Annotated in this window: 39 protein-coding genes; 21 read left to right on the forward strand and 18 right to left on the reverse strand. The window is 61.4% G+C overall.

Annotated features, from left to right (window positions below):
* Positions 1–611: 611 nt before the first annotated feature.
* Genes efeU through efeO (AC07T0_RS09505) form a run of 4 tightly spaced genes read left to right on the forward strand, consistent with a single transcriptional unit; the run spans position 612 to position 4842 of the window.
* Positions 612–1454, forward strand: a complete 843-nt coding sequence (gene efeU, locus AC07T0_RS09490; protein WP_495000917.1) for an iron uptake transporter permease EfeU — start codon at positions 612–614, stop codon at positions 1452–1454.
* An 8-nt stretch (positions 1455–1462) separates the two neighbouring features.
* A complete protein-coding gene (gene efeO / locus AC07T0_RS09495; protein ID WP_495000918.1) occupies positions 1463–2656 on the forward strand; it encodes an iron uptake system protein EfeO in 1194 nt (397 codons plus the stop codon).
* Positions 2657–2675: 19 nt separating this feature from the next.
* The gene (gene efeB / locus AC07T0_RS09500; RefSeq protein ID WP_495000919.1) at positions 2676–3992 is read left to right on the forward strand and encodes an iron uptake transporter deferrochelatase/peroxidase subunit; all 1317 of its coding nucleotides are present in this window, start codon (positions 2676–2678) and stop codon (positions 3990–3992) included.
* A gap of 25 nt (positions 3993–4017) precedes the next feature.
* A complete protein-coding gene (gene efeO, locus AC07T0_RS09505; RefSeq protein WP_495000920.1) occupies positions 4018–4842 on the forward strand; it encodes an iron uptake system protein EfeO in 825 nt (274 codons plus the stop codon).
* Positions 4843–5009: 167 nt separating this feature from the next.
* Here the strand turns inward: efeO (AC07T0_RS09505) and pssA are convergent, their stop codons facing one another.
* Positions 5010–6353, reverse strand: a complete 1344-nt coding sequence (gene pssA, locus AC07T0_RS09510) for a CDP-diacylglycerol--serine O-phosphatidyltransferase (protein ID WP_495000921.1) — start codon at positions 6351–6353, stop codon at positions 5010–5012.
* Positions 6354–6563: 210 nt separating this feature from the next.
* Here pssA and AC07T0_RS09515 point away from each other — a divergent pair, with 210 nt between their 5' ends.
* The 6 genes from AC07T0_RS09515 (at position 6564) to pncA (ending at position 10644) form a co-directional block, all read left to right on the forward strand.
* Entirely contained in the window at positions 6564–7127 is a 564-nt protein-coding gene (locus tag AC07T0_RS09515; protein WP_495001026.1) for a TetR/AcrR family transcriptional regulator, read from the forward strand.
* Positions 7128–7240: 113 nt separating this feature from the next.
* Positions 7241–7720 (forward strand): nuclear transport factor 2 family protein, encoded by a 480-nt coding sequence (locus AC07T0_RS09520; RefSeq protein ID WP_495000922.1) that lies wholly within the window; start codon positions 7241–7243, stop codon positions 7718–7720.
* 228 nt (positions 7721–7948) lie between these two features.
* Positions 7949–8488 (forward strand): tetratricopeptide repeat protein, encoded by a 540-nt coding sequence (locus AC07T0_RS09525; RefSeq protein ID WP_495000923.1) that lies wholly within the window; start codon positions 7949–7951, stop codon positions 8486–8488.
* 54 nt (positions 8489–8542) lie between these two features.
* Positions 8543–9040: an RNA polymerase sigma factor gene (locus tag AC07T0_RS09530; RefSeq protein WP_495000924.1), complete on the forward strand. Its 498-nt coding sequence runs from the start codon at positions 8543–8545 to the stop codon at positions 9038–9040.
* A complete protein-coding gene (locus tag AC07T0_RS09535; protein WP_495000925.1) occupies positions 9037–9825 on the forward strand; it encodes an anti-sigma factor family protein in 789 nt (262 codons plus the stop codon). The genes AC07T0_RS09530 and AC07T0_RS09535 overlap by 4 nt, the downstream gene beginning before the upstream one ends.
* A 165-nt stretch (positions 9826–9990) precedes the next feature.
* Positions 9991–10644: a bifunctional nicotinamidase/pyrazinamidase gene (gene pncA / locus AC07T0_RS09540; RefSeq protein WP_495000926.1), complete on the forward strand. Its 654-nt coding sequence runs from the start codon at positions 9991–9993 to the stop codon at positions 10642–10644.
* Between the two features lie 55 nt (positions 10645–10699).
* Here pncA and AC07T0_RS09545 read toward each other — a convergent pair whose 3' ends face one another.
* The 4 genes from AC07T0_RS09545 to lepB all read right to left on the reverse strand — a co-directional run bounded on the left by AC07T0_RS09545 (position 10700) and on the right by lepB (position 15243).
* Positions 10700–12379, reverse strand: coding sequence for a SulP family inorganic anion transporter (locus tag AC07T0_RS09545; RefSeq protein ID WP_495000927.1), 1680 nt, complete (start codon positions 12377–12379; stop codon positions 10700–10702).
* The gene (locus AC07T0_RS09550) at positions 12372–12989 is read right to left on the reverse strand and encodes a ParB-like protein (protein WP_495000928.1); all 618 of its coding nucleotides are present in this window, start codon (positions 12987–12989) and stop codon (positions 12372–12374) included. Before AC07T0_RS09550 ends, AC07T0_RS09545 begins: the two co-directional genes overlap by 8 nt.
* 84 nt (positions 12990–13073) lie before the next feature.
* On the reverse strand, positions 13074–14231 hold the full coding sequence (locus AC07T0_RS09555) for a glycerate kinase (protein WP_495000929.1): 1158 nt from the start codon (positions 14229–14231) through the stop codon (positions 13074–13076).
* A 343-nt stretch (positions 14232–14574) separates the two neighbouring features.
* Entirely contained in the window at positions 14575–15243 is a 669-nt protein-coding gene (lepB, locus tag AC07T0_RS09560) for a signal peptidase I (protein ID WP_495000930.1), read from the reverse strand.
* Positions 15244–15598: 355 nt separating this feature from the next.
* On the opposite strand from lepB, the gene AC07T0_RS09565 reads away from it, so the two are divergent.
* Positions 15599–16039 (forward strand): hypothetical protein, encoded by a 441-nt coding sequence (locus tag AC07T0_RS09565; RefSeq protein ID WP_495000931.1) that lies wholly within the window; start codon positions 15599–15601, stop codon positions 16037–16039.
* 404 nt (positions 16040–16443) lie between these two features.
* Positions 16444–17265, forward strand: a complete 822-nt coding sequence (locus AC07T0_RS09570; RefSeq protein ID WP_495000932.1) for an SDR family oxidoreductase — start codon at positions 16444–16446, stop codon at positions 17263–17265.
* A gap of 24 nt (positions 17266–17289) precedes the next feature.
* On the opposite strand, the gene AC07T0_RS09575 is transcribed toward AC07T0_RS09570, so the two are convergent.
* From AC07T0_RS09575 to AC07T0_RS09590, 4 genes are all read right to left on the reverse strand, one after another.
* The gene (locus AC07T0_RS09575) at positions 17290–18192 is read right to left on the reverse strand and encodes a LysR family transcriptional regulator (RefSeq protein ID WP_495000933.1); all 903 of its coding nucleotides are present in this window, start codon (positions 18190–18192) and stop codon (positions 17290–17292) included.
* Between the two features lie 396 nt (positions 18193–18588).
* A complete protein-coding gene (locus AC07T0_RS09580) occupies positions 18589–18900 on the reverse strand; it encodes an antibiotic biosynthesis monooxygenase (RefSeq protein ID WP_495000934.1) in 312 nt (103 codons plus the stop codon).
* Positions 18830–20260, reverse strand: a complete 1431-nt coding sequence (locus AC07T0_RS09585) for a GGDEF domain-containing protein (RefSeq protein WP_495000935.1) — start codon at positions 20258–20260, stop codon at positions 18830–18832. The genes AC07T0_RS09580 and AC07T0_RS09585 overlap by 71 nt, the downstream gene beginning before the upstream one ends.
* A gap of 311 nt (positions 20261–20571) precedes the next feature.
* A complete protein-coding gene (locus AC07T0_RS09590) occupies positions 20572–21681 on the reverse strand; it encodes a sugar diacid recognition domain-containing protein (protein WP_495000936.1) in 1110 nt (369 codons plus the stop codon).
* A 168-nt stretch (positions 21682–21849) separates the two neighbouring features.
* Between AC07T0_RS09590 and AC07T0_RS09595 the strand changes: the two genes are divergently transcribed.
* The gene (locus tag AC07T0_RS09595; RefSeq protein ID WP_495000937.1) at positions 21850–23163 is read left to right on the forward strand and encodes an MFS transporter; all 1314 of its coding nucleotides are present in this window, start codon (positions 21850–21852) and stop codon (positions 23161–23163) included.
* A gap of 67 nt (positions 23164–23230) precedes the next feature.
* Here the strand turns inward: AC07T0_RS09595 and AC07T0_RS09600 are convergent, their stop codons facing one another.
* A complete protein-coding gene (locus tag AC07T0_RS09600) occupies positions 23231–23467 on the reverse strand; it encodes a hypothetical protein (protein ID WP_495000938.1) in 237 nt (78 codons plus the stop codon).
* A 314-nt stretch (positions 23468–23781) separates the two neighbouring features.
* On the opposite strand from AC07T0_RS09600, the gene AC07T0_RS09605 reads away from it, so the two are divergent.
* Entirely contained in the window at positions 23782–24795 is a 1014-nt protein-coding gene (locus tag AC07T0_RS09605) for an aldo/keto reductase (protein ID WP_495000939.1), read from the forward strand.
* A gap of 146 nt (positions 24796–24941) precedes the next feature.
* Here AC07T0_RS09605 and AC07T0_RS09610 read toward each other — a convergent pair whose 3' ends face one another.
* Positions 24942–26747: an EAL domain-containing protein gene (locus tag AC07T0_RS09610; protein WP_495000940.1), complete on the reverse strand. Its 1806-nt coding sequence runs from the start codon at positions 26745–26747 to the stop codon at positions 24942–24944.
* Between the two features lie 218 nt (positions 26748–26965).
* Positions 26966–27820 carry a pirin family protein gene (locus tag AC07T0_RS09615; RefSeq protein ID WP_495000941.1) on the reverse strand — a complete coding sequence of 285 codons (855 nt, stop codon included), beginning with the start codon at positions 27818–27820 and terminating at the stop codon, positions 26966–26968.
* Positions 27821–28019: 199 nt separating this feature from the next.
* Between AC07T0_RS09615 and AC07T0_RS09620 the strand changes: the two genes are divergently transcribed.
* Entirely contained in the window at positions 28020–28946 is a 927-nt protein-coding gene (locus AC07T0_RS09620; RefSeq protein WP_495000942.1) for a LysR family transcriptional regulator, read from the forward strand.
* A gap of 122 nt (positions 28947–29068) precedes the next feature.
* Here the strand turns inward: AC07T0_RS09620 and mqo are convergent, their stop codons facing one another.
* The gene (gene mqo / locus AC07T0_RS09625) at positions 29069–30715 is read right to left on the reverse strand and encodes a malate dehydrogenase (quinone) (RefSeq protein ID WP_495000943.1); all 1647 of its coding nucleotides are present in this window, start codon (positions 30713–30715) and stop codon (positions 29069–29071) included.
* 408 nt (positions 30716–31123) lie between these two features.
* On the opposite strand from mqo, the gene AC07T0_RS09630 reads away from it, so the two are divergent.
* Entirely contained in the window at positions 31124–31975 is an 852-nt protein-coding gene (locus AC07T0_RS09630) for a CAP domain-containing protein (protein WP_495000944.1), read from the forward strand.
* 132 nt (positions 31976–32107) lie between these two features.
* Here AC07T0_RS09630 and AC07T0_RS09635 read toward each other — a convergent pair whose 3' ends face one another.
* From AC07T0_RS09635 to AC07T0_RS09645, 3 genes are all read right to left on the reverse strand, one after another.
* Positions 32108–32797: a GNAT family N-acetyltransferase gene (locus AC07T0_RS09635; protein ID WP_495000945.1), complete on the reverse strand. Its 690-nt coding sequence runs from the start codon at positions 32795–32797 to the stop codon at positions 32108–32110.
* Between the two features lie 78 nt (positions 32798–32875).
* Positions 32876–33505 carry a LysE family translocator gene (locus AC07T0_RS09640; RefSeq protein WP_495000946.1) on the reverse strand — a complete coding sequence of 210 codons (630 nt, stop codon included), beginning with the start codon at positions 33503–33505 and terminating at the stop codon, positions 32876–32878.
* A gap of 209 nt (positions 33506–33714) precedes the next feature.
* Positions 33715–34089 (reverse strand): tautomerase family protein, encoded by a 375-nt coding sequence (locus AC07T0_RS09645; RefSeq protein ID WP_495000947.1) that lies wholly within the window; start codon positions 34087–34089, stop codon positions 33715–33717.
* A gap of 109 nt (positions 34090–34198) precedes the next feature.
* Here AC07T0_RS09645 and AC07T0_RS09650 point away from each other — a divergent pair, with 109 nt between their 5' ends.
* The 3 genes from AC07T0_RS09650 to rarD all read left to right on the forward strand — a co-directional run bounded on the left by AC07T0_RS09650 (position 34199) and on the right by rarD (position 37156).
* Positions 34199–35065, forward strand: a complete 867-nt coding sequence (locus AC07T0_RS09650) for a LysR substrate-binding domain-containing protein (RefSeq protein WP_495000948.1) — start codon at positions 34199–34201, stop codon at positions 35063–35065.
* A 230-nt stretch (positions 35066–35295) separates the two neighbouring features.
* Positions 35296–36270, forward strand: a complete 975-nt coding sequence (locus AC07T0_RS09655; protein WP_495000949.1) for a class I SAM-dependent methyltransferase — start codon at positions 35296–35298, stop codon at positions 36268–36270.
* Positions 36271–36277: 7 nt separating this feature from the next.
* Positions 36278–37156, forward strand: a complete 879-nt coding sequence (gene rarD, locus AC07T0_RS09660) for an EamA family transporter RarD (protein ID WP_495000950.1) — start codon at positions 36278–36280, stop codon at positions 37154–37156.
* Positions 37157–37186: 30 nt separating this feature from the next.
* Here the strand turns inward: rarD and AC07T0_RS09665 are convergent, their stop codons facing one another.
* Together AC07T0_RS09665 and AC07T0_RS09670 are read right to left on the reverse strand one after the other, a co-directional pair.
* On the reverse strand, positions 37187–38491 hold the full coding sequence (locus AC07T0_RS09665) for an ATP-binding protein (protein ID WP_495000951.1): 1305 nt from the start codon (positions 38489–38491) through the stop codon (positions 37187–37189).
* Between the two features lie 4 nt (positions 38492–38495).
* Positions 38496–39197: a response regulator transcription factor gene (locus AC07T0_RS09670; RefSeq protein ID WP_495000952.1), complete on the reverse strand. Its 702-nt coding sequence runs from the start codon at positions 39195–39197 to the stop codon at positions 38496–38498.
* Between the two features lie 154 nt (positions 39198–39351).
* On the opposite strand from AC07T0_RS09670, the gene AC07T0_RS09675 reads away from it, so the two are divergent.
* Positions 39352–40509: an efflux RND transporter periplasmic adaptor subunit gene (locus tag AC07T0_RS09675; protein WP_495000953.1), complete on the forward strand. Its 1158-nt coding sequence runs from the start codon at positions 39352–39354 to the stop codon at positions 40507–40509.
* Between the two features lie 2 nt (positions 40510–40511).
* Positions 40512–43604, forward strand: coding sequence for a multidrug efflux RND transporter permease subunit (locus tag AC07T0_RS09680; protein ID WP_495000954.1), 3093 nt, complete (start codon positions 40512–40514; stop codon positions 43602–43604).
* The last annotated feature ends 235 nt before the right edge of the window (positions 43605–43839 follow it).

The following is a 43839-nucleotide window of genomic DNA, read 5'->3' on the forward strand; positions in this document are numbered from 1 at the left end:
TACGAAAAAGCCCGCACAGGGCGGGCTTTGAAAACTAAGTAGGTGGCCGGCGCTGGTCTCCGGCTTACAAGGTTTATCAGGACTCTCACAGAACAGTTTTGTGCTCTTCTGCTTCACACGGCATAAGGGCTGGATCTCAGCGCGGAGATCTTTCTAACCGTGTACCCTTCGGAACGCGCCCCACGTTTCCTTGCTATCCTCTTGCGCATCAGTCTGCGTCTTCACCTACAGTTTTAGAATAGCAAAAAGTCCGAAGCGCTGGCCGGGCTTTTTAGAACGATTTTATTCAGGGCAAAGAGCGGCCAGTTATGGCGATGCGCAAAACCTCTGCCGCTCGCGGGCGCCCCCGAACCTGCGCAGCACTCCTGCGAAAACTTCATGAGTCGTGCTTTTGTACTGCCGTGATGGAGCTTGAACCGAACCCGCAGCACCTCGACTCCAGATCAGATAACTCGCAAATGCAGCGCTAGACGCTCGTTTGAGCGCAATCCCCCACTGTCAACTCTCCCACCCATTCAGCCACCGCGGAGCAATTAACAATAAAACCTGTTTAGTAATGAGTATCATTATGTTACAAATTAGCATCCTCTCTAACACGGGTGCATCACCGAATGCTGGTTCCCTTTCTAATCATGCTGCGCGAAGGCATTGAAGCCGCGCTCATCGTTGGCATTATCGCCAGTTACCTCAAGCAGACTGGCCGGGGTCAGTGGATGTCGGCGGTGTGGATCGGCGTGTTTCTCGCCGCCGCCCTCGCCCTGCTGGTCGGCGGCGGCCTGGAACTGATGAGTGCCGAGTTCCCGCAGAAACAGCAGGAACTCTTCGAAGGCGTGGTCGGACTGATCGCCGTTGGCATCCTCAGCTCGATGGTGTTCTGGATGCGCAAGGTCGCCCGGTCCATCAAGCACGCCCTGCATGAGTCCCTCGACCAGGCGCTCGCCGGTTCCAGGCATCAGGTCTGGGCACTGATTGCCATGGTGTTTTTCGCCGTGGCCCGCGAAGGCCTGGAAACCGTGTTCTTCCTGTTGGCGGTGTTCCAGCAGAGCGAAGGTCCGGGCGCGCCGATCGGCGCCCTGCTCGGCCTGATCCTGGCGATTTTCATCGGTTTCGCCATCTACAGCGGCAGCATGCGCCTGAACCTGGGGTTGTTCTTCCGCTGGACCGGCCTGTTTATCCTGGTGGTCGCCGCCGGTATCCTCGCCAACTCGGTCCAGGCCCTGCATGAAGCCGGCCTGTGGAACCACCTGCAAAGCGTGGTCTTCGACATCAGCGCCACGCTACCGATGGACGGTCCGGCGGGCTCGGTCCTGGCCGGCATGTTCGGTTACCAGGAGGCACCAACGGTCAGCGTCCTCGGCGCTTACCTGTTGTACCTGGCGACCACCCTGGTGCTGTTCTTCCTTCCGTCCGCGGCAGCGGCACCCAAGCACACTTCTTCCGTTCCCAACCAGTAAGGTTACCCATGTCCAACCCTGCAACTGGCAAACCGCCCCAGGTCCTGCGCTGGGCGGTAGCCGGCTCGGTGATCGTGATGATCGCGGCCGGTGGACTGTTCTACTACGCCTCGCAATTGGCCGCGAGCAAGCGCCAGGCCCATCACAACGAAATCACCGTGACCATCCAGGCCCACGGCTGCGAGCCGAATGTGCTGAGCGTGCCGGCCGGGCAGAACAGCTTCCGCATCCTCAACAGTTCGCAACGCGTGGTCGAGTGGGAAATCCTCGACGGCGTGCTGGTGCTCGAAGAGCGCGAGAACATCGCCCCGGGCCTGAGCCAGGTGATCAACGCCAAGCTGCAGCCCGGCGACTATGCCATTACCTGCGGGCTGCTGAGCAATCCACGCGCAACCTTGCACGTGACGCCGACGGCCGCTTCCGAGGCCGCGGCCAAGGCGCGCCCGTCTATGACCGCCTTTATCGGGCCGTTGTCGGAGTTCCGCGTCTACCTGAGCAGCCAAAGCATCGCGCTGATCAAGGCCACCGATGCCCTCGAGCAGGCGATTGCCGCCGGCGACCTGACCCAGGCCCAGGCGCTCTATGCCCCGGCCCGGGCCGCCTATCAGCGCCTGGCCCCGGCCGCCCAGCGCTTCGCCGAGCTGGATAATGCGATCAACGCCCGCGCCGACTATTACGAAAAACGCGAACAGGACCCGGGGTTCGGCGGCTTCCACCGCCTCGAATACGGCCTATTCCAGCAACGCAGCGTCGACGCCCTGGTGCCGGTCGCCCAGCGTCTGCAAGCCGATATCGCCAGCCTTAAGCAGCAACTGCTGGCGACATCGCTGCCGCCGGAGCAACTGCTCAGCATCGTCGTCCGCAGCCTGCGCAGCATGGCCGAAACCCGTGCCGGCAGTGGCGAAGAAGAACGCTACAGCCACGTCGACCTGGACGGCTTCGTCGCCAACCTGCAAGCCGCGCAAAAGGTCATCGACCTGATGCGGCCGCTGCTGGTCAAGTCGTCCGGCGACCTGCTGATGAAAATCGACAGCGCCGCGACGGCCCTGGACGCCGAATTCAACGGCCTGCGCAACGCCAGCGGCTATGCCACCTACGACACCGTGAGTGCTACGCAACGCCAACAGATCAGCGACAAGGCCAAGGCCCTGGCCGATGCACTCGATGGAATCGATCCCGCCCTCGGCCTTTCCGGCCTGTAAACAAGCAGACGATACGAACATGAGCGATTCAGAACAGCACAACGCCGAATTTTCCGCCCAGCGCCGCCGTGTCCTGCTGGGCATGGGGGTGGCCGGTGCCGCCCTCGCCGGTAGCGCCCTGAGCTGCCCGGCCATGGCCGCCAGCCAGGCGCAAGCCCAGGTCACCGAAGCGCCGAGCAGCGACAAGACCCAGGACCGCCATGACTTCCATGGCAAATACCAGAGCGGAATCGTCACCCCGCGTCCGGCCGCCGGCATGATCGTCTCCTTCGACGTCCTGGCCAGCGACAGTGAGGAACTCGAACGCCTGTTCCGCACCCTGAACAAGCGCATCGCCTTCCTGATGAGCGGTGGCACGGTGAAACAGGTCGATGAAAAACTACCGCCGCTGGACTCCGGAATTCTTGGCCCGATGGTCACCCCGGACAACCTGACCATCACCGTGGCGGTGGGCGAGTCGCTGTTCGACGAGCGTTACGGCCTGGCCGCCGTCAAACCCAAGCAACTGATCCGCATGGTCGGTTTCCCCAACGACGCGCTACAGCCGGAGCTGTGCCACGGCGACTTGAGTATCCAATTCTGCTCGAACACCCCGGACACCAACATTCACGCCCTGCGCGATATCGTCAAGAACACCCCGGATCTGCTGCTGGTGCGCTGGAAACAGGAAGGCACGGTACCGGCCCAGGCACCGCTCAAGACCGGCGAACCGGCCCAGAGCGCGCGCAACTTCCTCGGTTTCCGCGACGGTTCGGCCAACCCGGACTCCAACGATGGCAGCGCCATGGACCGCATCGTCTGGGTTCAGCCCGGCGCCAATGAACCGGGCTGGGCAGTGGCCGGCAGCTACCAGGCGGTGCGGATCATCCGCAACCTGGTTGAGCGCTGGGACCGCACGCCCCTGCAGGAACAACAAAGCATCATCGGCCGGGTCAAGACCACCGGCGCGCCCATGGGCGGCGAGAAGGAAACCCAGGTTCCCGACTACGCCAAGGACCCGGAAGGCAAGCTGACCAAGCTCGATGCGCATATCCGCCTGGCCAACCCGCGCACCGCCGCCACCCAGCGCAACCTGATTCTGCGTCGACCCTTCAACTACTCCAATGGCGTGAGCAAGAACGGCCAGCTGGAGATGGGCCTGCTGTTCATCTGCTACCAGGCGGATCTGGCGCAAGGCTTTATCGCAGTGCAAACCCGGCTCAACGGCGAACCCCTGGAGGAGTACCTCAAGCCTATTGGCGGCGGCTACTTCTTCACCTTGCCGGGCGTCACCAGCGATCAGGACTTTATCGGTCGCTCACTGCTTTCAGCTGCAAAACAAAAAACCATTGCTTGACCCTTAACTCACCAGGAAACGTCCCATGAAGAAGTCGCCTCTTGCTTTGTTGTTGGCCCTTGGCTTGTTCCACACGCCGCTTTCGGCTTTCGCCGCCACCGCGCCGTTGGATCTGGTGGGGCCGGTGTCCGACTACAAGATCTATGTGACCGCGGAACTCAATGAGCTAGCCAACAAGACCCAGCAGTTCACCGACGCCGTGAAGAAAGGCGACCTGGCCACCGCCAAGAAGCTCTACGCCCCGACTCGCGTGCACTACGAGAAGATCGAGCCGATCGCCGAGCTGTTCAATGACCTGGACGGCGCCATCGACTCCCGCGTCAACGACCATGAAAAAGGCGTGAAGGCTGAAGACTTCACCGGCTTCCACCGCATCGAATACAGCCTGTTCTCGGAAAACACCACCGCCGGCCTGGGTGACCTGGCGGCTGGCCTGAACAAGGACGTCAAGGACCTGCAAGCCCGCGTCGCCGGCCTGACCTTCCCACCCGAGAAAGTCGTAGGCGGTGCCGCCGCGCTGCTGGAGGAAGTGGCCGCGACCAAGATCTCCGGTGAAGAAGACCGGTACAGCCACACCGACCTGTATGACTTCCAGGGCAACATCGACGGCGCGAAGAAAATCGTCGACCTGTTCCGTCCGCAGCTTGAGCAGCAGGACAAGGCTTTCGCGGTCAAAGTGGACAAGAACTTCGCGGCCGTGGACAAGATCCTGGCCAAGTACAAGACCAAGGATGGCGGTTTCGAAACCTATGACAAGGTCAAGGAAGCCGACCGCAAGGCCTTGGTGGGGCCGGTCACTACCCTGGCTGAAGACCTGTCGACCCTGCGTGGCAAGCTGGGCCTGAACTGAGGCCGGTGGTTATCCCGGGGGATTGATATCGCCCGGGATGGCCTCATCGCCAGCAAGCCGGCTCCTACAGTATTGGGTCGTTCGCGATAGCGAATTCAATCGAATCATTGTAGGAGCCAGCTTGCTGGCGATGAACGATAACGCGGTTCCCCTGCCTTCCCCCCGCCTTACAACATCCGATACAACAACCGCTCGATCCGTACCCGACTGACCCGCCGCAGGAATTTGCCCACTGCTTCCGGATAGTCCATCAGGGTCTCCAGGCTCTTGAAGCCGTCGAGGCGCAGGGTGTTTTCCATGATCAGGGCCACCTCCTTCGCCCGCACGTCGAGCAACTCACGACGTGGATCGTCGATCAGCAAGGCATTCTCCAGGTCCAGCCGGAACGCCCGCGGATTGAGATTGTTCCCCGTCAGCAAGGTATAACGCTCGTCGACCCACATCCCCTTGAGGTGATAGGTGTTGTCACCGTCGCGCCACAGGTGCAGGTTCAGTTGCCCACTGTCGATCACCGCCTGGTGACGCTTGGCGAAACGTCGCAGGCTGATCTCGTAGAGATAAGGCAAGGCGGCGATGACCTTGAACGGCTGGCTCGGTGGGATATAGAAGTCGTTGGCGGTCTTGTCGCCCACGATGATGTCGATCTTCACCCCACGCTCCAGGGCCCGGTTGAGTTCCCGGGTCACCGCCAGCGGCATGTTGAAATACGGTGTGCAAATGGTCAGTTGCTGCTGGCTGGAGGCGATCAGTTCGCAGACCAGGCGGTTCAATGGGTTGTTCTTGCCCAAGCCCATGATCGGGCTGACCGACAGGCCAAAGGTCGGCTCACTGCCAGCCGTGGTGTCATAACCGGCCTTCTTCAGGCGGCTGCGCAAATCGCCGATATCGCCGCGCAGGCTACGGGTAGTCGGTAACTCCGGCACATCGAGACGGCGAACCGCCCGGGACGCCAGCAACTCGTTGCGCACCAGCCCCTGCATGGAATCGGCCAAGGCGGCATTGTGCAACAGGTGGTAACGGTCGAAGCGGTATTTGTCGAGCTTGTGCAGGTAGACGTTGTTCAGGCTGGCGCCGCTGTAGATCACGCAATCGTCGATCACGAAACCCTTGAGGTGCAGCACGCCGAACAGTTCGCGGGTTTGCACCGGCACTCCGTAGATCGGCACTTGCGTCGCGTGGTCGCGGGTTTGCGCCTGGTACCAGGCACTGTTGCCCGGCTGCTTGCCGGCCCCGATCAGGCCACGCTGGGCCCGCAGCCAGTCCACCACGACGACGATGTCCAGCTCCGGACGGGCCGCCTTGGCCGCATGCAGGGCAGCGAGGATTTCCTGGCCGGCTTCGTCTTCCTGCAGGTACAACGCCACCAGCGTGATGCGCTGCCGGGCAGCGGCGATCTGCTCCAGCAGGCAGCGCCGGAACTCGGCGGCCGAAGGCAGGATGGTCAGGGCCTCGGCAGCCAGAGGAAAGCTGCGCAATTTGGGCAACAAGGAGCGTTTGAAGAGCGACGGCATAGGGCTCGCTAGGGTCGAATGCGAAGAATCAGTAAGTCTACACCATGCGCCGCTCTCGAATGCGTCTTCGACGAGGGCTTTGCCGCCAACCCCGATGCCGGTTCGGAAGGCTTCCCGGATGGGCGCCCTGCTCGCGCCCCTTTTGCCCTTCGGGGGGTTATTTGGAAAAGGCGATTGACCTTGGAGAACGATCGTTCTACTCTCTTTCCCATGAACGAAATCACCCCGAACCAGACCCGCGAAAACCTGCTGGATACCGCCGAACGGTTGATCTATCAAAGTGGCATCCATGCCACCGGCATCGATCTTCTGGTGCGCACCTCCGGTGTGGCGCGCAAAAGCCTCTACAAGTACTTCGGCACCAAGGACGACCTGACCCTGGAAGCCCTGCGGCGCCGGGATATCCGCTGGATGCGGTGGTATCGCGGCGAAGTCGAGCAGGCCGCCAGCTCCGGCGAACGTCTGCTCGCGCTGTTCAGCGTGCTCGGTGGCTGGTTCGCCAGCGAGGGCTTTCGCGGCTGTGCCTTTATCAACACCGCTGGCGAAACCGGTGATCCCCAGGACCCGGTACGGCAACTGGCCAAGGAACATAAACAGAAGTTGCTCGACTATGTGGTCGAGCTCTGTGAAGCACATGGCATCGCCGATCCCCTGGCCACTGGCAAGCAGTTGCTGATCCTGATCGACGGCGCCATTACCGTTGCACTTGTCATGGGCGATCCCGGTGCAGCCGATAATGCGCAATGCATGGCGCGAACGTTATTGGCGCTCTGAGTCGCGCTCCGAGCCGCCACTACGCTCTGGATGAGCGAGTGGCCAACGGGCCCGCGACCGCTTGACCCAAGCGCGACAACTTGTCTGAACCCTACTCAATTGGAGACATTGCCATGTCATCTGACGCTGACGTTCGCCCACCGCTTCCCCCTTTCACCCGAGAATCGGCGATCCAGAAGATCCGCCTGGCCGAAGATGGCTGGAACTCCCGCGACCCGGAACGCGTGTCCCTGGCCTACACCCTGGACACCCAATGGCGCAACCGCGCCGAGTTCGCCCACAACCGTGAAGAAGCCAAGGCGTTCCTGAGCCGCAAATGGGCCAAGGAACTGGATTACCGCCTGATCAAGGAACTCTGGGCCTTTACCGACAACCGTATTGCCGTGCGCTATGCCTATGAGTGGCATGACGACTCGGGTAACTGGTTCCGCTCCTACGGCAACGAAAACTGGGAGTTCGACGAAAACGGCTTGATGGCCAATCGTTACGCCTGCATCAACGACATGCCGATCAAGGCCTCGGAGCGCAAGTACCACTGGCCGCTGGGCCGTCGTCCGGATGATCACCCAGGCCTTTCGGACCTGGGGTTGTAACTCATCACCCGATCATTCCCACCCAGGGTGGGAATGATCGCCTGTGCAAAAAATCGCCCGATGGGCGATTTTTTCTGCAGCCTTGAATAAATTCCGAACGCCAGGTGTTCAATCCATAACAACCCTCACCATCGACTTGCGACAGGGCGTTGCAAATAAATTTCAGTGACAGCGAATAAAGCCCGATGCATCAGTGTTTACTAGCCAACAGATACCGGAGCATTACCGATGAGCATTAAAGCCACGTTCGCGGTTCCTTTCCTGATTGCCAGTTGCATGGCTGCGGCCCTGTTGAGCACGCCGGCATTCGCCTCGGGCGGAAAACCGGAATCGATGCCGCCGAGCTGCCCCAAGGGGCAGATGTGGGACAAAGCCAAGAAAGCCTGCGTCCCGTATGTCAGCAGCCTGACGCCGGATGAAGATCGCACCGACTATGCCTACCGCCTGGCCAAGAACGGGGAATATCAGGCAGCCCTGGACCTGCTCGACACCCTCAAGCAACCCAACACTGCCAAGGCCCTCAACTATCGGGGCTATGCCACCCGCAAACTGGGGCGCACCGACGAAGGCATCGGCTACTATCTGCAGGCCGTGAAGCTCGACCCGAACTACGCCCAGGTGCGCGAATACCTCGGTGAAGCCTACGTGATCAAGGGCCGTATCGACCTGGCCCAGGTGCAGTTGCAGACCATCAAGTCGCTCTGCGGCACCGATTGCGAAGAATATGAAGACCTGGCCGACGCCATCGCGCACCCGACCCCCAGCTGATCACCGTTAAAGGCGGAGGTTGTCATCGCCAGCGACAAGGAAATACGCACCGAGATGGCACAGCACCTGCCGCGCCTATGGCGTTACGCACTGGTGTTGTCGCGCCAACGCCATATCGCCGAAGACCTGGTGCAGGCTACTTGTGTCCGTGCCCTGGAGCGAGGTGGGCAGTTCGTCTCGGGCACGCACATGGACCGCTGGCTGCTGAGCATCCTGCATTCGATCTGGCTCAATGAAGTACGCTCCCAGCGGGTTCGCCGTGGCCAGGGCCTGGTCGATGCCGATGATGCCCTGAGTTTCGACGGCGAACAGGCGATACAGACCCACGTACTGGCTTCCCAGGTGATCAAGCGCGTCGATGCCTTGCCCGACGCCCAGCGCGAAACGGTGTTTCTCGCCTATGTCGAAGGTCTGTCCTACAAGGAAGTGGCCCAGGTTCTCGAAGTGCCCATCGGTACGGTCATGAGCCGGCTGGCCGCCGCGCGCGTGAAACTGGCGGAGCATCCGCCGTTGCGTGCGGTGCCCAGCGCAAACAGCGGAGAACGGCGATGACTGACCAGCTTTCGCACTACACCCCGACGGATGAACAACTGGTGGCCTTTCTCGACGACGAACTGGACGCCGAGCAACGCCACCAAATCGAAGCCGCCCTGGCCCGTGACGAGGCCGTGGCCGAGCGTCTCGAGTGGCTGATGCGCAGTGACCTGCCGTTCCAGGACGCCTATGGCGAACTGCTCGAACAGGCGCCCCGGGCCCGCCTGGAGGCCATGTTGCACACCCTGCCGACAGAAAAAAAGGCCACGGCACCAATGAGCCGACGCCGCTTTCTCGCCGTGGCGGCCAGCTTCATGGTCGCGGGTATTGCCGCGGACCGACTGTTCCAGGTCTGGCAGACACCCGCGCCATCGAGCGAAATCAGCTGGCGCGGGCTGGTGGCCGACTACATGGTGCTCTACACGGCGCAGACCCTGGAGAACCTGCCCGACGCCGAGGCCGATCATCGGGCCCAGTTGCACAGTGTCGAGCAGCGCCTGGGTCTGGCGCTTGAACCGGCCCAGGTACAACTACCGGTCGCGCAACTCAAGCGCGCGCAGATGCTGGAGTACGAACATATACCGATTGCCCAGATCAACTACCTGGACCCGCAACATGGGCCGCTGGCGCTGTGCATCACCCACTCGAAAACCGGGACCCGGGCCTTGGCCCAGGAAGTGCGCCATGGCATGAACGTGGTGTTCTGGTCCGGGCCGACCTATGCCTACATGTTGATCGGACACAACTCGGTGGCTGAGCTGAACGACATGGCCGGTCTGCTCCGGCAGCGTTTCGCCAGTTGAAACAGGGGCTGGTGTGCCGGCGATAGCGGCAGTGAAGCCGCAACACATCCACCTGGTCAATCGCGTACCCGGCCCGTCACAGACCACCGACAGTCCGGTACGCCGTCGGATGCAGGCGCAACGGCTAGAATCTTTGAGGCCGAAGCCCATTTCCAAGGAGGTCTTATGTCCCCGTCTCACAACCTGCAATCCCTGAACGACCCGCGTTGCACCCTGGTCGTGATCGATATGCAAAATGACTTCATTCCCGGCGGCCAACTGGCGGTCCGGGGCGGCGACGAAATCGTGCCACTGATCAACCGCTTGGGCGCGCGCTTTCGCAACGTGGTCATCGCCCAGGACTGGCATCCCGGCGGCCATGTCTCGTTCGCCAGCAGCCATCCGGGCCATGCGCCCTTCGACAGTGTGCAACTGCCCTATGGCGCGCAAACCCTCTGGCCGGACCACTGCGTGCAAGGCAGCCATGGTGCACAGTTGCACGCGGACCTGGACCTGCCCCATGCGCAACTGATCGTGCGCAAGGGCTGTAACCGCGACATCGACAGTTATTCGGCCTTTGTCGAAGCCGACCGGCGCACGCCCACCGGCCTTGCCGGCTATCTGAAGGAGCGCGGTATCGACACGGTCTACCTGGTCGGCCTGGCGTTGGACTATTGCGTTGCCTGGTCGGCCCTGGATGCCCGGGCGGCGGGGTTCAGCACCGTGCTGATCGTCGACGCCTGCCGGGCCATTGACCTGGACGGTTCACTGCAGCGCGCGCTGGGTGAGATGGAAAGCGCCGGGGTGAAGCTGATCGACTCGATGGCACTGCCGGCCTGAACCCACGGCCAGGGGACCTTGCGCGCGTGCGCAAGGACTCCTGGCCGCGGTCAAGTCAGCCCGCGCCGCTGCTGTCCTGTGGTTGATTGACCTGCTGCACCACCGCATACACGCTCAAATCACTGAGCGTCACCTGCGCCAATGTCTCGGCCGGTAACGCCAACAATGCCTGATGCGCCCCCTGCTTCAAACGCGCGAGCAACAAGCGCTTGCCCTCGGTCTGAAAGCGCACGATAAAGTCCTGCAGGGCTTCCAGGCTGGTGCCGTCCAGGTCCGGCGATTCTTCCAGGCTGAGAATCAGCGAATGCACCGCCGCGCCCTCCTCACGAACCCGCCGTGAGACGCTGCCGAGGATGCGTTCGGCGTTGGCGAAGAACAGCGGCTCGCCCGGACGCACAATCAGCAGCCCAGGCACTTCCCGTGCCTGGGGATGCAGTTGGCAGTCGACGAAATCATGGCCGTCGGCGATATGCCCGAGCACCTGGACCGAGGCTGAGGACATCTGCCGCAACATCAGCATCAGGCTGATCGCCACCGCCGCCAGCAAGCCGTCCAGTACCCCGAGCAGCAGCACCGCGGCCACTGCGCAGATCGCCAGAACGCGGTCCCGGCGCCAGACGAAGTAGCGATGCAAAGGCTCCAGGCTCAGGGCGCGGGTCAAGGCATGAATGACGATGGCCGCCAGCACCGGTTCCGGCGTCAGGGCGATCAGCGGCAACAGGGTCAGCACGATCACCAGCACCACCAGCGCCGCCACCACACCGGCCAGGCGTGAGGTGGCGCCGGCCGCGTCATTGGCCGAGGTCGCCGAGTAGCCCGCGCCAGCGGGCATGCCGTGGAACAGACCGGATAACAGGTTGGCGCCACCCAATACCAGCAGGTCACGGTTGGAGTTCACCCGGTCACCGTGCTTGAGGGCAAAGGCGCTGATCGAGCCATAGGACTCGGCGTAGAGAATCATCACCATGGCAAAGCCCAGTTCCACCAGCTTGAGCCAGTCGGAGAATGCCAGGCGCGGCAGCGACGGCACCGCCAGTTGCAGGTCGATCACACCGATCAGGTTGATGCCGTAGCCGGGCAGCTCGAGCCACTTGCCGGCGGCGACACCGAACATCACCACCAGCAAGCCGCTTGGCAAACGTCGGTAGCGGCCCAATACCGAAAGCAGCACCAGGGCCACGCCCGCCACCGCGACCCCGGCCCAGTTCCAGAGTGGCAACTGGCTGAGCAGTTCGGGCACGAAGCGGATCAGGTCGCTGTGGGCGGGGTTCACATGAACAATACTGGCGAACTGCTTGAGGATGATGGTCACCGCCAGGCCGAAGGCAAAGCCACGCAACACCGGCTTGGCGATAAAGGATGTGACACTGCCCAGCTTGAACAAGCCGGCGAGCAGGAACATCAGGCCGGTGATCATCACCAGGCCGATGGCCATGGTCAGGCGCAGCGCCATGTCGGGACCGGCCACCGAGACCGTGGCCGCCGCCAGCACCGCGGCCGACGATGAGGTGGCGGACACAATCGCATACCGACTGGTGCCGAACAGGCCGTAGCACAGCAGCCCGGCGAAGAGTGCAATGACCCCGGCCTGAGGCGGTACGTTGGCGATGCTCGAATAAGCGACCGCCTCGGGTAACAGCAGGCCGGCAATCGACAGCCCGGCAATCAGGTCCGCCCAGCCGCGTTTCGACTGCGCGGCGGGCGACGGCGTGGTGACTGCGGTCGGCTCAGGCATCGATCGGACCACTCCAACCCGGCAGGTAACGGGCGGCCTGGCTGCGGGCCAGCTTGAGGGCGATCGCCTGCACCTGCTCGCTCGATGCGCCCAGTTGGGCGGCGGTTATCCGCGAGCGGAAGAAATCGGCCCAGAGAAACTCGCTGAAGGGGGTGACATCCTTGGCAAATCCACCGGCCCGACGCAAGGCCCCGGCCAGACTGCGATAGGGATCGTCCTGCAGCTCGCTGATACACCCGGGCACTTTGTCGTAACCGCGGCGAATACCCTTGGTATCGTAGGGATGGACCCACTGGTGAAAGTCCATGATGGTCCAGAAGCTCGCGGGTTCGACGAACGAGAGGTCCTTGAGCACCAGCAATGAGACCTTCTTCACCTCCTCCTGCATCAGCGCCAGGCCGAAGTGATGGTGATCGACAATGTAGTGCCGGCCTTCAGGCCCGAGGACGCAGGGAAACCAGTGGTTATCGAGGGCGGCTTCGCGCTCCTTGCGCTTGAGGGTCTGCCATTGGGCTTGCTTGAGGGCAACCTCTTGCAGGCCGACGGTCACTTGGGTGGGGTGCAGTTTTGCAAGCTTTGCGCTGATCAGTTGCGGGCGGGCACGAGCCATAGAGCATCTCCGGGCAGACAAGTCCGAAACCTTGGACTGATCGCAAGCTTAGCCCTGAATGGCCGGAGGAAACACCACGCATCCTCATTCTTCATTCACGGATGGCCCCACTGCCGCCAGCTTCCAGACCCGGGCGATATCCCCGGCCCGCGCACTCAGCAGGCGCGGCGCCTCGCGGCAGGCCTGCTCCAGGCTCATGGGCCCGGATGCCAGGGCAAAGGCCGCGTCGACCCCGTGGGCGTACATCTGCTCATAACCTTCGCCGAGGGTCCCCGCCAGCACGATCACCGGCACGCCCTGCTCCCGGGCGATCCGCGCCACGCCGAAGGGGGTCTTGCCGCGTAGGGTCTGGGCATCGAAGCGGCCTTCGCCGGTAATCACCAGGTCGGCATCGAGCACCGCCTCGGCCAGGCCCACCAGCTCCGCCACCACCTCCACGCCGGGACGAAAGCGCGCCCCGAGGAAGGCCTTGGCGGCGAAACCCAGGCCACCCGCCGCGCCACTGCCGGGCTCGTCACGCACGTCCTGGCCGAGCACCTGGGCACACAGATCGGCAAAATGCCCGAGGGCCGCATCCAGTTCCCGGACCTGGGTCGGCGTCGCGCCTTTCTGCGGGCCGAAGATCGCCGAAGCGCCCTGCTCGCCGCACAAGGGATTGTTCACGTCGGCGGCGATCTCGAAACGCACCTGGTCGATACGTGGGTCAATCCCATCGAGGGCCACCCGCGCCACTGCGGCCAGGGCCAGGCCACCTGCGGGGACTGCCGCGCCTCGGGCATCGAACAGCCCCACGCCCAGGGCCTGCAAGGCGCCAGCGCCAGCATCGTTGGTGGCACTGCCGCCAATCGCCAGGATGATCCGCTGCGCACCGGCGTCCAGGGCCGCGCGGATCAACTCCCCGGTACCGAAAGTGCTGGTGATGCAGGCATCGCGCTGTTCCCTCGGGAGCAATTGCAAACCACTGGCCTCGGCCATCTCGATAATCGCCGTGGCGCTTGCCGGCAACCAGCCCCAATGCGCGTCCACCGGGTTCCCCAAGGGACCGCATACCCGCTGCTGGCGCAACTCGCCATTGCACGCCGCCAACACCGACGCCACCGTCCCCTCGCCACCATCCGCCATCGGGCATTCAATCAACTGCGCGTCGGGCAGCACCCGCGCCAGGCCTTCGGCAATCGCCCGCGCTACACCTTTGGCGCTGAGGCTGTCCTTGAACGAATCGGGGGCGATGACAATTTTCATGGGGGCGATCTCCAGTTCTTGTGACGTCCATGCTGCCAGTTGGAAGCGGGAATGACGCCGGTCTGCTGCACAAGCCCGGGCAGGCTTTATTGTTCATTCCTACAAACTGATCCTGGAGGTCCGCTCAATCCCGTGTAGGAGCCGGCTTGCCGGCGATGGCGGCGGCAACGGCGATGCAAAGCTCAAGGGCCTCATCGCCGGCGGGCCGGCTTGTGTCTGGCGTCACGATTAGATGGGTGGTGAGAGCGGTGAGTGGCAAACTGAATGCCGGCAGTGCTTAAAGCAGGTGAAGGCAGTGAGAACGGTGACAGAACACTCTCGTGCCGATTGCACACCCCGAGCGTCACAATATAGGCGCGCCAAATCGGCGAAACCGCGGCATCCAATGGTTCATGATATCCGCTGACGCCAGGATATGGTGCGCGCGCCCGATCAGAAGCCGACGCGACACAAACCCGATGTACCTTGAGTCTGCGCTGTCGTCGCGGTTGTCCCCCAACATAAAATAATTGTCGGCCGGTACCACAACAGGGCCAAAATTCCGTAATGCATGTACCGTCGGCATAAACTGAATGGTCCGCTTACTGTTGTTCGCGCGCTCGGTCACTTTGACAGCGGGGACAGATCGACCCGAGGCAATAGGCTCGCTGATATCCTGCGCATCAAAGTAGGTTGCGGGGGTACCGTTAACCCACAGCACCTCATTCCTCATTTCCAAGGTGTCACCGGGAATACCCACGATCCGCTTGATCAAGCGCATGCCATCCTTGGGTGACGTGAAGGTCACAACATCTCCCCTCTGGGGATTCTCAACCTTGGTCAAGGAAATATCAGTGAGGGGCAACTTGAGGTCGTAGGCCACTCGATTCACCAGCACCACATCCCCCTCAATCAGGGTCGGGCGCATGGAACCGGACGGGATGGGATTCCAGTCGGCCAAGGATGTGCGGAAAACGCCAAAGCACAGCCAAAAAATGATGGCGTAACGGTACCGGCTCAACCAACGTCGCATACAGCCTCGCAATACAGAAGGTGCGCGTAGGAAAGGCTCCTAGCATCCGCCCAGCAAACCATGCTGACTTTTTGCCAACGTTTACTACGGCGCAAACAGCTTACATTAACCTCGGAGCGGCTGGCGATATCAGCCTTGGTCTCGGCGTGCTACGTGGTCTGGTAAGGGGGGCATGCGAGAAATGGGACCTGGGCGGCTTTTCCAACCGATCGGCCGGGTCAGCCGCGACCCCGCAATAAGCGAAGCGCCGTCTTCGGCAATGCAAAGGAGACCTTCTTGCGAATTCTGATTTATTTGACTATACAACAGGTTGAAAAGCGTGTTCTTCTTCGCACGATCAATTATCGAGGTAAAAATGACCCATACTGAATGGTTAAATATAATAGAAATATTTGGCATGGATAGCTGTCGTGTTGTACTAAGATCTCAAAATGGCCCTGTCCTTCGCACAGGAGCAGCTTACGACCTCGACCCGATATCCATTCATCCAGACGGCTCCGCTGAATATGAGTCAAGATTGAAAACATCGATAGAGCTATCGAAATTTATGGCAGGGGCCCACCTGGCAACTCATGAAATATTCATGCTGTTCTATCCAGCTGCGGCGGGAGATGAGGTGTACAACTATAACAATAAGGTCTCTCTTCCAAAAGTAAATTTGACCCTCCCCAATCTTATACAAGCGGGAAGATGGTCGCTAACCACAAATACTGACACGTTGGTCACTAATGTTATCAATACAATACTTGCAACACCCGTGATATATCAAGATCGCTATGGTGTCCCACCTCAATAAATTTCAGCTCAAACCGCCGCCACGGCAATCGGCATTGGGCTCCTGGCATGACCACTATCTGTGGTCTCAAAAGGCTTTGGTAGAAACCGACTTGCAGTCACTGGACAGCATGTCCCAATATCTCATCAGCTCTTCGCTGAATAATTTGTTTGTAACCAGACCTGAAACAATTCTTAGAGTTCCGTGCCTGCCTATCATCTAAAAAAACATCGTTTTTTGAAAGCGGTTGCTGTGAGACCAGGTTCAGCTTGCTGGCAAGGCGGGGGGGAGCATCAACAGTGATGGCTAGCGTGGAGTGCTCAGTTACTGCTGAATCAACCTCACAAGGGCACGCTTTTTTACGCTTCTAATCAGATTCCGCGAGACGCTTTACAGTGCAGACCTGTCCTTCCAGGAGTACGAACATGACTGACGTAACCGTTGTAATTGGCGCCGGCTCGATCGGCCAGGCAATCGCCCGGCGTGTGAGCGCCGGCAAGCATGTTGTGCTGGCTGACCTGCGACAGGAAACCGCCGATGCAGCGGCCAAGGTTTTGAGCGATGCAGGTTTCGACGTGACCACCACTGTTGTGGATGTTTCATCGCGCGGCTCTGTACAGGCGCTTGTCGCGAAAGCCTCGGCAATTGGCAACATCACCGGGGTCATTCATGCCGCCGGCGTATCGCCCTCCCAAGCTCCGCCTGCCACCATCCTGTTGGTAGACCTCTATGGCACCGCTTTGGTACTGGAGCTGTTCGGTAATGTGATTGCTAAAGGCGGTTCGGCCATCGTTATCGCCTCGCAATCCGGTCACCGTTTGCCGGCACTCACTGCTGAGCAGAACAAGGCTCTGGCGTTGACTCCGGTTGAAGACCTGCTTGCACTCCCCATGCTTCAACCCGAACAAGTGACAGATCCGCTGAATGCCTACCAAATATCCAAACGCGGCAATTCGCTACGCGTGGCTGCGCAAGCTGTTCGGTGGGGTAAGCGAGGCGCACGTGTCAACACGATCAGCCCGGGCATCATTTTCACGCCCTTGGCCAGGGATGAGCTCAATGGCCCGCGTGGGGATGGGTATCGCCGCATGATTGAATCGTCCGCAGCCAAGCGCGGCGGCACCCCCGACGAAGTCGGTGCGCTTGCTGCTCTGATTATGGGCCCTGAAGGGACGTTTATCACCGGAAGCGACTTCCTCATGGACGGCGGCGTTACCGCTCAATACTGGTACGGCGATGACCAGTAGCGCCGCAGGCCAGCAGGAGTGGTTTCATTCTTGCTGGCGCGCCCACTCGCGTACCGCCTCCGCGAACATTCGCAGAGCCATTGGCGGATGCCGGTTCGCCGGATAGTAGAGGCAGGCACCCGGATAGTACGGGCCCCAATCAGGCAGCAGATGCACTAGGCGTCCGGTCTGCAAATGTTCCTCGACCTGATGCTCAGGTACCCAGGCAATGCCAATGCCCGCCAAAGCCGCCTCTGTCATCAGGTTGATGTTATCCATAGTCATGGGCCCGTCGACATCGATGCTGGCTGATCTGCCCAGATGATCGAGATCCCAGCGAAACAGCGTGCCGCTGGCAAAGCGAAACCGGATACATCGATGAGCCTTGAGGTCATGTGGTGCGATAGGTGCTGAGTGCCGACTCAGGTACTCAGGCGAAGCAACTGCGGCAAATCGCACATCTGGGCCGAAGCGCACCGCGATCATGTCGCGGGGGACGTCGTCAAACAGCCGAATACCAGCATCGAACCCATCGGCGACGATATCGACCAAACGGCTATCAGCCACACACTCGATATGGATCTGTGGATTGTCCTGAAGAAATTGAGGCATGACGTAGCGTATCAGGGGTTTGAACGACGACTCAGAGGCACTCAGTCGTATTGAGCCCGAAGGCGTGTTGCGCTCTGACGTGACGTCGTTGACCGCACATTCGAGTTCACCCAACAGCGGCTGCACACGCAAGAAGAGTTGCTCACCTGCCTCAGTCAAGGCGACCGAGCGGGTTGTTCGATTGAACAAGCGCAGCTCAAGACGCGACTCAAGCCCGCGCATGGAATGGCTTAGCGCCGAGGCAGAAACACCCAGCATTCTTGCCGCGCCGCTGAAGCTACGTTGTTCAGCAATGGCTACAAAAGCGGTCAACTCCGGAAGGCCAGCACGGATCATTAGTGAATCCTCCTCAATTCCCCATGAAACAATGCGCCAATTATTGAACTAAGCACAGGAATCTAAGGCGGCTGGATACCTGCGGGCATCTGCCGCAACGCGACTTGCCAGGCTACGGCAATCACCGGTATCCGAATTTCTGGAAAGATGTCAGTCGGTGTACGTGAAGCCGTTAAAGGGCCGACAATCAAGACGAGCAATGCCATCACTACAAAAGTAGTGGGGCGGCGCAAGGCCAGCATCACGGTACGTATCAGCACTGATGGCTCCGGTTACTTAATCGACGAAAGTTGAATTCAGTTCAGCTCTTTGGCTGGGAGTGCCCAAGCGCCACTTCGATGTGCATGAAGGCTGGTCAGCAGGCTGTTCAGATCGATGCCGTGCAGCATCTGGGCATTAATTGCCATGCGCTACGGCCGGCAGACACACGAAGCTTCCAAAGCTGAGGTTTGCCCCCGCCTCGATCAGGCAGTTAATTAACCGCGTCATCGCCGCGCTCTCGAACGACCCGGTCATTTGGGATTCACTTTCCCAATAGCCGCTAAGCCACCAAAGGCCGGCCTCTCGCGTGCTTCGAGTCAGGGTGTAATCGAGACATCCAGCTGGCACAGCTGAAGATGGACTCGCTGCTGGATGATCAGGGCTGAGGCTGTAGGTTGGTTTTGATGGCAGCGACGACACAGTTACGGCCTTGGTGTTTCGCGTCATAGAGGCGTTGATCGGCTACACGCAGAATGTCTTCGATGGAGTCCCCGTCGCGTCCAAATTGCGATACGCCGATGCTCACCGTGACCCGGGTCAGCCGCTGCTGGCTGATATTGAAAGAGGTCGTTGCAATGTTGCTTCGCAGACGTTCAGCGATTACGTGTGCGCCTTCGAGTGAGGTCTGGGGCAGCAGTATCATGAACTCTTCCCCGCCCACTCGGGCTACGCCGTCGTACGGCCGAATCGATTCGAGACACTCCTGCACGAACCTCTTGAGGATGTCATCGCCCACCTGATGCCCAAACTGATCATTGATGGACTTGAAATTGTCCAGATCGAGCGCCAACACGGAGAACGGAGCACCGCCGCGCTTGGCCCGGTCAATTTCGGCATCGACCCGTTCCATGAAACGACGCCGATTGTCAGCGCCCGTCAGTGGATCGGTCGCTGCAAGGTGGCCGAGCTCCTGATTGGTACGCTGGAGCTCCTGCAGGGCACTTTCAGCGTACGCCATCGACTCGGCAAGACGCACCATCAGTTCGCCTTGACTGTAAATCTTCGAAAACGACCGAGTGGAGAGAAACGCTTGCGCTACCCCATAGCTCAACAAGAAGAATCCAGCAGCGAAGATCGCATGGGCGAGCCACCACATATGGTTCCAGGGGCGCGCCAGGATAAACGCAAGAGATGACAACGCGAACGCGGTAACCGAGAGAGCAAAGATCACCATCAGCGGCGAACGGAAACGACGCAACAGGAGCACTGCCACATTCAATGTGGAAAAAACGAGGGCACCACCTTCAAGCGAGAGGCGTACCGCGAGATTGCCAGCAACCTGCGAATTCGCCACGTAGGCCACTGCCAGGTCAACCAGCAGGAACAGCCCTATCCAGGTCAACCACGGGTGGGGTTTTGTGCGTTGGTCCGCGGCATCAGGCGGTTGATGGTACGACAGCATGCCGACCAACAGCAGAATCGCCATGACCAGTCGAGAGGCCGGTCCGTAAAGCAGGAAGAGCCAGATATTGGAGTGGGCAAGCCCCGTGAACGCGCCATGCAACGCATAAATCATCACAAAACCGAGAAATCCCAACGTCATCCACCGCAGCAGCGGATCTCCCGATGACTGATAGCAGCACCAGGTTACGTAAGTAACAAACAGCCCCTCCAGGGTGGCAGCCGTGATCGCAATGATATGGAACGAGTGGTTCTCGAATAAAAGGGTCGGATCCTGAAAGAAATACAAGTAGCCAATCAGATAGGCCGGAACAAACGCAAACCCTGCGAGCAGCAAGCAGGCATAAAATTTAATGATAAGGTGGACCGCTTCAGGTCGCTCGCCAGCAGCGATAAAGTTACTCATAGCCCCCTCACGCAAATCCACTTTGCCCGCACCGACCCGGTACCAACCCCAAAGCCACCGACTTGCCAGCGCAGCCACATCATTATGCAAACGTCTTGCGAGTTGATGTTTTGAATTTCGATTGTAGACCAGCCATCACTTTCCGCTGCTGAAGTCGAAAAAATTCATATAAAAATTAACCAACAACGAACATCTCGTTTTCTCATCAGCCAAAGGCCCGTTGTCCTTCCTTAAAGGGGGTGATGGTATTAGCTTTGGCTGAATGCAGACGCTCATCATTCGCAGCACAAGAAACCGATCATTTGTGACGGTTACGTTGGCGACTCACTGTGGGGCAACAGTTGCACCCCCAGGTACAGCGCCAGCATCCCGTCCAGGCGCAGCGGGTCGACACCGCTGATCTCGGCGATCCGCTCCATCCGGTAGCGCAGGCTGTTGCGGTGAATCCCCAGTGCCTCGGCACAGCCCTGGCTCTGGCCATCATGCTCGCACCAACTGCGCAAGGTGGCGAGCAACTGGCCGTTGCCGTCCTTGGCGATGACCTTGCGCAACGGTTTGAGCAGTTCTTCCAGCGCATCGTCGCTGCGATGACGCCAGAGCATTACCGGCAAGCGATAGCGATTGAGGTGCAGCAGGCGGCTGTGGGGCAAGACATCCCGGCCATAGGCAAGCAGATCGCTGACCCGTCGATAACAACGCCGCAGGCCCCGCAAGTCGTCAGCCGGTCCACCCGCCGCGACGCGGGCGATCTTCCAACCGAGGCTGTCGAGTTTCTCCAGCAGGCGTTGATCGTCCAGAATCACCGTCGCCGGTCGACACCACAGCAGCGAGGCAGTCGACCCGCTGACACACCAGCTGTCGGGATAACGCGACTGCAACCAGGCTATCAACGCCTCGACACTCTGCCCCGGGTCCAGCTCGAACAGGTAGGGAATCCGTGACAACTGCGGCTTGAGCCCCATCTGCCGGGCCTCGTCGATCAAACGCGGCGAATCGCCCTCGTCACTCAGCAACAGGGCCAGCAGGTCGTCGCAGCGCTGGCGCCGCCACTGCTGCTCAGCCTGCTGGTGACGCTGGCCGACGAGCATTTCGGCAGTCATGCGCACCAGTTCGGCGTAGGTGCGCAGCTGCTCCGGCTCACCGGTAATGCCGAGCACGCCAATCAGCCGTTCGTCATGCATCAGCGGCAAGTTGATCCCTGGCTGCACGCCCTTCAGGCACTTGGCCGCCTGCTCGTCGATCACCACCACCCGGCCGTTCGCCAGCACCAGCTGCGCGCCTTCGTGGCGGGTATTGATCCGCTCCGGCTCGCCGCTGCCCAGGATCAGGCCCTGGCTGTCCATGACATTGACGTTGTAGGGCAGAATGGCCATCGTGCGATCGACGATATCCTGCGCAAGGTCATGGTCCAGTTCGAACATAGCGGTAGGGTCCTTGGTTCAGGTGGATCGGTGTTTGTTCAGCAGCACAGGGTACACCGGCAAACCCTGTGCACTGGCACAAAGACAGCAAGGCTGGCGATGGCCGAGACTCACAGGGCGATCAAGTTACCCTTGCCTCGCAAAAAATCATAATAAAGAGAGACCGCCATGTCACAGAGCGCCGCGTTATCCCAGGCCACCGCTGACTTGAAAAACGCCGTATACAAGCGCATCACTCTGCGCCTGATCCCCTTCATCTTCATCTGCTACCTGTTCAACTACCTCGACCGGGTCAATGTTGGCTTCGCCAAGCTGCAGATGCTCGACGCGTTGAAATTCAGCGAAACCATCTACGGCCTAGGGGCCGGGGTTTTCTTTATCGGCTACGTGCTCTGCGGCGTGCCAAGCAACCTGGCGCTGAATCGCTTCGGTCCACGGCGCTGGATCGCGCTGATGATGATCACCTGGGGGGTGTTGTCCACCTGCCTGCTGTTTGTCAGCACGCCGATCCAGTTCTACACCCTGCGCCTGCTCACCGGGGCCGCCGAAGCCGGCTTCTTCCCTGGCGTGGTGCTGTACCTCTCGCAGTGGTTCCCGAGCTTCCGGCGCGGGCGGATCATGGCCCTGTTCATGTCGGCGATCCCGGTCTCGGGCCTGCTCGGCAGCCCCTTCTCCGGCTGGATCCTCAATCACTTTGCCGCCGGCCAGGGCGGCCTTGCCGGCTGGCAGTGGATGTTCCTGTTGCAGGGTATCCCGACCATCGCCCTGGGCAGCGCGGCGTTCTTTCTGCTCGCGGACAAATTCGCCAACGCCAAGTGGCTGACCGCCGAGGAACGTGCCGTGCTCGAAGCCGACCAGGCCTTCGATGCCGCCAACAAACCCAAGGCCGTCAGCGATTCGCTGGGTGAAGTGTTCAAGAACCCGGCCATCTGGGCCTTTGGCCTGATCTACTTCTGCATCCAGAGCGGCGTCTACGCCATCAACTTCTGGCTACCGTCGATCATCAAGAATCTGGGGTTCAGCGACAACCTGGTCATCGGCTGGCTCAGTGCGATTCCCTACCTGCTCGCGGCGCTGTTCATGTTGCTGGTGGGCCGCTCCGCCGACCTGCGCAAGGAGCGCCGCTGGCACCTGGTGGTACCGATGCTGATGGGTGCTATCGGCCTGTTGATCGCGGTCAACTTCGCCACCTCGCCGGCCATCGCGATTCTCGGCCTGACGATTGCGACCATGGGCGCCCTCACCGGCCTGCCGATGTTCTGGCCGGTGCCCACCGCCCTGCTCAGCGCCGGCGCGGCCGCCGGTGGCCTGGCGCTGATCAACTCCATGGGCCAGATGGCCGGTTTCCTCAGCCCGTACCTGGTGGGCTGGGTCAAGGACGCCAGCGGTTCCACCGATGCCGCCCTGTATGTGCTGGCCGCGCTGATCGTCGCCGGCAGCCTGCTGGCCCTGCGCATGACCCGCACCTTGCGGACGGCATAAAACGGCGGCAATAAAAAGCCCGAGGCGTGACATCGCTCCTCGGGCGCGTCTCCCCCAATAAATAAAATCAGGCGGTGGCGCTCGTACTCACGCTTTGAGTCGCGGAGCTCATGGCTTTCTTGTGCTTCTTGTGCTTCTTGTGCTTTTTCGCGGCAAGTTGCATATCAGCCTTTTCGGCAGTGACCTTCTGGGTCTGAGTCGTCGGCGCCACCTGCGCCTGCGCCATGACCATCGGGACCACGCCCGCCTGGGCAACAACGATCGCCATGGCCAGCGCCTTAAGACGTTTCGAATTAAGCATCATGTCTCTCCATATTGAACGGGGTTATGTCCTGATGGCCGTTACAACTGTACCCGCCGGACAAGCAGGTCTCTTGGCTATATATCACTCTAGCCGGAGCCATCGTAACAACCTGTCAGAATTGACAGTTCCGACGAACGGTCAAGGAATGGCCGTTGTTGTGCCATATCCCGGAGAAGCCCCGGAATACGCGAAGACTTGGCGACGTTTTCCCTAACAAGGCTGTCGGATATCGGCGAGCCGATTGAGGGATTGCTCAACAACGCCGTTCTGGTATCTGATGGGCATCTTCTCTTTCGTGCAAAAGGATGTTGTTCATGAGTTATCGCACCCTCGGCCATTCTGGACTGCAAGTCAGCTCACTGACACTGGGCAGCATGATGTTCGGTGAACAGACCGATACCGAAACCTCCCTGCGCATCATCGACAAAGCCTGGGACCAGGGCATCAACTTTATCGACACCGCGGACGTCTACACCGGCGGACGCTCCGAAGAAATCGTCGGCGAAGCGATTGCCCGTCATCGGCATGAATGGGTCCTCGCCACCAAGGCCGGCTTCGGCCCGGTGGACGGCAAACCGAACCGCAGCGGCCTGAGCCGCAAACACCTGTTCAACGCCATCGAGGCCAGCCTCGGCCGTCTGGGCACCGACTACCTGGACATCTACTACCTGCACCGCGAAGACCACAACACCCCGCTGGAAGTCACGATCTCGGCCATCGGCGACCTGCTGCGCCAGGGCAAGATCCGCCACTGGGGCCTGTCCAACTATCGCGGCTGGCGAATTGCCGAAGTGATCCGCGTGGCCGAGCGCCTGGGGGTGGACAAGCCGGTGATCAGCCAGCCGCTGTACAACATCGTCAACCGCCAGGCCGAGACCGAGCAGATTACCGCCGCCGCGGCCTACGGCCTCGGCGTGGTGCCCTACAGCCCGTTGGCCCGTGGCGTGCTCAGTGGCAAATACGCCCCGGACGTCGCGCCGGACGCCAACAGCCGGGCCGGACGCCAGGACAAGCGCATCCTCGAGACCGAATGGCGGGTGGAGTCACTGCGCATTGCCCAACAGTTACAGGCGTATACCCAGCAACGGGGTGTCGGCCTGGTGGAATTCGCGATTGCCTGGGTGCTGAACAATTCGGCGGTCAGCTCGGCGATTGTCGGCCCGCGCACCGAGGAACAATGGGACAGCTACACCAAGGCCCTGACCGTGAGGATCAGCGCCGAGGACGAAGCCTTTGTCGACTCGCTGGTGACCCCGGGGCATGCTTCCACCCCGGGTTTCAACGATGTCAGCCACTTTGTCTCCGGACGCGTGCCACGGGGCGCCTGAAGCTCAGTCAAAGTCAACACGATCCCTGTAGGCGCTGGCTTGCCAGCGATGAGGCCTTTGAGTCATGCGCAGAACTTGCGGACGCCATCGCCAGCAAGCCGGCTCCTACATTGTCGTTCAGCGCAACATACCGTTATGCGGCATTATCAGCCCGTCTTCAATGGGAAACGATCCAGTGCCGCCTGCTGGAAATAAAGCCCCTCTTCGACCGGCCTGGAAAGAAAGTAGCCTTGCGCCTCGTCACAGCCGAAGTGCTTGAGTATTTCCAGGCAACCGAAACTTTCCACGCCCTCGGCCACCGTGCGATAGCCCAGGTCGCGAGCCACACCGATGATCGACTTGGCCACCCGCTGATGCTGGGCGCTGTGCTCCAGCTCGAAAATCATCGACTGGTCGAGCTTGAGGATATTGGCCGGGATCTTGTGCAGATAGGAGAAGTTGCTGTAGCCGGTACCGAAGTCGTCGATGGCCACATCGACCCCCATGTTTCTCAGTTGCTGAAGCTGCTCGATCACTCCGGCGCTGGAGCGCAGCCACTCGCCCTCGGTAATTTCCACCTCGAGCATCGTCGGGTCGACCCCATGGGCCGCACAGCGTTGCGCAATGACATCCGCCACATTGCGCCCATAAAAATCCCGGGATGACAGGTTGAACGATATTTTCTTGTCCTGGGCGTAGCCGGTGCTGGCGATCAGCATCACGACTCGCTCGATCACCCAGTCCGTCACCGAATGGATCAGCGAGCTTTTTTCGACAATCGGAATAAACTCGGCCGGCGAGATAAAGCCGTGTATTCGATGATTCCAGCGAATCAACGCCTCGGCACTCAGGTGCGCGCCATCGCGCAATGAGAAGCGCGGCTGATAGACCAGGAACACATCATCGGACTTCAAGGCCGGGGTAATGTCCGGCAGCAGGCTGAACAGACGGCGAAAGGTAACGTCGTCCTGGTGGTTGTAATAGGCAAAGGGCTGGGCTTTCTGCCGCGCGCTCTCGAGGGCGAACAGGGCCTTGCGCAACAGTTCCCGGGCCGTTTGCGCACCGCTGTCGAACTCCAGCAACCCCGCGCAGACCGTGGGTACCATCGGCAGATTCTCGCTGATCGGCGCCCGGCGCAGCCAATCCACCAGCCGCGGCAAAAAAACCCGCGCCTCGTTGACGTCCATCTGCATGGTGAAGGCGAAGCCCTTGACCATCACGTGATAGATCTTGATTCCCGTGCCGATAAACGCCTGGATCCGCGAGGCCATATCCCGCAGGACCGCTTCGAACGGCACCATGCCCTCCGCCACGGTCAAGCGATGCGCCCAATCGGTGTCCAGGGCATCGACCGTCACCAGCACCCTCTTGCGGCCATCGCTGGCCTGGATCAAGCCCTGCAGGTCGGAGAGAAATTGCGTGCGGTTGGGCAACCCGCTGACAGCGTCCACCCGCTTGAGCAGGTGCTGGCGCTCGATCAACTGCATGATCAGCGCGGCGAAATCTTCCAGGGCGGCGTGGTCTTGCGGGGTCAGCGTGTGGGCCACCCTATCGAGGATGCACACGCTGCCAATGGCGTAGCCGCCTTCGGTACGCAGGGGCGCGCCGGCATAAAACGTCAGCGCGCCGTCGCCCTTGACCAGCGGAAAATCGGCAAAACGAGGGTCCAGGCAGGCGTTGTCGACCACGAACACGCCGCGTTGGCGGATCGTGTGGGCACAGAACGACAGCTCCAGCTCGGGTGCTTGCTGACCAGTAAAGCCGTTGCTGGCAAGGAACCACTGGCGGTCCTTGTCGATCAGGCTGACGATCGCCACCGGCGCTTGAAAGCGCGAGGCGACCAACCGGCAGATCCGCTCGAAACACTCTTCGCGGGCAACGTCCGTCAGGTCGAAGGCATGCAGGGCGGCCAGCCGCTCCTCTTCTTCGCGGTCACGCAACAACATCTGCTCAACGGTCGTGAGTTTTTTCATCAGCACCTGTTGTTGTCAATCCGAGTCATCCTGTCGGACCAGAAAGATGGCCTTTTGCCGCCAATCATTACGCGGGCACCGAATAATATCCAGATAAATGCGACCGACGTCTGACAGAGCGCACAAAACCCCGTGGGAGCCGGCTTGCCGGCGATGAGGCCAGTGAGTCTTGCATCGCTCTTGCGGTCGTCATCGCCGGCAAGCCGGCTCCTACAGGGTTACAATCGACCTTCTTCGCGCAGACGTCGACCAATACGCAGGATCTCGGCCTCGCCCCGGGCCAATGCTGCAGCGTTACTATGCACCGAGTAATTGCCCAGCACCAGTTCATGGGGATGCTTGCGCGCGGAGCCAAGCACAAAGGTGGTCTCGCCCCGCGCCACGAATTCAATGGCCTCCTCGCCCTCCTCGAAGATCGCCAATTCGCCTTTGCCGAGTGCCCCGTTACGATCACCCGTATCAAGCTCGCCAACATCGACCGCCACCCAACCGACGGTATGACCGGCCGGTGGTGTGTAGGTCCAGCGCTCGCCGTCTTTCAACTGCACGGCCAGGTAGTTCATCGGCGCGGGGGCCGCGATCAGGCTCTGCGCCGCACCATAGTGCCCCAGCAGCACCCGCACCGGTCCTTCCTGTGGCACTTGTGCCGGGGTCAGGTATTGGCTGCGGGCCGGGGCATTTTCTTCAGCCGCCGGTAACGCCACCCAGAGCTGAAACCCCCGGACATGGCTGACCTCGGGCACGATCGAACCGGTATGCCAGACACCGTTCCCCGCCTGCATCCATTCAACACCGCCGGCCAGCAGGCGGCCTTGCTCGCCGGTGCTGTCTTCATAGAAAAACTCGCCTTCGCTCAAATAACTCAGTGTGGCGATGCCGGAATGCGGGTGCATGCCAAACCCTGGCTGGCCGGCCTTGGTCTGGAAGCTGAAATGATCGAGGAAGACAAATGGCTTGAGCCACTCGCCCAGGTCGCCGGGACTGACCAGCCGCGTAATCGCCCCGTGAGTGCTGCCGTGGGTCCGGTGAACAATGGCGCGCCGCTGTGGCGCGCGTGCAATCGCCGTGCTCATGCGAGCTCCCGAATCGAGCTGATAGGTAGCCGTTGTGCGGTCATGGAAATACTCCAAAAAAATGTTCGGATAAACCGCTGGATGCGCATCAACACGAATGCGTTCCCGGTCAGTTACGACGCAGTATGGATCGCCCCCTATTACTGGACTAGATGGCATAATTGGATTTCACTCCTCCATTTATGTAGGCAATTTCGTCATGCTCGACCTGAATGAAATCGCCATGTTCGTCCAGGTGGTGCGCCACGGCAGCTTTGCCGAGGCGGCCCGGCACCTGGGCGTGCCGGCCAATACCCTGAGCCGGCGTATCCAGCAGCTCGAAGCCCGGCTCGGCACGCGCCTGATGCAACGCTCCACCCGCAAGTTGACGCTGACCGGTGCCGGCCTGGCCTTCCATGCGCGTTGTGCCGGGGCTATCGACGGTTTGCTCGACGCCAGCCATGAACTGCAAGGCGGCAGCCAGGTCCCCAGCGGCCTGGTGCGTGTGGCGGCAACCGCCGACTTCTTCGAGTTTTTTCCAATGGACTGGGTCGCCGAATTTCTCGCCCGTTACCCACAGGTCAAGCTCGACTTCGTTCTCAGCGACGCCAAGGCCGACCTGATCGCCGAACAGATCGACGTCGCCTTTCGCGCCGGCCCCTTGCAGGATTCGGCCCTTGTCGGGCGTCAACTGCTGGGGCCGCGTAGCGACGGCCTGGTGGCCAGCCCGGCCTATCTCGCGGCACATGGCGCACCACAGACCTTGCAGGACCTGGTTCACCACGACTGCATCAGCGCCCCACACCCCAGCGGCCACACCACCTGGCACCTGAGCAACCCGGCCGGCGTGGAAGAAGAGGTGCAGGTCAGCGGCCGCTTCAGCGCCAACACCGCCCAGTCGCTGCGCAAGGCCGCCCTGGCGGGCCTGGGTATCGTCCTGTTGCCGCCGACCATGGCCCGGCTCGATGTGCAAGCCGGTTTGCTGGTGCCGGTGCTGCCCGGTTACCAACGCAAGAGCCGAGGCATGAGCGTGATCTACCCGAGTCGGCGACAGCTGCCGCTGGCGGTGTCGGCGTTTATCGATGCGTTCATGGAGAAACTCCAAAGGCAGGAGGCGTTGCCGGAATCCCCCTTCAGCCTTGAGTAACACTCATCTGAAAAAGCCCCGGGATTTTACCTGGGCAATAAAAAACACCCACTGTCCAGTCGCAAGACCGGGCAATGGGTGTTCTTCGTTTCACTGCGCCCCGCCGAAGCGAGGCCAGCTCTTTACAGCGCCATGTCAGCCGCTGGACTGTCGGCTTTTGGCTTGTCAGCCGCAGCCGGTACCGCTGGCGCAACGGCGGTCTGACCGATCACCGGAGGCTTGGTCAGTTGCAGGATTTCGGCGGTGTAGTTCCATTCCTTCTGGACCGCTTCAGGGCTGCTGTTGAGCTTGGTGCCATAACTTGGCACGATCTGGTGCATCTTTTCCTGCCAGGCAGGCGTCGCGACCTGGTCCTTGAAGACCCGTTCCAGAATGGTCAGCATGATCGGCGCAGCGGTGGAAGCACCTGGCGATGCGCCCAGCAGACCGGCGATGCTGTTGTCCTTGGAGGTCACCACCTCGGTGCCGAGCTTCAGGACGCCACCCTTCTCATCGTCACGTTTGATGATCTGCACGCGCTGACCGGCTTGCCACAGGCGCCAGTCTTCTTTCTTCGCCTCGGGGAAGTATTCCTTCAGGGCGTTGAAGCGATCGTCATCCGACATCATCAACTGACCGGCCAGGTACTCGACCAGCGGGTACTGCTCGATCCCGACGCGGGTCATTGGCCAGACGTTGTGAGTGGTGGTACTGGTCAGCAGGTCGAAGTACGAACCGTTCTTCAGGAACTTGGTGGAGAAGGTCGCGAATGGCCCGAACAGGATCACGCGCTTGCCGTCTAGCACACGGGTATCCAGGTGCGGAACCGACATGGGTGGCGCACCGGTCGAAGCAATACCGTAGGCCTTGGCCATATGCTTGAGGGCGATGTCCTGGTTATCGGTGACCAGGAACGAACCACCGACCGGGAAGGCCGCGTAGTCGTTGGCTTCAGGGATACCGGACTTCTGCAGCAGGTGCAGCGCACCGCCACCGGCACCGATGAAGACGAACTTGGCGTCGGCCGAGGTTTCGCTGCCATCCTTCAGGTTCTTGTAGGTGACGCGCCAGCTGCCGTCGTCATTGCGCTTGATGTCCTCTACTTCGCTGGACAGTTGCAACTTGAAGTTTGGTTGGGCTTGCAGGTGGGCGACGTACTGGCGGGTGATCTCGCCGAAGTTCACGTCGGTGCCGATCGGGGTCCAGGTGGCCGCGATCTTCTGCTTCGGATCACGCCCTCCCATCATCAGCGGGACCCACTTCTTGATCTGCTCCTGATCTTCGCTGTACTGCATGCCGCTGAACAGCGGGCTGGTCTGCAGTGCCGCGTAGCGGTCCTTGAGGAACTTGACGTTGTCGTCACCCCACATGAAGCTCATGTGCGGCGTCGAGTTGATGAACGAGTGCGGGTTCTTCAGCACGCCCTGACGGACCTGCCAGGAGAGGAACTGACGAGTGATCTGGAACGACTCGTTGATCTCGATTGCCTTGTGGATATCGATCTTGCCGTCTTTGTCGTACGGCGTGTAGTTCGACTCAGCCAGGGCGGAGTGACCGGTACCGGCGTTGTTCCAGCCATTGGAGCTTTCTTCGGCGACGCCATCGAGGCGCTCGACCATTTCCATCGACCAGTCCGGCTGCAACTCATTGAGCCAGATCCCCAGGGTCGAACTCATGATGCCCCCGCCAATGAGCAGCACATCAACTTTCTTTGTCTCGGCCGCGTGCACGGATATCGCGCCCATCGACACCGCCAGCCCCAGCAGCGCTGTGTTCAGTTTCTTCAACATTCAGTAATACCTAGGATAGGTAGACATACAAGGCCCATGAAAACCACCGGCCTCACGTTCATGTCCCTCCTGCGCTGACTTTTTATTAGTCATTGGCTTCAGCTAGGTTGGGTGACACTCATTTTGTTTGCCTTTGCGCGGAACGGGTCAATGAGCGGAATCTGTCCGCTCATGCACCCCGACCCACCAGGCTTTTTCGCGATTCCTTCGACGTCCGGTCACCTCGGATAGGCACGCTAGACACTTCCATGCTGCGACATAATACCTCAGCCACATGATTGAATGAAAATGCCTCGCCTTTACAAAGAAAAAACCTACCCGGATTGTAGGGTGAGCTGAGCAACGTTCAACTGCTCCTGGTGTGGGAAATCCGGCATCATGGGCACAGTCCGTTCAAGGGAGATGCCCATGCGCTTCATACCATCGCTTATCGGTCTGGCCACGCTGACGCTCGGGCCGGTGTTGGCGGCCAGCGCCGCCTCCACCGATCAGGCGCAACTGGTTGACTCGATCAACCACTACCGTAGCCAGGTGCGACGTTGCGCAAGCCAGGCCTCACTGGAATTGCCGCCACTCGCCACCGACCCACGCCTGGTACTGCCCATCAACAACCCCGGCGACTTGCAGCAGGAGCTGGCCGCCAAGGCCTATCCGATGGTCACCGTGCAAGCGATCAGCCTGTCGGGGCCGCGTGACGCGGCGGCGGCGATGAAAGCGGTGCAGGAAAGTTTCTGTCAGGTGGTGCTGAATCCGCAGTTCGTCGATATCGGCGTCAACCGCGAAGGACGTGACTGGCGCATCGTGCTCGCGCGACCGTTACTGAGCGCGCGCCTGGGTGACTGGCAGGTGGAAGGCCGCAAGCTGCTTGAACAGATCAACAGTGCCCGTACGCAAGCGCGCCAATGCGGCGGCCAGGCGTTTGCCGCGACAACGCCCTTGGCCTGGAACGCCGTGTTGGGGAGCGCCGCTGAAGGCCATAGCCGGAACATGGCCAACAACAACTTCTTCGACCACAAGGACCGTGACGGGCGCATGCCGGGGGATCGGGCTGAACTGGCGGGCTACAACGGCCAGTTGATCGGCGAGAACATCGCTGCCGGGCAAGACACCGTGCGCAAGGTGGTCGACGGCTGGCTGGCCAGTCCCGGTCACTGCGCCAACCTGATGAATCCACAATTCCGCGAGCTGGGTGCCGCCTATGTGGTGGACCCGAAGAGTGATTCGGGAATCTACTGGACCGCGATGTTCGGCACCCCCTGACTGACCGGACATCGCCTTTGTGGGAGCCGGCTTGCCGGCGATGAGGCCCTTGAGTCTTGCGGCGTCCTTACGGCCGCCATCGCCGGCAAGCCGGCTCCTGCACTGGATGGCGGCGGATTCAAGAGAGGGTGGTCACCCAGTCTCCCCCTGCCGTTCCAGGACAAAAGCCCTGGTGTGGCGAGTCATCTGATCGAGCTGGCGGTCACGCTGTTTCTCGGCGTCGACCATTGCACGCTTGCCGTGTTGTTGCAGCAGATAGGCATGAATCTGTCGTACCTCCAGCGAACGGTAGATGGGGGCGATGTCCAGCACCGCCACCAGGCCGTCCGTGCCGTGGTCACGGGTATTCATCAGCACCTGTGGCCCGCGCGCGGCCAGCACCTGGAAACCCAGGGCCTCGAACACCGGCACCTTGCCGACGACACAGGCCAGTTCCGCGTGGGGATAACGCTCGAGCATCTGCTGCAGCATCGCCCGTGCCACACCCTGGCGTCGATAGCCTTCGCGCACCGCCATATAGGCCACCGAGCAGGCCTGCGGATCATCCTTTACCGGCAGATACAGCAGGAAACCCACGACCTTATCGGGATCCTGCGCATCGGTTGCCACGATCAATTCGACGGCCAGCCCCTTGGCGCCATCCATCGCCTGCATATAGAGATGCGCCTCATAACCAACCCCGTACTGATACAGCTGATAGAGCGGATTGCTCGGTGCGATGGCCACCTGACTGACGTCAGTGACGTAATCGACGACCATCTGCTGGATCTGGCTGTGGATCGACTCCGGGGGCGGGGTTTCAAACAAGGTGATCGTGGACATCGAACATCGAGCTCCGAGGGTTGAGGCTTACCCTCGGCAGTTATCCGCCTCAGGCCCGGGCATGATAACCGGTCTTGCCTAGGTCGGGCGGTTGAGCAACACCAGGCGCGCCGCCAGCCCCGCCATCACGGCGGCAAAACCGTAGCTACCCAGGCGCCTGGACACCCCACCACTGGGCAACCGACCGCGTACCAGGTTGGCAAAGAGTGCCAGCAACGAATGAAACACCAGCGCAATCGACGCCAGCAAGACCCCCAACCCAACCAACTGCAAAGTGATACCGCCGTGTTCGAGATTGACGAACTGCGGCAGGAAGACCATGAAGAACAGCAGGGCCTTGGGGTTGAGCAGGCTGTTCAGGGTGGCCCGGATAAAGATCGAGCGCATCGAGCCCAGCGGGGCCTGACCTTGCGCCGCCGGCACCGTCGACTTCAACGCCATCCAGGCCAGCCACAGCAGATAGGCCGCACCGGCCCAGCGGATCAGCTCGAACGCCGGTGCCCAGCTCATCACCAGCCCGCCGATTCCGGCGCTGACCGCCGCGGTCATCAACAGATCCGCCAGGCTGATACCCAACGCCGCCGCGACCCCGCCTTTCCAGCCATGGGCCAGGGCATGGGTGGTGACAAAGGCCATGTTGGGCCCGGGAATCACCAGCAACATCGTCACGGCGGCGGCGAATACCGCCAGGGAAGAAAAATCGATCATGGTCGCTACACTCGACAAGGAAGGCCCTCAGCTTAACGTGGTTGCGCGCTCTGCATCAGGAACAGCCGGGAACGATTCGGCCATAACAGTCACCAGGCCCGTGTCGAGTCGAGCCTCCGCCTACGACTGAATACCTGTGGGAGCGGTGCTTGCCCGCGAAGCTTTTGGCGACCCAGCGCCCACAAGGGGGATGGGCTCCGGTCGGCTCATCAGTTACCCCGCCCTCCCGCAAAGGACCACTCATCCGCCTGGGTGGTGCTAATTACCACCATGACATCCTCCGGATCAATACCCGGCGCCACGCTCAGGCGCTCCACCAGACGCTGATAAAAGCGCTGTTTGGTTTCGGTATCCCGGACGCGACCCGCCGTAATCGCAATCAGCACAAAGTCCTCGCTGCGAGGCCCGCCCAGGTAGTCGCGATCGAAGATCAGCTCACCCATCTCATGCTGATGAATGACCTGAAAGCGATCGGTAGCCGGTACCTCGAAACTTTCCACCAAGGCTTCATGCAGCGCCTCGGACAAGCGGCGCAGGTACTCGGGGGACTTACCCCGATGCAGGGAAATACGGGCGAAAGGCATACCACCTCCAACAAAACCGTTGATTTGACGGAGGCAGGTTAACCAGCGACGATAGTTCCGAATATCAGATTAGATAGAACCCACAATCCCAAATAAGTGGATGATTACAATGCGCCACCCCACCTTCGACCTTGATGTATTGCGCACCTTTGTCGCCGGTGTCGAACTCGGCAGCTTTGCCAAGGCCGCCGAGCGCCTTGGCCGTTCGACCTCGGCGGTCAGCGCCCAACTGAAAAAACTCGAAACCCAGGTCGGTAGCGCCGTGTTGGTGAAGTCGGGGCGCGGCCTTATCCTGTCAGCCGCGGGCGAATCCCTGCTCAGTCATGCCCGGCGTCTGCTGGAACTGAACGACGAGATTTTCAGCAGCTTGCAGGGCGCGCGCATCGAAGGGACGGTACGCATCGGTTTACAGGACGATTTCGCCGAACACCTGCTCAGCGACGTGCTGCGACGCTTTTCCAGGGTCCATCCGCGGGTCAGCCTGGAAGTCAGCATCGCCCGCAATGCCGAGTTGCTGGCGATGATCGAGAATGGCCGCCTGGACCTGGCGCTGGCCTGGGAAACGGGTGCTAGCACGCCTCACGCCACGCGTCTCGGTGAAACCCGGATGCACTGGATAGGCTCACGTGAGTTGCCGCTGCCCTTTCCAGTTGACAGCCTGCCGTTGCCCCTGGTGGTGTTCGACGCACCGTGCATTTTGCGCAGCACGGCAACCAAAGCCCTGGACCAGGCGCGTATCCCCTGGCGAGTGGCACTGACCAGCCCAAGCGTCAGTGGCATCTGGGCCGCCGTCTCGGCCGGGCTCGGCGTCACTTTGCGCACCCGCATCGGCCTGCCCGCTCAGCTGGCGGTGCTTGAAAGCCTGCCCACGCTGCCCATGCTCGGCTATGTGCTGCACCAGGCCGTGGAAGCGCCCACGGCAGCAACGCGGCAGCTGTCCGAGTTGCTCCAGGCAAGCCTCGCTGAACTGCGATAACGGGCCGCCGCGCATTCAATTGCGTATCCCGCTGGCCGCCCTGGTCGGGGTCATGTTCGTGGTCGCGCAGCAGACTTTCGCCTGGCAGCACTAGTCACCCGTGCGCCGCAACGTCGCTGCCCGGCCCACCCAGGGCTACTGCTGGAAATCAAATGCGTGGCGCTACAACGCGCAACGACCTGGGGCGGATGTGGTTAAAATGCCGCCCCTTTACTTGCCGGCATTGCCTGATGACCCCCGACGCCCTGTCCCTCCTCCACACTCACCTGCTCACGGCCCTGGCCGCCGCCCCCGCGGAAACCCGGCGCCTGTTCCACGGCCGGGGCCGCTGCTGGCCGGGGCTGGAGCAACTGACCGTCGACTGGCTGCAGGGCGTGGTGCTGGTTTCGCTGTTCAAGGAGCCGGAGCCCGAGCAGTTGCAAGCCCTCAAGGACCTGCTGATGGAGATCAGCCAGTCGCCTGCCTGGCTGGCCAGCGGCGCCCAGACCTTGTTGCTGCACCATCGCTACCGGCCCCTGAGCCCCGCCGAATGGCTGGTGGGCCAGGCCATCGAGGAGTGGGTGATCACCGAAGGTGGCTTGCGTTATCAGGTCGACCTGGGCAAGAAACAGAACAACGGCCTGTTTCTCGATATGCGCTACGGCCGCGACTGGGTACGGGCGCATGCCCAGGGTAAACGGGTGCTGAACCTGTTCGCCTACACCTGCGGCTTTTCCGTGGCGGCGATCGCCGGTGGAGCCGCGCATGTGCTCAACCTGGATATGTCCCGCGCGGCCCTGAGCCGTGGGCGCGACAATCATCGCCTGAACGGCCACGACCTGGGCAAGGTCGGCTTTCTCGGCCACGACCTGTTCAAGTCCTGGGGCAAGGTCATCAGCAGCGGTCCTTTTGACCTGGTGATCATCGACCCGCCGTCCTTCCAGAAAGGCAGTTTCCTGCTGAGCAAGGATTACCAACGGGTCTTGCGCCGCCTGCCGGAACTACTCAGCGCCGACGGCCTGGTCCTCGCCTGCATGAACGATCCGGCCGTGGGTTCGGACTTCCTGATCGATGGTGTGACCCGCGAGGCCCCGGGCATGCTGTTCGAACGCCGCCTGGACAATCCACCCGAGTTCCCCGATATCGACGCTGAAAGCGGATTGAAGGCCTTGTTGTTCAAGCAGGGTGCTATCCTCCCGGAAAAAACCGAACCCAGCGTTTCGTGAGGCTGTTGTGTCCCGAGGTATTGTTTTATCGGTGTTGGCGTCCTGCCTGTTCGCCATCATGTATTTCTATACGTCCCTGCTCGCGCCCCTCAACGGTGAAGATATCTTCGGTTGGCGGATGCTCCTGACCGTGCCCTGCATGACCGTGTTCATGCTGGTGTCCGGGGACTGGAAGCTGGTCCCGGCGATCTTCGTCCGAATCAGGCAACACCCCCTGTTGTTGCTCAAACTGCTGGTGTCTTCGGCGATGCTCGGCGTCCAGTTGTGGATATTCCTCTGGGCGCCGCTCAACGGCCATAGCCTGGATGTGTCCCTGGGTTATTTCCTCTTGCCGCTGACCATGGTCCTCACCGGACGCATCGTCTACGGCGAACGTCTGTCGCGGCTGCAAACCATTGCCGCCCTGCTCGCCCTCTGTGGCGCGCTCAACGAGTTGTATCGGGTCGGCAGCTTTTCCTGGACCACCTTGCTGGTGGCCATCGGTTATCCGATCTACTTCGTGCTGCGCCGACGCAACGGCACTGACAACCTCGGTGGTCTGTGGCTCGATATGGCGTTGTTGCTGCCGGTGGCCTGGTGGTTCGTGCAACACGGCGAGCAGGGTTTTGCCGTGGTCAATCTGCGGCCGGCGTTGTATGGGCTGATTCCGCTGCTCGGGCTGATCAGTGCCGCGGCGCTGATCTGTTACCTGCTGGCAAGCAAGGTGCTGGCGTTCGGACTGTTCGGTTTGCTCGGCTATGTCGAGCCGGTGCTGCTGGTGATCGTCGCCCTGCTGCTGGGGGAAAGCATCGGGCCGGGTGAATGGCTGACCTACCTGCCGATCTGGCTGGCGGTACTGGTGTTGGTGCTCGAAGGCGTGAAACGGGTGCTGGCGCAGCGACGCTGAGCACCCCATCCACGGGGCGGCGAAGCGCCTCTAACAAGCCACGGTCGGCAGCCACAAGCGGAAACGCGCCCCGCCCAATGGTGATTGTTCGGCGGTCAGGGTGCCACCCTGGGCCTCCAGCGCCCGCCGGCTGATCGCCAGGCCCAGGCCAAAGCCGCCAGTGGCGCGATCGCGACTGCGGTCCAGGCGATAGAACGGCTCGAAAATCCGCTCCCGATCCGACTCGGGAATGCCGATGCCATCGTCATCGACCCACAGTTCGCAGCCTTCCAGGTTGACCCTGACGCCAATCTGGATTCGTCGCTCGCAATAACGCATGGCGTTGCGCAAGAGGTTCTGCAGCGCCCGCGCGGTCAGACGCGGATCCAGCACAAAGCGCTCCAGCGAACCGTGCAGCAGCACATCCAGCACGGTGTCCGGAGCTTCCAGTTCCTCATCGAAACTGCCGAGGATGCTGTCGACGAATTCGTCCAGCGACACCATGACCCGCTCCGGCAACCGGGCCGGGTTCTGCAAACGGCTATAGGACAACAACTCCAATACCAACTCGTCCAGCTCGCGGATATGCGCCACCAGCCCTTGCAGACGCTCGCGGGACGCCGCCGGCAGATCCTCGGACAAGGCCAGGGCCAGGCCGAAATCCAGGCGGGTCAAGGGCGTACGCAACTCGTGGGAGACTGCATTGAGCAGGTCGCGCTGCTGGTTGAGCAGGCATTCGATGTCGTCGGCCATGGTGTCGAACACCGTCGCCAGTTCGCCGATATTGGAGCGTGGCGGGATATTCGTGCGCTCGCTGAGCTGGCCCTGGCCGAGGCGTCGGGCGGTTTGCTTGAGACGTTCCAGGTCGCGCCAGTGCGGACGCAGCCAGAACAGCAGACAGGCCAGCAGCGCAGCGCCGATCAGTACGTTCATGCTCCAGTACAACAGGTTCACGTCCAGCGGATCAGGCGGGACTTGCAGGGCCACCGCCCATTGCCCGTCCAGCGGCGACACCGCCAGGGTCCGGGTGCCCCAGTCGCCGAGGCGGATCACATCCTCGCCAGCGCGCAGGCGTTGTTGCTCGGGAGCGCTGAAGCTCAGGTCATCAACGCGGACCAGGCTGATCTGCAAGGGCCCGAAGCGCTGATCCAGGCGGGTGGCCGTTGCCGGCCACTGTTCTTTCGGCACCTGGCGAAACTGTTCGATCAACAGGCTCTGCAAGCCCCGCGACTGGTCCATGTTGTAACGCATGAAGCGCTCGTGAAAGACCCCGATCACCAGCTCAGGCACCAGGTAGATCGCCGCGCTGAAGGTAACGATGGTGATCAGGTACAGCCGCACGAGGATCTTCAGCATCGGCTCAATACTCCCATTCGGAACGGCTGAACAGGTAACCCTTGCCCCAGACGGTCTTGATCTTGCGCGCCTCGCCGGCATGGTCGTCGAACTTGCGGCGCAACTTGGAAATCGCCACGTCCACCGAGCGGTCGGTGCCGTTGAACTCGATGCCACGCAGGCGCTGGAGGATCTGATCGCGACTGAGCACCTCGCCGGCATGCCGAGCCAGCACCACCAGCAGGTTGTACTCGCCGCTGGACAGCTCCACCGCTTGCTCGCGCCAGCTCACCGTGCGTTCCGACAGATCGATGCACAGGTTGCCCATCAGGATCCGGTCGCTGGCCACCTGCGGATCGGCCAGGCTGCTACGGCGTAGCAGGGTCCGTACCCGGGCCAGCAACACCCGGGGTTCGCAGGGCTTGGTCACATAATCGTCGGCGCCCATCTCCAGGCCCAGCACCTGGTCGTGGCTGTCGTCGCGAGCGGTCAGCATCAGGATTGGCAGCGTTGCCGAATCGGTGCGCAGCAGGCGGCATACCTGCAGGCCATCGAGGCCCGGCAGCATCAGGTCGAGGATCACCAGGTCCGGCGGGTTCTGTTTCGCCCGCTCGCGCACCTGGTCGCCACGGGCCAACACATTGACCTGGTAGCCGTTGCGCTCCAGGTAGCTGGCGATCAATTCACTGAGGGCGCTGTCGTCTTCGACCAGCAGGATGTTAGGCATAGGTAAATTTACGAAGCGGAAAACCGTGAAGGATATACGCCTGCGCGCACCTGCGAGCGGAAGCTTCACACTTTTTCACCAACGCCCTACATAGCTTCACAGCAGCGCTTGACCACGGCCCTTAGCATGCGGGGGTCATTATTGGGACTCTGTTATGTTGAAGAAGCTGTTTGCCCCGCTTTGCCTGTCGGCCCTGGCGCTGACCCTGAGCGCCTGTGACCAATCCGCGAAAGCCCCGGACACGCCGCCCCCGCCCAAGGTTCGGGTCGAAACGATCAAGAGCCAGAGCCTGTCGATCAACAGCGAGCTGAGCGGGCGCATCGCCGCGCCGCGCAGCGCCGAAGTCCGCGCACGGGTAGCCGGCGTGGTACTGCAGCAGGTGTTTCGTGAAGGCAGCGACGTGAAACAGGGCGATGTGTTGTTCCGCATCGACCCGGCGCCGTTCAAGGCCGACCTCGACAGTGCGCTTGCCAGCTTGCAAAAGGCCGAGGCCAATGCCTTCCAGACCCGCCTGCAACACCAGCGCTACCGCGATCTGGTGGACAGCCATGCGGTCAGCCGCCAGGACTACGACAACGCCGAAGCCGCCGCGCGCCAGAGTGCCGCCGATGTTACCGCGAACAAGGCCGCCGTGCAGCGGGCCCGACTCAACCTCGGTTATGCCACCGTCACCGCGCCGATTTCCGGACGTATCGGTCGTGCGCTGGTGACCGAAGGCGCCCTGGTCGGCCAGAATGAAACCACCGCCCTGGCGCTGATCCAGCAGTTGAATCCGATCCACGCCGACCTGACCCAATCGACCCGCGAACTGAACGACCTGCGCCGCGCCCTGCGCGCCGGACAGTTGCAGCAGGTCGGGCAGAGCCAGGCCAGGGCCACGCTGATCCAGGACGACGGCAGTGCCTACCCGCTGCCGGGCAAGTTGCTGTTCACCGATATCAGCGTCGACCCCGGCACGGGCCAGGTGATCCTGCGCAGCGAATTCCCCAACCCGGACCTCGACCTGCTGCCCGGCAGCTTCGTCCGGGTGCGCATCGAACAGGCGGTCAACCACGAAGCCATCACCGTGCCGCAACGGGCCATCCAGCGTGACAGCGCCGGGATCGCTCAGGTGCTGCTGGTGGATGCCGATCAGCGAGTCAGCCAGCAGCCGGTGCAGCTGGGCGCCGTGCAGAACGATCGCTGGATCGTCACCGACGGCCTCAAGGCCGGTGAGCGTATCGTCGTCGAGGGCCTGCAACACGCCCGTCCCGGCGAGAAAGTGCAGATCGACGACAGCCCTCTTCCCCTCGCCCAGTCCAAAGGACAGTGAGCATGCCGCATTTCTTTATCGACCGGCCGGTGTTCGCCTGGGTGGTCGCCTTGTTCATCCTGCTGGCCGGCACCCTGGCCATCCCGCAGTTGCCGGTGGCGCAGTACCCCAACGTCGCGCCACCCAAGGTGGAGATCACCGCCGTCTATCCCGGCGCCTCGGCGCAGACCGTGGACCAAGGCGTGGTCAGCCTGATCGAGCAGGAGCTCAATGGCGCCGACCACCTGCTGTATTTCGAATCCCAGAGTAGCCTGGGCAGCGCCACCATCACCGCGACCTTCCAACCGGGCACCAACCCGGAAATGGCCCAGATCGATGTGCAGAACCGCCTGAAAGCGGTTGAGTCACGCCTGCCGGCAGCCGTGACCCAGCAAGGTTTGCAGGTGGAAAAGGTTTCCGCCGGTTTCCTGCTGCTCGCCACCCTCACCTCCAGCGACGGCAAGTACGACGAAAGCGCCCTCAGCGACTACCTGGCGCGCAACGTGATGAACGAGATCAAGCGTCTCGAGGGTGTCGGCAAGGCCCAGTTATACGGCGCCGAACGGGCCATGCGGATCTGGATCGACCCGCAGAAGCTGGTGGGCTTCAACCTGACCCCGGCGGATGTCAGCGCCGCCGTGGCCGGGCAGAACGCCCAGGTCTCGGCGGGCAGCATCGGCGACCTGCCGGCGCGTCCGACCCAGGAAATCAATGCCGCGGTGCTGGTCAAGGGCCAACTGAGCACGCCGAAGGAGTTCGCCGATATCGTCCTGCGGGCCAATCCCGACGGTTCCAGCGTGCGCATCGGCGATGTCGCCCAGGTGGAAATCGGCAGCCAGAACTACCAGTACGGCACCCGCCTGAACGGCAAGCCGTCCACCGCCTTCGGTGTGCAGTTGAGCCCCGGCGCCAATGCCCTGCACACCGCCACCCTGGTACGCGCCAAGCTCGACGAGTTGTCGCGCTATTTCCCGGCCGGGGTCGAATACAAGATTCCCTATGACACCTCGCCGTTCGTCAAGGTCTCGATCACCAAGGTGGTCTACACCCTGGGCGAAGCCATGTTGCTGGTGTTCGCCGTGATGTTCCTGTTCCTGCAGAACATCCGCTACACCCTGATCCCGACACTGGTGGTACCGGTGGCGCTGATGGGCACCTTCGCCACCATGCTGGCCCTGGGGTTCTCGATCAACGTGCTGACCATGTTCGGCATGGTCCTGGCCATCGGTATCCTGGTGGACGACGCCATCGTGGTGGTGGAGAACGTCGAACGGATCATGGCCAATGAGGGGTTGTCGCCACGAGACGCCACGCGCAAGGCCATGGGCCAGATCAGCGGCGCCATTGTCGGCATCACCCTGGTGCTGGTGGCGGTGTTTATTCCCATGGCCTTTATGCAGGGTTCGGTGGGGGTGATCTACCAGCAGTTCTCGTTGTCCATGGCGACCTCGATCCTGTTCTCGGCTTTCCTCGCCCTGACCCTGACTCCGGCACTCTGCGCCACCCTGCTCAAGCCGATTGCCCCAGGCGAGCATCACGCCAAGGGCGGTTTCTTCGGTGCATTCAACCGTCGTTTCGAGCAGCTTGGTAATAAGTATGAAGGCTGGGTGGTCTATGCACTGAAACGCAGCGGCCGCTACCTGTTGGTCTATGGCCTGTTGCTGGGGCTGCTGGGGCTGTGCTTCATGCGCCTGCCCGCCTCGTTCCTGCCGGTGGAAGACCAGGGCTACACCATCACCGATATCCAGCTGCCGCCAGGGGCGAGCCAGAACCGCACGATCAAGGTGGTGGAACAGATCGAAGCGCATAACGCCACGGAACCGGGGGTCGGCGACACCACCATGATCCTCGGCTTCAGCTTCTCCGGCAGCGGCCAGAACGCCGCGCTGGCCTTCACCACCCTGAAGGACTGGTCGGCACGCGGCGCCAAGGACTCGGCACAAGCCATTGCCGACCGCGCCAACCGCGCACTGGGCGAGATCAAGGATGCCGTGGCCTACGCGATCCTGCCGCCGCCAGTGGACGGCCTCGGTACCTCCAGCGGCTTCGAATTCCGCTTGCAGGACCGTGGCGGCGTTGGGCATGAGGCGCTGATGAAAGCCCGCAGCCAGTTGCTGGAAGCGGCTTCGAGGAGTCAGGTACTGGCCAACGTCCGGGAAAGCGCCTTGGCCGAAGCACCACAGGTGCAGTTGGAAGTCGACCGTCAGCAGGCCAATGCACTGGGGGTGTCTTTTGCCGATATCGGTGCGCTGCTCTCCACCGCACTGGGCTCAAGCTATGTCAACGATTTCCCGAACCAGGGGCGCATGCAACGGGTGGTGATTCAGGCCGACGGCGACCAGCGTAGCCAGGTGGCCGATCTGCTGCAGATCAATGTGCGCAACAGCCGTGGGAAAATGGTGCCGCTGTCGGCCTTTGTCCGGGCGCAGTGGACCCAGGGTCCGGCGCAACTGACCCGTTACAACGGCTATCCGGCCATCTCCATTTCCGGCGAGCCCAAGGCCGGGCACAGCACCGGGCAGGCGATGGCGGAGATAGAGCGACTGGTGACGCGGTTGCCGGCGGGACTTGGCCTGGAATGGACCGGGTTGTCGTTGCAGGAGCGTTTGTCTGGCGCCCAGGCGACCACGCTGCTGGGGCTGTCGCTGCTGGTGGTGTTTCTCTGTCTCGCGGCGTTGTACGAAAGCTGGTCGATCCCGACCTCGGTGCTGCTGGTGGTGCCGCTCGGGGTGCTTGGCGCGGTGCTGGCGGTGACCTTGCGGGGGATGCCGAACGACGTGTTTTTCAAGGTTGGCTTGATCACCATCATCGGTCTGTCGGCGAAGAACGCGATTTTGATCATCGAATTCGCCAAGAGTCTGTACGACGAGGGGCATGATCTGCTGGATGCGACGGTGCAGGCGGCTCGGCTGCGCTTGCGTCCGATCATCATGACGTCCCTGGCGTTTATCCTCGGGGTGGTGCCGCTGGCGATTGCTACGGGCGCCAGTTCGGCGAGTCAGCAGGCCATTGGTACCGGGGTGATCGGCGGGATGATAACGGCGACACTGGCGGTGGTGTTTGTGCCGGTGTTTTTTGTGGTGGTGATGAAACTGGCCAGGCGCAAGGGGTCATGATTATAGGGTGACCTCAAGGGCCCCTTCGCGGGCAAGCTCCGCTCCCACATTAGATTTTTGTCGTACACAAAGTCCAGGCTCGACACGGACATCTGTTGAGCTGCACACAAAGTCTGAACTCAACACAGGCTTCTGTTGAGCTGCACACAAAGTCTGGACTCAACACAGGCTTCTGTTGAGCTGCACACAAAGTCTGGACTCAACACAGGCTTCTGTTGAGCTGCACACAAAGTCT

The organism is Pseudomonas sp. GW821-FHT04D07, from assembly GCF_059420225.1.

Bases quoted from the DNA above. Each gene is read 5' to 3' on its own strand.
- efeU (WP_495000917.1), top strand. From the start codon at position 612: ATGCTGGTTCCCTTTCTAATCATGCTGCGCGAAGGCATTGAAGCCGCG.
- efeO (WP_495000918.1), top strand. From the start codon at position 1,463: ATGTCCAACCCTGCAACTGGCAAACCGCCCCAGGTCCTGCGCTGGGCG.
- efeB (WP_495000919.1), top strand. From the start codon at position 2,676: ATGAGCGATTCAGAACAGCACAACGCCGAATTTTCCGCCCAGCGCCGC.
- efeO (WP_495000920.1), top strand. From the start codon at position 4,018: ATGAAGAAGTCGCCTCTTGCTTTGTTGTTGGCCCTTGGCTTGTTCCAC.
- pssA (WP_495000921.1), bottom strand. From the start codon at position 6,353: ATGCCGTCGCTCTTCAAACGCTCCTTGTTGCCCAAATTGCGCAGCTTT.
- AC07T0_RS09515 (WP_495001026.1), top strand. From the start codon at position 6,564: ATGAACGAAATCACCCCGAACCAGACCCGCGAAAACCTGCTGGATACC.
- AC07T0_RS09520 (WP_495000922.1), top strand. From the start codon at position 7,241: ATGTCATCTGACGCTGACGTTCGCCCACCGCTTCCCCCTTTCACCCGA.
- AC07T0_RS09525 (WP_495000923.1), top strand. From the start codon at position 7,949: ATGAGCATTAAAGCCACGTTCGCGGTTCCTTTCCTGATTGCCAGTTGC.
- AC07T0_RS09530 (WP_495000924.1), top strand. From the start codon at position 8,543: ATGGCACAGCACCTGCCGCGCCTATGGCGTTACGCACTGGTGTTGTCG.
- AC07T0_RS09535 (WP_495000925.1), top strand. From the start codon at position 9,037: ATGACTGACCAGCTTTCGCACTACACCCCGACGGATGAACAACTGGTG.
- pncA (WP_495000926.1), top strand. From the start codon at position 9,991: ATGTCCCCGTCTCACAACCTGCAATCCCTGAACGACCCGCGTTGCACC.
- AC07T0_RS09545 (WP_495000927.1), bottom strand. From the start codon at position 12,379: ATGCCTGAGCCGACCGCAGTCACCACGCCGTCGCCCGCCGCGCAGTCG.
- AC07T0_RS09550 (WP_495000928.1), bottom strand. From the start codon at position 12,989: ATGGCTCGTGCCCGCCCGCAACTGATCAGCGCAAAGCTTGCAAAACTG.
- AC07T0_RS09555 (WP_495000929.1), bottom strand. From the start codon at position 14,231: ATGAAAATTGTCATCGCCCCCGATTCGTTCAAGGACAGCCTCAGCGCC.
- lepB (WP_495000930.1), bottom strand. From the start codon at position 15,243: ATGCGACGTTGGTTGAGCCGGTACCGTTACGCCATCATTTTTTGGCTG.
- AC07T0_RS09565 (WP_495000931.1), top strand. From the start codon at position 15,599: ATGACCCATACTGAATGGTTAAATATAATAGAAATATTTGGCATGGAT.
- AC07T0_RS09570 (WP_495000932.1), top strand. From the start codon at position 16,444: ATGACTGACGTAACCGTTGTAATTGGCGCCGGCTCGATCGGCCAGGCA.
- AC07T0_RS09575 (WP_495000933.1), bottom strand. From the start codon at position 18,192: ATGATCCGTGCTGGCCTTCCGGAGTTGACCGCTTTTGTAGCCATTGCT.
- AC07T0_RS09580 (WP_495000934.1), bottom strand. From the start codon at position 18,900: ATGACGCGAAACACCAAGGCCGTAACTGTGTCGTCGCTGCCATCAAAA.
- AC07T0_RS09585 (WP_495000935.1), bottom strand. From the start codon at position 20,260: ATGAGTAACTTTATCGCTGCTGGCGAGCGACCTGAAGCGGTCCACCTT.
- AC07T0_RS09590 (WP_495000936.1), bottom strand. From the start codon at position 21,681: ATGTTCGAACTGGACCATGACCTTGCGCAGGATATCGTCGATCGCACG.
- AC07T0_RS09595 (WP_495000937.1), top strand. From the start codon at position 21,850: ATGTCACAGAGCGCCGCGTTATCCCAGGCCACCGCTGACTTGAAAAAC.
- AC07T0_RS09600 (WP_495000938.1), bottom strand. From the start codon at position 23,467: ATGATGCTTAATTCGAAACGTCTTAAGGCGCTGGCCATGGCGATCGTT.
- AC07T0_RS09605 (WP_495000939.1), top strand. From the start codon at position 23,782: ATGAGTTATCGCACCCTCGGCCATTCTGGACTGCAAGTCAGCTCACTG.
- AC07T0_RS09610 (WP_495000940.1), bottom strand. From the start codon at position 26,747: ATGAAAAAACTCACGACCGTTGAGCAGATGTTGTTGCGTGACCGCGAA.
- AC07T0_RS09615 (WP_495000941.1), bottom strand. From the start codon at position 27,820: ATGAGCACGGCGATTGCACGCGCGCCACAGCGGCGCGCCATTGTTCAC.
- AC07T0_RS09620 (WP_495000942.1), top strand. From the start codon at position 28,020: ATGCTCGACCTGAATGAAATCGCCATGTTCGTCCAGGTGGTGCGCCAC.
- mqo (WP_495000943.1), bottom strand. From the start codon at position 30,715: ATGTTGAAGAAACTGAACACAGCGCTGCTGGGGCTGGCGGTGTCGATG.
- AC07T0_RS09630 (WP_495000944.1), top strand. From the start codon at position 31,124: ATGCGCTTCATACCATCGCTTATCGGTCTGGCCACGCTGACGCTCGGG.
- AC07T0_RS09635 (WP_495000945.1), bottom strand. From the start codon at position 32,797: ATGTCCACGATCACCTTGTTTGAAACCCCGCCCCCGGAGTCGATCCAC.
- AC07T0_RS09640 (WP_495000946.1), bottom strand. From the start codon at position 33,505: ATGATCGATTTTTCTTCCCTGGCGGTATTCGCCGCCGCCGTGACGATG.
- AC07T0_RS09645 (WP_495000947.1), bottom strand. From the start codon at position 34,089: ATGCCTTTCGCCCGTATTTCCCTGCATCGGGGTAAGTCCCCCGAGTAC.
- AC07T0_RS09650 (WP_495000948.1), top strand. From the start codon at position 34,199: ATGCGCCACCCCACCTTCGACCTTGATGTATTGCGCACCTTTGTCGCC.
- AC07T0_RS09655 (WP_495000949.1), top strand. From the start codon at position 35,296: ATGACCCCCGACGCCCTGTCCCTCCTCCACACTCACCTGCTCACGGCC.
- AC07T0_RS09665 (WP_495000951.1), bottom strand. From the start codon at position 38,491: ATGCTGAAGATCCTCGTGCGGCTGTACCTGATCACCATCGTTACCTTC.
- AC07T0_RS09670 (WP_495000952.1), bottom strand. From the start codon at position 39,197: ATGCCTAACATCCTGCTGGTCGAAGACGACAGCGCCCTCAGTGAATTG.
- AC07T0_RS09675 (WP_495000953.1), top strand. From the start codon at position 39,352: ATGTTGAAGAAGCTGTTTGCCCCGCTTTGCCTGTCGGCCCTGGCGCTG.
- AC07T0_RS09680 (WP_495000954.1), top strand. From the start codon at position 40,512: ATGCCGCATTTCTTTATCGACCGGCCGGTGTTCGCCTGGGTGGTCGCC.